The organism is [Clostridium] hylemonae DSM 15053, from assembly GCF_008281175.1.
Taxonomy (GTDB): domain Bacteria; phylum Bacillota; class Clostridia; order Lachnospirales; family Lachnospiraceae; genus Extibacter; species Extibacter hylemonae.
In genome coordinates, this window is sequence record NZ_CP036524.1 from 863,989 (window position 1) to 919,115 (window position 55,127).

The 55,127-nt window shown below is 44.9% G+C and carries 70 protein-coding genes (2 of these 70 only partly in view); 65 read left to right on the forward strand and 5 right to left on the reverse strand.

Translation table 11 applies throughout. The annotated features are described in order from the left end of the window. The 6 genes from prdC to LAJLEIBI_RS04000 form a co-directional block, all read left to right on the forward strand. Positions 1 to 551, forward strand: partial view of a proline reductase-associated electron transfer protein PrdC gene (prdC, locus tag LAJLEIBI_RS03975; protein ID WP_278142460.1) — the end only. It extends 796 nt beyond the left edge of the window; 551 of the gene's 1,347 nt are visible here — the last part of the coding sequence; its start codon lies beyond the left edge, outside the window; the stop codon is at positions 549 to 551. 171 nt (positions 552 to 722) lie between these two features. Further along, positions 723 to 2,579: a D-proline reductase (dithiol) proprotein PrdA gene (gene prdA, locus LAJLEIBI_RS03980; protein WP_006444977.1), complete on the forward strand. Its 1,857-nt coding sequence runs from the start codon at positions 723 to 725 to the stop codon at positions 2,577 to 2,579. 15 nt (positions 2,580 to 2,594) lie between these two features. Continuing rightward, complete coding sequence (locus LAJLEIBI_RS03985) at positions 2,595 to 2,891, forward strand: CBO2463/CBO2479 domain-containing protein (protein WP_006444978.1); 297 nt, start codon at positions 2,595 to 2,597, stop codon at positions 2,889 to 2,891. Positions 2,892 to 2,893: 2 nt separating this feature from the next. Then, complete coding sequence (locus LAJLEIBI_RS19895) at positions 2,894 to 3,346, forward strand: glycine/sarcosine/betaine reductase selenoprotein B family protein (protein WP_006444979.1); 453 nt, start codon at positions 2,894 to 2,896, stop codon at positions 3,344 to 3,346. A 412-nt stretch (positions 3,347 to 3,758) separates the two neighbouring features. Continuing rightward, positions 3,759 to 4,526, forward strand: a complete 768-nt coding sequence (gene prdD / locus LAJLEIBI_RS03995; RefSeq protein ID WP_006444981.1) for a proline reductase cluster protein PrdD — start codon at positions 3,759 to 3,761, stop codon at positions 4,524 to 4,526. A gap of 11 nt (positions 4,527 to 4,537) precedes the next feature. Continuing rightward, a complete protein-coding gene (locus LAJLEIBI_RS04000) occupies positions 4,538 to 5,011 on the forward strand; it encodes a glycine/sarcosine/betaine reductase component B subunit (protein WP_006444982.1) in 474 nt (157 codons plus the stop codon). Between the two features lie 143 nt (positions 5,012 to 5,154). On the opposite strand, the gene LAJLEIBI_RS18040 is transcribed toward LAJLEIBI_RS04000, so the two are convergent. Further along, positions 5,155 to 5,310, reverse strand: coding sequence for a hypothetical protein (locus LAJLEIBI_RS18040; protein WP_006444983.1), 156 nt, complete (start codon positions 5,308 to 5,310; stop codon positions 5,155 to 5,157). Between the two features lie 641 nt (positions 5,311 to 5,951). Here LAJLEIBI_RS18040 and LAJLEIBI_RS04005 point away from each other — a divergent pair. After that, the gene (locus tag LAJLEIBI_RS04005; RefSeq protein WP_167534368.1) at positions 5,952 to 6,563 is read left to right on the forward strand and encodes a YcxB family protein; all 612 of its coding nucleotides are present in this window, start codon (positions 5,952 to 5,954) and stop codon (positions 6,561 to 6,563) included. A gap of 62 nt (positions 6,564 to 6,625) precedes the next feature. On the opposite strand, the gene LAJLEIBI_RS04010 is transcribed toward LAJLEIBI_RS04005, so the two are convergent. Further along, the gene (locus tag LAJLEIBI_RS04010) at positions 6,626 to 7,492 is read right to left on the reverse strand and encodes a sulfite exporter TauE/SafE family protein (protein WP_006444985.1); all 867 of its coding nucleotides are present in this window, start codon (positions 7,490 to 7,492) and stop codon (positions 6,626 to 6,628) included. Positions 7,493 to 7,955: 463 nt separating this feature from the next. On the opposite strand from LAJLEIBI_RS04010, the gene LAJLEIBI_RS04015 reads away from it, so the two are divergent. The 42 genes from LAJLEIBI_RS04015 (at position 7,956) to LAJLEIBI_RS04220 (ending at position 36,279) form a co-directional block, all read left to right on the forward strand. Next, positions 7,956 to 10,106 carry a YhgE/Pip domain-containing protein gene (locus tag LAJLEIBI_RS04015; RefSeq protein WP_006444986.1) on the forward strand — a complete coding sequence of 717 codons (2,151 nt, stop codon included), beginning with the start codon at positions 7,956 to 7,958 and terminating at the stop codon, positions 10,104 to 10,106. Between the two features lie 47 nt (positions 10,107 to 10,153). Continuing rightward, positions 10,154 to 10,450, forward strand: a complete 297-nt coding sequence (locus tag LAJLEIBI_RS04020) for a WXG100 family type VII secretion target (RefSeq protein WP_006444987.1) — start codon at positions 10,154 to 10,156, stop codon at positions 10,448 to 10,450. 61 nt (positions 10,451 to 10,511) lie between these two features. Continuing rightward, positions 10,512 to 10,955 (forward strand): hypothetical protein, encoded by a 444-nt coding sequence (locus tag LAJLEIBI_RS04025; protein ID WP_040435974.1) that lies wholly within the window; start codon positions 10,512 to 10,514, stop codon positions 10,953 to 10,955. 19 nt (positions 10,956 to 10,974) lie between these two features. After that, the gene (locus LAJLEIBI_RS04030) at positions 10,975 to 11,157 is read left to right on the forward strand and encodes a hypothetical protein (protein ID WP_154649234.1); all 183 of its coding nucleotides are present in this window, start codon (positions 10,975 to 10,977) and stop codon (positions 11,155 to 11,157) included. 46 nt (positions 11,158 to 11,203) lie between these two features. After that, complete coding sequence (locus tag LAJLEIBI_RS04035) at positions 11,204 to 12,520, forward strand: hypothetical protein (protein WP_006444990.1); 1,317 nt, start codon at positions 11,204 to 11,206, stop codon at positions 12,518 to 12,520. A gap of 12 nt (positions 12,521 to 12,532) precedes the next feature. Beyond that, complete coding sequence (locus tag LAJLEIBI_RS04040) at positions 12,533 to 13,219, forward strand: hypothetical protein (protein ID WP_006444991.1); 687 nt, start codon at positions 12,533 to 12,535, stop codon at positions 13,217 to 13,219. A gap of 99 nt (positions 13,220 to 13,318) precedes the next feature. Continuing rightward, positions 13,319 to 14,470, forward strand: coding sequence for a type VII secretion protein EssB/YukC (locus tag LAJLEIBI_RS04045; protein WP_006444992.1), 1,152 nt, complete (start codon positions 13,319 to 13,321; stop codon positions 14,468 to 14,470). Positions 14,471 to 14,474: 4 nt separating this feature from the next. Continuing rightward, on the forward strand, positions 14,475 to 18,758 hold the full coding sequence (essC, locus tag LAJLEIBI_RS04050) for a type VII secretion protein EssC (RefSeq protein WP_006444993.1): 4,284 nt from the start codon (positions 14,475 to 14,477) through the stop codon (positions 18,756 to 18,758). Between the two features lie 20 nt (positions 18,759 to 18,778). Next, a complete protein-coding gene (locus LAJLEIBI_RS04055) occupies positions 18,779 to 19,042 on the forward strand; it encodes a hypothetical protein (RefSeq protein ID WP_040435977.1) in 264 nt (87 codons plus the stop codon). Positions 19,043 to 19,075: 33 nt separating this feature from the next. Next, on the forward strand, positions 19,076 to 19,444 hold the full coding sequence (locus LAJLEIBI_RS04060; protein WP_006444995.1) for a hypothetical protein: 369 nt from the start codon (positions 19,076 to 19,078) through the stop codon (positions 19,442 to 19,444). 313 nt (positions 19,445 to 19,757) lie between these two features. After that, entirely contained in the window at positions 19,758 to 20,075 is a 318-nt protein-coding gene (rpsJ, locus tag LAJLEIBI_RS04065) for a 30S ribosomal protein S10 (protein ID WP_004607300.1), read from the forward strand. Positions 20,076 to 20,149: 74 nt separating this feature from the next. Continuing rightward, positions 20,150 to 20,830: a 50S ribosomal protein L3 gene (rplC, locus tag LAJLEIBI_RS04070; protein WP_006444996.1), complete on the forward strand. Its 681-nt coding sequence runs from the start codon at positions 20,150 to 20,152 to the stop codon at positions 20,828 to 20,830. 29 nt (positions 20,831 to 20,859) lie between these two features. Then, positions 20,860 to 21,480, forward strand: a complete 621-nt coding sequence (gene rplD, locus LAJLEIBI_RS04075; RefSeq protein ID WP_006444997.1) for a 50S ribosomal protein L4 — start codon at positions 20,860 to 20,862, stop codon at positions 21,478 to 21,480. Beyond that, positions 21,480 to 21,785: a 50S ribosomal protein L23 gene (rplW, locus tag LAJLEIBI_RS04080; RefSeq protein ID WP_006444998.1), complete on the forward strand. Its 306-nt coding sequence runs from the start codon at positions 21,480 to 21,482 to the stop codon at positions 21,783 to 21,785. Before rplD ends, rplW begins: the two co-directional genes overlap by 1 nt. A gap of 82 nt (positions 21,786 to 21,867) precedes the next feature. Further along, positions 21,868 to 22,710, forward strand: a complete 843-nt coding sequence (gene rplB, locus LAJLEIBI_RS04085) for a 50S ribosomal protein L2 (protein ID WP_040435979.1) — start codon at positions 21,868 to 21,870, stop codon at positions 22,708 to 22,710. 21 nt (positions 22,711 to 22,731) lie between these two features. Beyond that, positions 22,732 to 23,013, forward strand: a complete 282-nt coding sequence (rpsS, locus tag LAJLEIBI_RS04090) for a 30S ribosomal protein S19 (protein WP_004607295.1) — start codon at positions 22,732 to 22,734, stop codon at positions 23,011 to 23,013. Positions 23,014 to 23,043: 30 nt separating this feature from the next. Next, complete coding sequence (gene rplV, locus LAJLEIBI_RS04095) at positions 23,044 to 23,430, forward strand: 50S ribosomal protein L22 (protein WP_004607294.1); 387 nt, start codon at positions 23,044 to 23,046, stop codon at positions 23,428 to 23,430. A gap of 11 nt (positions 23,431 to 23,441) precedes the next feature. Then, the gene (gene rpsC, locus LAJLEIBI_RS04100) at positions 23,442 to 24,098 is read left to right on the forward strand and encodes a 30S ribosomal protein S3 (RefSeq protein WP_006445001.1); all 657 of its coding nucleotides are present in this window, start codon (positions 23,442 to 23,444) and stop codon (positions 24,096 to 24,098) included. Next, complete coding sequence (gene rplP, locus LAJLEIBI_RS04105; protein ID WP_006445002.1) at positions 24,098 to 24,535, forward strand: 50S ribosomal protein L16; 438 nt, start codon at positions 24,098 to 24,100, stop codon at positions 24,533 to 24,535. Before rpsC ends, rplP begins: the two co-directional genes overlap by 1 nt. Next, on the forward strand, positions 24,525 to 24,734 hold the full coding sequence (gene rpmC, locus LAJLEIBI_RS04110; RefSeq protein WP_006445003.1) for a 50S ribosomal protein L29: 210 nt from the start codon (positions 24,525 to 24,527) through the stop codon (positions 24,732 to 24,734). The genes rplP and rpmC overlap by 11 nt, the downstream gene beginning before the upstream one ends. A gap of 20 nt (positions 24,735 to 24,754) precedes the next feature. Then, positions 24,755 to 25,009 (forward strand): 30S ribosomal protein S17, encoded by a 255-nt coding sequence (gene rpsQ / locus LAJLEIBI_RS04115; RefSeq protein ID WP_006445004.1) that lies wholly within the window; start codon positions 24,755 to 24,757, stop codon positions 25,007 to 25,009. 19 nt (positions 25,010 to 25,028) lie between these two features. Then, a complete protein-coding gene (rplN, locus tag LAJLEIBI_RS04120) occupies positions 25,029 to 25,397 on the forward strand; it encodes a 50S ribosomal protein L14 (RefSeq protein WP_006445005.1) in 369 nt (122 codons plus the stop codon). A 15-nt stretch (positions 25,398 to 25,412) separates the two neighbouring features. Beyond that, positions 25,413 to 25,724, forward strand: coding sequence for a 50S ribosomal protein L24 (rplX, locus tag LAJLEIBI_RS04125; RefSeq protein WP_040435981.1), 312 nt, complete (start codon positions 25,413 to 25,415; stop codon positions 25,722 to 25,724). Positions 25,725 to 25,747: 23 nt separating this feature from the next. Beyond that, positions 25,748 to 26,287 (forward strand): 50S ribosomal protein L5, encoded by a 540-nt coding sequence (rplE, locus tag LAJLEIBI_RS04130; protein ID WP_040435982.1) that lies wholly within the window; start codon positions 25,748 to 25,750, stop codon positions 26,285 to 26,287. Between the two features lie 11 nt (positions 26,288 to 26,298). Then, complete coding sequence (locus LAJLEIBI_RS04135) at positions 26,299 to 26,484, forward strand: type Z 30S ribosomal protein S14 (RefSeq protein WP_006427396.1); 186 nt, start codon at positions 26,299 to 26,301, stop codon at positions 26,482 to 26,484. A 20-nt stretch (positions 26,485 to 26,504) separates the two neighbouring features. Further along, on the forward strand, positions 26,505 to 26,906 hold the full coding sequence (gene rpsH / locus LAJLEIBI_RS04140) for a 30S ribosomal protein S8 (RefSeq protein WP_006445008.1): 402 nt from the start codon (positions 26,505 to 26,507) through the stop codon (positions 26,904 to 26,906). 82 nt (positions 26,907 to 26,988) lie between these two features. Beyond that, positions 26,989 to 27,531 (forward strand): 50S ribosomal protein L6, encoded by a 543-nt coding sequence (rplF, locus tag LAJLEIBI_RS04145; RefSeq protein WP_006445009.1) that lies wholly within the window; start codon positions 26,989 to 26,991, stop codon positions 27,529 to 27,531. Between the two features lie 17 nt (positions 27,532 to 27,548). Further along, complete coding sequence (gene rplR, locus LAJLEIBI_RS04150) at positions 27,549 to 27,917, forward strand: 50S ribosomal protein L18 (RefSeq protein WP_040435983.1); 369 nt, start codon at positions 27,549 to 27,551, stop codon at positions 27,915 to 27,917. Between the two features lie 14 nt (positions 27,918 to 27,931). Continuing rightward, complete coding sequence (rpsE, locus tag LAJLEIBI_RS04155; RefSeq protein WP_006445011.1) at positions 27,932 to 28,441, forward strand: 30S ribosomal protein S5; 510 nt, start codon at positions 27,932 to 27,934, stop codon at positions 28,439 to 28,441. A 14-nt stretch (positions 28,442 to 28,455) separates the two neighbouring features. Then, positions 28,456 to 28,635 (forward strand): 50S ribosomal protein L30, encoded by a 180-nt coding sequence (rpmD, locus tag LAJLEIBI_RS04160; protein WP_006445012.1) that lies wholly within the window; start codon positions 28,456 to 28,458, stop codon positions 28,633 to 28,635. A gap of 27 nt (positions 28,636 to 28,662) precedes the next feature. Next, a complete protein-coding gene (gene rplO, locus LAJLEIBI_RS04165; RefSeq protein ID WP_006445013.1) occupies positions 28,663 to 29,103 on the forward strand; it encodes a 50S ribosomal protein L15 in 441 nt (146 codons plus the stop codon). Further along, positions 29,103 to 30,419 (forward strand): preprotein translocase subunit SecY, encoded by a 1,317-nt coding sequence (secY, locus tag LAJLEIBI_RS04170; protein ID WP_006445014.1) that lies wholly within the window; start codon positions 29,103 to 29,105, stop codon positions 30,417 to 30,419. The genes rplO and secY overlap by 1 nt, the downstream gene beginning before the upstream one ends. A 65-nt stretch (positions 30,420 to 30,484) precedes the next feature. Next, entirely contained in the window at positions 30,485 to 31,129 is a 645-nt protein-coding gene (locus tag LAJLEIBI_RS04175) for an adenylate kinase (protein WP_006445015.1), read from the forward strand. A gap of 5 nt (positions 31,130 to 31,134) precedes the next feature. Further along, on the forward strand, positions 31,135 to 31,890 hold the full coding sequence (gene map, locus LAJLEIBI_RS04180; protein WP_006445016.1) for a type I methionyl aminopeptidase: 756 nt from the start codon (positions 31,135 to 31,137) through the stop codon (positions 31,888 to 31,890). Between the two features lie 23 nt (positions 31,891 to 31,913). Next, positions 31,914 to 32,177 carry a KOW domain-containing RNA-binding protein gene (locus LAJLEIBI_RS04185; protein ID WP_006445017.1) on the forward strand — a complete coding sequence of 88 codons (264 nt, stop codon included), beginning with the start codon at positions 31,914 to 31,916 and terminating at the stop codon, positions 32,175 to 32,177. Between the two features lies 1 nt (position 32,178). Further along, a complete protein-coding gene (gene infA / locus LAJLEIBI_RS04190; protein WP_006445018.1) occupies positions 32,179 to 32,397 on the forward strand; it encodes a translation initiation factor IF-1 in 219 nt (72 codons plus the stop codon). 124 nt (positions 32,398 to 32,521) lie between these two features. Further along, entirely contained in the window at positions 32,522 to 32,635 is a 114-nt protein-coding gene (gene rpmJ / locus LAJLEIBI_RS04195; protein ID WP_005339020.1) for a 50S ribosomal protein L36, read from the forward strand. 513 nt (positions 32,636 to 33,148) lie between these two features. Then, the gene (gene rpsM / locus LAJLEIBI_RS04200; RefSeq protein WP_040436058.1) at positions 33,149 to 33,517 is read left to right on the forward strand and encodes a 30S ribosomal protein S13; all 369 of its coding nucleotides are present in this window, start codon (positions 33,149 to 33,151) and stop codon (positions 33,515 to 33,517) included. Positions 33,518 to 33,562: 45 nt separating this feature from the next. Further along, complete coding sequence (gene rpsK, locus LAJLEIBI_RS04205) at positions 33,563 to 33,958, forward strand: 30S ribosomal protein S11 (RefSeq protein WP_004607272.1); 396 nt, start codon at positions 33,563 to 33,565, stop codon at positions 33,956 to 33,958. 90 nt (positions 33,959 to 34,048) lie between these two features. Next, a complete protein-coding gene (rpsD, locus tag LAJLEIBI_RS04210; RefSeq protein WP_040435985.1) occupies positions 34,049 to 34,642 on the forward strand; it encodes a 30S ribosomal protein S4 in 594 nt (197 codons plus the stop codon). Between the two features lie 30 nt (positions 34,643 to 34,672). Next, complete coding sequence (locus LAJLEIBI_RS04215) at positions 34,673 to 35,632, forward strand: DNA-directed RNA polymerase subunit alpha (protein WP_149301897.1); 960 nt, start codon at positions 34,673 to 34,675, stop codon at positions 35,630 to 35,632. A gap of 110 nt (positions 35,633 to 35,742) precedes the next feature. Next, a complete protein-coding gene (locus LAJLEIBI_RS04220) occupies positions 35,743 to 36,279 on the forward strand; it encodes a bL17 family ribosomal protein (RefSeq protein WP_006445022.1) in 537 nt (178 codons plus the stop codon). A gap of 76 nt (positions 36,280 to 36,355) precedes the next feature. Here the strand turns inward: LAJLEIBI_RS04220 and LAJLEIBI_RS19480 are convergent, their stop codons facing one another. Beyond that, positions 36,356 to 36,568, reverse strand: a complete 213-nt coding sequence (locus tag LAJLEIBI_RS19480) for a helix-turn-helix domain-containing protein (RefSeq protein WP_040435988.1) — start codon at positions 36,566 to 36,568, stop codon at positions 36,356 to 36,358. 144 nt (positions 36,569 to 36,712) lie between these two features. Here LAJLEIBI_RS19480 and LAJLEIBI_RS04230 point away from each other — a divergent pair, with 144 nt between their 5' ends. From LAJLEIBI_RS04230 to LAJLEIBI_RS04265, 8 genes are all read left to right on the forward strand, one after another. Further along, on the forward strand, positions 36,713 to 37,306 hold the full coding sequence (locus tag LAJLEIBI_RS04230) for a zinc ribbon domain-containing protein (protein WP_006445024.1): 594 nt from the start codon (positions 36,713 to 36,715) through the stop codon (positions 37,304 to 37,306). A 35-nt stretch (positions 37,307 to 37,341) separates the two neighbouring features. After that, entirely contained in the window at positions 37,342 to 37,812 is a 471-nt protein-coding gene (locus LAJLEIBI_RS04235) for a zinc ribbon domain-containing protein (protein WP_006445025.1), read from the forward strand. After that, on the forward strand, positions 37,766 to 38,857 hold the full coding sequence (locus tag LAJLEIBI_RS04240) for a tetratricopeptide repeat protein (protein ID WP_147570530.1): 1,092 nt from the start codon (positions 37,766 to 37,768) through the stop codon (positions 38,855 to 38,857). Before LAJLEIBI_RS04235 ends, LAJLEIBI_RS04240 begins: the two co-directional genes overlap by 47 nt. Before the next feature lie 25 nt (positions 38,858 to 38,882). Further along, positions 38,883 to 39,455, forward strand: coding sequence for a zinc ribbon domain-containing protein (locus LAJLEIBI_RS04245; protein ID WP_040435989.1), 573 nt, complete (start codon positions 38,883 to 38,885; stop codon positions 39,453 to 39,455). Positions 39,456 to 39,548: 93 nt separating this feature from the next. Next, a complete protein-coding gene (locus LAJLEIBI_RS04250; RefSeq protein WP_040435991.1) occupies positions 39,549 to 40,196 on the forward strand; it encodes a TetR/AcrR family transcriptional regulator in 648 nt (215 codons plus the stop codon). A gap of 73 nt (positions 40,197 to 40,269) precedes the next feature. Continuing rightward, entirely contained in the window at positions 40,270 to 41,307 is a 1,038-nt protein-coding gene (locus LAJLEIBI_RS04255; RefSeq protein ID WP_006445030.1) for an ornithine cyclodeaminase family protein, read from the forward strand. A 256-nt stretch (positions 41,308 to 41,563) separates the two neighbouring features. Then, positions 41,564 to 44,179 carry a bifunctional acetaldehyde-CoA/alcohol dehydrogenase gene (gene adhE, locus LAJLEIBI_RS04260; protein ID WP_149301898.1) on the forward strand — a complete coding sequence of 872 codons (2,616 nt, stop codon included), beginning with the start codon at positions 41,564 to 41,566 and terminating at the stop codon, positions 44,177 to 44,179. A gap of 271 nt (positions 44,180 to 44,450) precedes the next feature. Then, complete coding sequence (locus tag LAJLEIBI_RS04265; protein ID WP_040435992.1) at positions 44,451 to 45,206, forward strand: aminoglycoside phosphotransferase family protein; 756 nt, start codon at positions 44,451 to 44,453, stop codon at positions 45,204 to 45,206. Positions 45,207 to 45,303: 97 nt separating this feature from the next. Here LAJLEIBI_RS04265 and LAJLEIBI_RS04270 read toward each other — a convergent pair whose 3' ends face one another. Then, positions 45,304 to 46,296 (reverse strand): coiled-coil domain-containing protein, encoded by a 993-nt coding sequence (locus LAJLEIBI_RS04270; RefSeq protein WP_243133343.1) that lies wholly within the window; start codon positions 46,294 to 46,296, stop codon positions 45,304 to 45,306. Positions 46,297 to 46,521: 225 nt separating this feature from the next. Between LAJLEIBI_RS04270 and LAJLEIBI_RS04275 the strand changes: the two genes are divergently transcribed. From LAJLEIBI_RS04275 to LAJLEIBI_RS04300, 6 genes are all read left to right on the forward strand, one after another. Beyond that, the gene (locus tag LAJLEIBI_RS04275) at positions 46,522 to 47,109 is read left to right on the forward strand and encodes a hypothetical protein (RefSeq protein ID WP_006445036.1); all 588 of its coding nucleotides are present in this window, start codon (positions 46,522 to 46,524) and stop codon (positions 47,107 to 47,109) included. After that, complete coding sequence (locus LAJLEIBI_RS04280; protein ID WP_006445037.1) at positions 47,093 to 47,920, forward strand: Cof-type HAD-IIB family hydrolase; 828 nt, start codon at positions 47,093 to 47,095, stop codon at positions 47,918 to 47,920. The genes LAJLEIBI_RS04275 and LAJLEIBI_RS04280 overlap by 17 nt, the downstream gene beginning before the upstream one ends. Positions 47,921 to 48,006: 86 nt before the next feature. Continuing rightward, positions 48,007 to 48,834: an undecaprenyl-diphosphate phosphatase gene (locus tag LAJLEIBI_RS04285; RefSeq protein WP_040435993.1), complete on the forward strand. Its 828-nt coding sequence runs from the start codon at positions 48,007 to 48,009 to the stop codon at positions 48,832 to 48,834. A 534-nt stretch (positions 48,835 to 49,368) separates the two neighbouring features. Further along, on the forward strand, positions 49,369 to 50,154 hold the full coding sequence (locus LAJLEIBI_RS04290; RefSeq protein WP_006445041.1) for a basic amino acid ABC transporter substrate-binding protein: 786 nt from the start codon (positions 49,369 to 49,371) through the stop codon (positions 50,152 to 50,154). Between the two features lie 18 nt (positions 50,155 to 50,172). Beyond that, a complete protein-coding gene (locus LAJLEIBI_RS04295) occupies positions 50,173 to 50,865 on the forward strand; it encodes an amino acid ABC transporter permease (RefSeq protein ID WP_006445042.1) in 693 nt (230 codons plus the stop codon). After that, complete coding sequence (locus tag LAJLEIBI_RS04300; protein WP_006445043.1) at positions 50,855 to 51,598, forward strand: amino acid ABC transporter ATP-binding protein; 744 nt, start codon at positions 50,855 to 50,857, stop codon at positions 51,596 to 51,598. The genes LAJLEIBI_RS04295 and LAJLEIBI_RS04300 overlap by 11 nt, the downstream gene beginning before the upstream one ends. Positions 51,599 to 51,716: 118 nt before the next feature. Here LAJLEIBI_RS04300 and LAJLEIBI_RS04305 read toward each other — a convergent pair whose 3' ends face one another. After that, entirely contained in the window at positions 51,717 to 52,853 is a 1,137-nt protein-coding gene (locus LAJLEIBI_RS04305) for a sugar ABC transporter substrate-binding protein (protein ID WP_006445044.1), read from the reverse strand. Positions 52,854 to 53,191: 338 nt separating this feature from the next. Between LAJLEIBI_RS04305 and LAJLEIBI_RS04310 the strand changes: the two genes are divergently transcribed. Together LAJLEIBI_RS04310 and LAJLEIBI_RS04315 are read left to right on the forward strand one after the other, a co-directional pair. Further along, complete coding sequence (locus LAJLEIBI_RS04310; protein WP_006445046.1) at positions 53,192 to 54,145, forward strand: aldo/keto reductase; 954 nt, start codon at positions 53,192 to 53,194, stop codon at positions 54,143 to 54,145. A gap of 27 nt (positions 54,146 to 54,172) precedes the next feature. Next, positions 54,173 to 55,127: the 5' portion of a sugar ABC transporter ATP-binding protein gene (locus LAJLEIBI_RS04315; RefSeq protein ID WP_006445047.1), read on the forward strand. The gene runs 578 nt beyond the window's last position; 955 of the gene's 1,533 nt are visible here — the first part of the coding sequence; the start codon lies at positions 54,173 to 54,175; its stop codon lies off the right edge, out of view.

The following is a 55,127-nucleotide window of genomic DNA, read 5'->3' on the forward strand; positions in this document are numbered from 1 at the left end:
GAACAAGCGTAGGCGATATGATCGAGAAGGCCGGCGGAATTGACGGTACATATGGCGAGATCATTATGGGCGGACCATTTACAGGAAAGTCCACTACATTAGAGGCTCCTGTTACAAAGACGACAGGCGGCATCATCGTAACAGTTGAATTTCCGGATTTACACGGCGCTAACGTGGGTCTGTTGGTATGTGCCTGCGGCGGCAGCGAAGACCGCATGCGTGAAATCTGTGAAAAGATGAATGGAAAGGTTGTTTCTGTGGCAAGATGTAAGCAGGCGATCGAACCTAAGCCGGGAGCAGCGCTTAAGTGCGAAAATCCTGGTAACTGTCCTGGCCAGGCACAGAAGTGTCTCCAGTTCAAGAAAGACGGAGCGGAATTCATCATCATCGGCAACTGCTCAGACTGCTCTAACACAGTTATGGGATCTGCGCCGAAGCTGAAACTGAAAACATTCCATCAGACAGACCACGTCATGAGAACGATCGGTCATCCGTTATACAGGAGACTCACAGTTTCTAAAGAAGTAGACCAGCTCCCCAACGGGAAATAAGTCTGCAGACAACGGTATTACTGTCGCAGATGATGAACTGTAAAAGACCCCCGATTCTTTTGCGGGCGGAAGTCGAGAGGTATTCCGTGTATCATATGCGGCTGTATATATAATTTAAATAAGTGCCCAGAATGGATACTTAAGCAAAACCAAACAAGGAGGGAAACAAATATGTCAATCACAGCTGAAACAGCTAAAGAACATGCTCATGATCCTGCCGTATTATGTTGTAGAGCCGAAGCAGGCGTTACAATCGAAGCTGCTAATCTTGAAGATCCGGCGATCTTTGATGATTTGGTAGACTCAGGATTACTGAACCTGGATGGTGCATTGACCATCGAACAAGTTTTAGGAGCAAAACTTACAAAAACTTGTGATTCACTTTGCCCGCTTACAGCAGATGTAGTAGAAGGTGCAAAGGCTCCAAGTGCTCCGGCAGCAGAGGAAGCACCTGCAGAGGAAGCTCCGGCAGCTCCGGCACCGGTTGCACCACCTGTAGCAGGACCTGCAGCAGGCGGAACATTAAAGATCCACATTGGAGAAGGTAAAGATATCGACCTTGAGATTCCGGTAGGAGCTCTTGGCGGCGGCGCAGCAGTCGCTCCATTGCCGGCAGGCGCAGAAGCAGTTGCAGCAGGTGCAGCAGCACCGGAAGCAGCTGGGGAAGAAAAAGTTGTAAGAAGCTTAACAAGAAAACACTTCACTATCACAGAAGTTAAGAGAGGACCAGAGACAAAGATCGAGGGAACAACTCTTTACATCCGTGAAGGAATTGAAGCAGATGTTATTGCTGATCAGGAACTGGTTAAAGATTTCAAACTTGAAGTCATCACACCTGATTTATATCACACATATTCTGAGACGATCATGGACGTTCAGCCAATCGCTACAAAAGAAGGCGATGATGCAGTCGGCGAAGGCGTTACAAGAGTTCTTGACGGCGTTGTTATGATGCTGACAGGTGTTGACGAAGGCGGAGTTCAGATCGGTGAATTCGGTTCTTCTGAAGGATACCTTGATGAGAACATCATGTGGAACCGTCCAAGCTGCCCGGATAAAGGCGAGATCTTTATCAAAGGTAACATCGTGATTCAGGACAAAACGAACATGGAACGCCGTGGACCTATGGCTGCACATACAGCATTTGACCTTATCACTCAGGAGATCCGTGAAGTTATGAAGAAGCTTGACGAGAGCCTTGTAGCTGATACGGAAGAACTGAAGCAGGTTCGCCGTCCAGGCAAGAAAAAAGTCGTTATCGTTAAAGAGATCATGGGCCAGGGAGCTATGCATGATAACTTTATCCTTCCTGTAGAGCCTGTTGGTGTTCTTGGCGCAAGAGCTAACGTAGACTTAGGAAACGTTCCTGTATGCGTATCTCCGTTGGAGGTTCTTGACGGATGTATCCATGCGCTTACATGTATCGGACCTGCATCTAAAGAGATGTCCAGACATTACTGGAGAGAGCCGCTCGTTCTTGAAGCTCTTCATGATCCGGAAGTTGACCTTTGCGGCGTTGTATTCGTTGGAAGCCCGCAGATCAACGCTGAGAAGTTCTACGTATCCAGACGTGTTGGTATGACAGTAGAAGCTATGGACGCAGACGGAGCTTTCGTTACAACAGAAGGTTTCGGAAACAACCACATCGACTTCGCAAGCCATATCGAGCAGATTGGTATGAGAGGAACACCGGTTGTTGGTATGTCTTACTGTGCAGTACAGGGTGCGCTTGTTGTTGGTAACAAGTACATGAGCTACATGGTTGACAATAACAAATCAGAAGCTGGTATCGAGAATGAGATTCTTGGTAACAATACCCTTTGCCAGGAGGATGCTGTTCGTGCATTAGCTATGCTGAAAGCTGCTATGGCAGGAGAAGATGTTAAAGCTGCTGAGAAGAAATGGAATCCAAACGTTAAATCTACAAACGTTGAATTAATTGAAGCTGCCGCAGGCGCTAAGATCGACCTTGTTGAAAATGAGCAGGCCCTTCCGATGAGCCAGAAGCGTAAAGAAAAATACAGTTAATTCAGGTAAAGTTGAATGAACAATGAACGTTTGAATTATGGTGATAAAGTCATTTACATGGAAGGTGTGATCGTGGATATCGACGATTGCAGCATCAGCGTCGATCTGAAAGGACGCCTCGGGTTCTTTAAAGCGCCGAAAAGAATGTTTATCTGCGACTATGAGCTGAAAGTAGGTCAGGAAGTCGGATGGAACATGAGTTTTCCGGAACAGCTTGGGGAAGAAGTAAATGACAAATATATCAGCAACATTGAAAAAGAACGACGCAAACAAGAAGAAATGCGCCAACGTATGGATAATAAGGAGGCTTAAAAATGAGTTTAACGGTTGTTAAAGGTTTACAATCTGAAATATTCGTTCCTATTACTCCGCCATCAGTATGGACTCCTGTAACAAAAGAGCTGAAAGACATGTCTATCGCTCTTGCAACAGCTGCTGGTGTTCATAAAAAGGATCAGGAAAGATTCAATCTTGCCGGAGACTTTACATGGAGAAAAATAGAGAACACTACACCATCTAGTGAATTGATGGTATCCCACGGCGGATATGACAACAGTGATGTTAACAAAGACATCAACTGCATGTTCCCGATCGACAGAATTCATGAATTAGCTGCTGAAGGATTTATCAGAGCTTGTGCTCCGGTACATGCAGGATTCATGGGCGGCGGCGGAAACCAGGAGAAATTCAAAGGTGAAACTGGTCCGGCTATCGCACAGATGTTCAAAGAAGAGGATGTAGACGCAGTAGTCCTCACCGCTGGCTGAGGTACCTGCCACCGCTCTGCAGTATTGGTGCAGAGAGCGATTGAAGAAGCTGGAATTCCTACAATTATTATTGCAGCTCTTCCACCAGTTGTACGTCAGACTGGTACTCCTCGTGCAGTTGCTCCATTGGTACCTATGGGTGCTAATGCCGGAGGACCGCACAACGTTGAACAGCAGACACAGATCGTTAGGGCAACTCTGGAGCAGTTAGTTGAGATCCAGACACCAGGAAAGATTGTTCCGTTGCCATTCGAATATGTAGCTAAGATTTAGTGAACGCAGGTTCGGATCGAAGGGCAGATGTTTTGCATCTGCCCTTTTTTGAAAAGTGATATGACAATATATCGGAAAAGAATCCGGCATATTGTAAACAAAATGTGATAACAGACGTAAATATCGGAGGTGACTTAAGTTGGCTGAAGAAGTAAAAGACCTGAGACGTCTTGTGATCAAGGCATTTCATATGAATGACGTGGAGTGGGGAGAGCACAATGATATTTCGGTTGACGGTCATATGACAGTCAGTAAAGAAATGATTGATAAACTGACCGCGGAAGAAGAGCATCTTGAGAAAATTGATATTCAGATCATCAAGCCGGGCGATCATGACCGCTGGACAAATACGATCATGGATATCATACCTATTTCCACAAAAGTGCTCGGAAAGCTGGGAGAAGGGATCACCCACACTGTAACCGGTGTATATGTCGTGCTTACAGGTGTGGATGTCAATGGAAAACAGTGCCATGAGTTTGGCTCCTCAGAAGGAAAGCTGAAAGAGCAGCTCTATCTGAACCGTGCAGGGACTCCAGGCGACAATGATTACATAATTTCCTTTGATGTTACACTTGCCGCAGGCATGGGACAGGAGAGGCCGGGACCGACCGCCGCCCATCGCGCGTGCGATAAGTTTATACAGACATACCGCGATAAACTGAAAAAGTTCAAGGGCGAGAAGTGTACGGAACGCCACGAGTATCACGACGTGGTAAGGCCGGGCAAAAAACGTGTCCTGATCGTAAAGCAGGTTGCCGGACAGGGTGCTATGTACGATACACACTTGTTTGCGAAAGAACCTTCAGGAGTTGAAGGCGGACGTTCAATCATAGACATGGGTAATATGCCGGTACTTGTTACACCTAACGAGTACAGAGACGGAATTATCCGGTCCATGCAGTAGGAGGTGTGATCATGGGAATAGGACCATCAACAAAAGAAACATCATTACATCACTTCAGAGACCCGTTGCTGGATGTCGTATCCAATGATACCGATCTGGATCTGATGGGGATCATCATCGTGGGAACACCGGATGATAATGAGGATAAGATGCTTGTGGGCACAAGAACTGCCGTGTGGGCAGAAGCGATGCGCGCAGACGGAGTTATCATATCATCGGACGGATGGGGCAACAGCGATGTCGACTATACAAACACATGCGAGCAGCTTGGAACACGCGGTATCGCAGTGACAGGACTTAACTTCAGCGGAACGGTAGCCCAGTTTGTCGTAGTGAATGATTATCTGGATGGGATCGTAGATATCAACAAGAGCGCAGACGGGACAGAGACAAATGTTGTCGGGGAAAACAACATGGTAGAGCTGGACTGTAAAAAAGCGACGGCGCTGCTCAAGCTGAAAATGCGCAAAAATGAATCTAGGTAGACGCTTCGTGAAAATAGTCAGTCAGGAAGCTGTAACAATAGAAAGAGCGGGAATCAGATCTCATTGTCTGATTCCCGCTCTTTCTGCAATAACACCTTTTAAGTCTGCCTATATCAAGATTCTAACGATCTCGACGTCAGATACTAATAACGCAGCTGGATCCCCTGCTCTTCGATCCAGTCCTCAAGATCATCCTGCGCGTCGGCAGCCCAGGTGCCGGACAGTTTTTCGTCATTGTCTGCAGCAGTGGCGTCAGTTTCTCCGGCCGCCGCCGCCTTTTTCTTTTTTTCATCTTCCATAGTGTCTCCTCCTTTTTATAGTCAAGTTGTGTTAATAATAATTCCGCAATTTGTATAGTTATGCAATCGCTTCTTAACTGTAATTCTCAGTAAAGAAAAGGCACGACATACGGTATGTCGTGCCCTTTCTTTTTGGTATGTCATTGAGAGGTTTTTCCTCGTTGCATTGCAGTTTTGTTTATATACAAAGCTGGGGAATGCTCCTACTAAAGAGGATGTATATATCAATTGGAGTCCGCTGCTGCAGGACCATTCTTGGGGGAAATGGTCGGCAGCAGTTTAACTGCAATTACAACCATATTGGTTTTAACTTACCTGTACTTTTTAAAAAATAGGCAGTCCCCTTGCCGAGGTAACCGCCATTGGTCGTCGTACATTTAAGTTGCTATAAATATATCATTTATAAATTTAAGTGTCAATACAAGTAAATCAAAAAATTTATTTTTATGCAATTTAACAATTATAAACCGTTTTTGAAACAAAATTTAATGCACTTTACCGTGCTAAAAGAGTAAAGAAAAGACTTATGGAAGATTCTCTTACTTTGTCAAGTGACTCTTGTGGTTGCGTGTGAAATATAATATAATGAAAAAGGACAATAACAAACCGGAGGGAGAAAGAATATGACACCTATATATAAAGTGGCAACGAAACATACAGAGGAGGTGCTGAAAGATTTCATAAAGTTTTCTTATAAAGTGAAAAATCCAAGAACAGGTCTTAAACTTTGTCTGTTTGCCGGCTGCTTTATCATATTGACTGTGGCATTTAGAGATATACCGTCAGCATCCTGGTCTTGTGGCATAATCAGTGCGCTGATCCTTCTCTTTGTGATAACGAGGCGGTATATCGCGTTTACAAAACTTGCGTCGGTGGATGATAATTATAAAAATCAATCGGATATTTATTTTGTATTTGGCCAAAGCGGATTTGATGTAGAGAATACGGAATATCAGGAAGTGAATAATGCCAAATATGGTGAGATATCAGGCAGCTACAAGGATGACAGAAATTATTTTATAGCAATGAACAATGAAGAATTATATGTTCTGCCATTTAAAGATTTCAATATGGGAGACGCCGAAGCATTTGAGAAGTTTTTGGAGAGTAAGACGAAAACAGGAGTGATACCATTAAAGATGCCTCTGAAAGAACGTATACAGCTCATGAACAAGATGAGAAAAGCAGCTGAGGCGGAACAGGACCGCAAGATCGAGGAACGGAGAAAGAATAAGTCAGAAAAAAAGAAATAGAGAAAAAGAGAAAATGAAAAAGCCATCCAAGCGGATGGCTTTTTCTGTATCGTCATATTCAATTAGCTTTTGGAAGCATCTCTGAAGAATGTGATCGCTGTGTAGATCATTACAACGATTACAACCCATGTAAGAACTGTCATAGGCATAGATTTTACCAGGAAGTAAGCGATAAGTACACCGATCACACCACCTACAGTAAGAAGTACGGAAGCTTTTCTGTCATACTTTCCTTCTCTGATAAATTTGATACCACATGCAGGCATCAGGAATGCACAAGAACCCATCATAACTGGGAAAGCAGCCTGGATGTTCATGCCTAAAGCACCGATCATAGCCATACAAGGAGCGTAGAGACCAACACCGATCGTCATGAAAGCACCAAGGAAGAAGTTAACTACGATACCGATAACTAACTTAATGCCTGTGAGGCCTGTAGCTGTACCAACAGCGCCGAATGGTCCTACGGACAGTAATCTGCATCCCATAATGATAGCGAGAGCAATAAGCGCGGCACCCAAAGCGATACGGATCTGCTTAACAGGCATCTTGGAAACGATACCGGCTCCTATGTAAGAACCTACAACTGCTGCGATGATCAGCAGTACAAGAGTTAATGTATCCATCTCAATTAATGTCAGGAAAAGAACAAATTCTGTTACGACCGGTATAGCGTCACCGATATTCAGTGTACCAGGCATTGTCTCGTCAGGACTTGATTTCGTAAATTTAAAACCAGCCTGTGTAGTTGCGAAACTTCCGATACCAAGTGTATCAAGGAAGTTTGTGATAGCGCCAATGATGAACAACGGAATTACTTTTTTACCCGTAAATTCTTCTTTGTGGGCTACACAGTCCTTAATCCAGTATACGGCGAATATAGCTGTATACACAATGATGATAATACGTAAAATGGTTGTTGCGTTCATAGTTCATCCCTCCAGATTGTTTAAAAAGTAACTAAAACTTAAAATAAACAAACAATATGTCCTTGAAACTGGAATACAAGTACCCCGATTTACTATATTCCTTGTTAAAATATTGTCTGTTCTTGTTTCAATTGTATCAATTTCTATAGAAAAAGTCAATTGAATTTATAGATTATAGCCAAATTAAGACAAGCCTTTAACGATTCGACAACAGTTAATATATTAATTTGCAGATCAATGCCGCAAACAGTCGAAAAACAGGCCGGAGATCACGCAGTTTACATAGTAATTTAGATGATAGCGACCGACCAGTTAAGGACAGACACCGACCGATTAAGGATAAACGCTATGACTTTACAGATTAATCTCATAAAATAATAATATAATGCGGTAAATCTATTTCAGCCGGAATATTATCGCCGGTTAAGAAAATGACAAAGAGCAGGAACAGGAGGAAAGCTGGTTGGGAACTAAGACAGGTATCCGGACGATAGTAATAACTGCGGCTGCATTTTTGCTGCTGGCGGCCGGTTTTCTGGCAGGAAGAATGAGTATGGGACAAAGAGCAGACACCGGGAAGAAAGATGAGAGCAGTGTGATCGCCGTTGTGAATCTGGATGAGGGTGTGAGACTGGGAGACAGAACGGTCAATTATGCGTCAAATCTGATCCATCTTTCCGGCGGCAGCTATGTATATGCCGGTCTGGAAGATGCGAGAAACGGAGTATACACAGGAGAATATGGGGCTTATATCGTTATACCGGCAGGATTCTCAGCGGATGTCGAGAGTCTGAATACGGTCATGTCCAAGTCGAATATAACATTTGAGATCAATGAACAGCTCGTTCAGGAGAAAAAAATAACAATACTAAAGCAGGTGAATACGTTTATACAGTCTATGGCAGACAATGTAAGTCTGCTGTATGTGGAAGGAATTCTGGAGGAGTTCCACACCGCGCAGGACAGCGCTGTCCGGGTGATGGAAAACGACAGGAAAGACACGGCGGTGCTGCTGAAGATCAAAGCCTATGACCTGCAGGCGTATATTGAATTTCCACAGTTGTCGCAGCCGGATATGAGTATAACTGCCCTGGACATACAAGAATATATCCTCAGAAATGGGAGAGCGATAGACGAGATACAAAATGAGTATGAAACAGGCGCGGCCAGAGGCGAAGAAGGAAGACAGAAGCTCACAGAAGCGGGAACAGAAGCAAAGGAATCCCTCGACGATACAAACCGTCAGATAAAGGGGCTGGACGTGACAAAGGATACAGAGGGCAACGATATTTATGACCCGGGACTGCCAAGCGTAAAGAGGCTGCTTGCAGATTACAATACTGTACTGGAGAGCCACAGAGATAATATACAAAGCATAATGAATCTCATCGAGGGAAATCTGGGAGAGCTGGGGAGTTACCTTTCAGGAGTGCGGCATGGTATTGAGGAACATAACGATGGTCTTCAGACAGCGGCGGATCATATTGCCGGTGTTCTGAGCAACGGTACATATGGAGCGGGATCACCGCCTGCATGGACGGTCCTCGACGGATCCGTGACGATGGACGGAAGAACTTATACATTAATCGGTGCGGGCGGGACTTTAGATACCGCAGAGTTGGACAAACTGCTCACGGCTTACCGTCAAAACAGCGGCGGCGCCTATAAGGTGGGAGATGCAGCGACGGATATTCAGGACAAAACGGGAATACAGGCTGTCATTTTGAGTATGCTGCCAAACTGCAGTGCAGAGCGGTTCGTGGAAGAGGAGGATGGAGCCTTTACCGAAGGGGACGCGCAGGAGAACAGAAAAGAGACAGACAGGCTGCTCGCGGACAGCCTTGCCGCAGCGGAGACTGATCTGACGGCAGATGAGGATTATAAGATCGAGCCGGTCAGCGATGAAAAGCTGGGCGATATTATGAACAGTATCGGCAGCGATGTCATATCACCTCTGCTGAACAGAGCTGATGAAGTGAAAAATGCGTTCCATAGCAGTTACACGGAATCGGAAGAAAAGCTGTCTGCATTCCAAAGTTCATTGACAGCATACGATCCGCTTGGATATATTGACCGGAACGCAGTACAGGAATCTTACTCAGACATGCATAACAGCACAAGTTCCATGCAGAAGGAAGTACAGGAAAGAGATACGGAACGTCTGGATAATCTGGTAAAAGTATATGAGACATACACTGCCAATGAGGTCGCATTGCGGCAGCATATACAGGAAGCGACCAAAGCTTCCGAAGACGCGGTTGAACAAGGCCTTGCGGGAGCGCAGAAAGTAAAAGAGGAGAACAGCCAGAGCAATCAGGAACTTATGAATAGCTTCGCGGGTAAACTGCCCTATACAAGGATAGGAAAAGCAGACAATCTGGAGGCGAGCCGGTTTATTGTGGATCCCTTCTGGGTGACAGAGCGCAGTGCCACAGAAAATGCCGGAGTAAACAGTAAGGAAGAGGACGACGAAGCCTCGGCCGGCGGTGATGAAAAAGATGCCTCGGCGGCCGGTAAAGCTGTACTGGAGGCGCTTGGCGCAGCTATCGTCCTTGGCGTCATTTTATATATTACCATCACCGCGGTGATGCGGAAGAAGAAAAAGGATAATTAACATCCGCAGATGCTAATTATAAATCAGACAAAGAGAGGAGGAGCCCTATGAACATAGGAATTAAGAGCGATGATGTGAAGACACAGGCACAGCAGATAACAGGTCAGGCAATGCAGGAGTATACGGAGCTGCGCTCATTTCTGGATACGATCGTGAACAGCAAGCTGCCGGAGCTGTGGCAGGGGGCAGGAGCGGAAGCATACATTACCCGCTATCAGGAATTAGCGCCGAGCTTTCAGGCGATCCAGGATCTGATCCAGGATATCGGGACAGGCCTGCAGCAGAATGCAACTTACTATGAAGAGGCGGATCAGGCGGCAAGCGCGGCCAATTCCGGCCGATAAGAAGAGGGGGAGCCAAGGGCCGGGCGCTCCGGCTCCCATTCCAATATCAATGGGAGGCTATATGCAGACAGAGAAAGCTCAGCGGGAAGATACAACGATAGAATGGAACCCGTCGGTGATCACAGAACAGAAGAGTACGACGGGAATCTCTCTCTGTGATCTGTACGGTGTGCCAGTATTTGATGATAGATCACAGGAAAAGATACAGTCCTTAGAAAATGAGAAAATACATAACATAAAATATATCGGACAGCAGGTGTTTGTGACTACGTCTGACGATGAAGAGAGACTGGATGTTATCCGCAGCCTGGTATTTTCGGAAACGGCGGAAAACACCGGCAGTAAAACTGAGAAAGAGGTATCCGGCGCCGGGCCGGACGGATTATTCTGGATAGAAATATTCGTGGCGGCCGCGCTGGCAGCTGGGTATTTATATGCGGGAAAGTTGAAAAGAGAGAGGAAACGCAGGGTTGATAATATTAACGATATGTACGGCGGACAATAAAGTGAAAATAGATGTCAGTGTGAAACCAGAACAGAGAATCCGGGATGTGCTGGATATTTTGAGCGATAACGGCGTGCTTGCGATTACAGAGCCGGCGGAAGGGATGTCCGTCAGGTCGTGGCGGCAGAAGACATACGTGAATCCGTACCTGACATTTAAGCAGGCGGAAATACGTCACGGAGATATATTGACCGTCCTGTGAATGACCGATAATAAGTTATACAGCGTTATCGGGAAAGGAGAGCAAAATGGGTGTAAAGATTAATATAGATTCTGTTCTGACAGAACTCAATACCATGAACGGATATCTGGCGGATGTCCGGATGAAAAGCGATACACTTGGAAGAGCCTTCCAGTCTTTTCAAGACGATGTAGGACTGGAAAGCACGGCTTATAATAACCATAAAAGCTATGTCGGCCTGATGCACCAGCCGGTGGCCGGCGGAATTTTTAATTTCTGTTCCGAGATGACAGAGGCAAACCAGAATTACAGCAACTGTCTCTGCCAGTATTTTTCGACGGGAACAGTAGTTGACGAAGATAAGTGGAGAAGTGAATATGAGGCGCTGAAAGTACAGTATGACCAACTGAATTCCTGTCTGAGCTTTATCATGGAAACGATAAGGAGCATACTCGGAAATGGCCGTCCCCTTTCCGTTCATAAGGATATCAGCGGCTACCAGCATATTGCCAATTCGTATCGGGAGGAATTGGATACCCTTTATGAGATTATAGAAGAGTACAGGAGAAATATAGAAAAGATAGGGGAAATGCTGGCTGCTACGTCGGGAATATACGCAGGGGCGCAAACTATGCAGAAAGCTCTTGCATCAGCCGTGTCGGCTATGCAAGGGGTAAGATATAATGCGGCTACAAACCAATATGCCATAGCTCCGGTAAACCTGCAGTTGTTTGCGGATATTGAGGGAACCTGGCAGACCGTACTCATATCAAAAGAGTTGAAAAAGCAGCTCGGAGATGAACTGCTTGAGGAAGAGGAGTTCATGGCGCTGGATGCGGAAGAACAATTGGAATACGCCGACAAGGTAGCGAGAATTATCGGAAAATATATTCCGAATCTGTCGGTACAGTTGCTGGACGGTGAGATGGAAATCCCACTGGCTGACGGATTAGTGCTGTACGGAGGGGTGGAGAAAAGTATAGAGACAAACCTGGATAATCCCCAATCTGTGGAAGTGGCCATATCTAAGAACAGGGAAATACTGGCGGAGTGGGGAGTGAAGAGTGGGAATCTGGAGTGGAAGGGTAATAACATAGAAGTTGGTATAAAGCGTTCTTTCGAGTTGGACAGCAAGTCAACTGCATATACACAAGTTACTTTCTCAAAAGAAAATGTATCAACAAAAATCGAGTGGGGTGCCACGACAATTTGTGAGGAGATAAATCATGTAACAAGTAAAGTCGGTCTGGAATACCGCCCGACAAACTCAGACTTTAAAATGGAGGCCTATGAACTTGAACCTGCAGATGCGCCAAGAAAAACCTTTGAAGCTACGGGGATTTTGTTTCCGCTACCAAGTGGTGTGCCGGTACCAATAGGATAAGGGGGAAGGGAATTGGAAAAGTTAAAAAGAGCCGTTAGCTTTATCAGTTTAGCTGCCTTGGTACTGCTGTTGTTATATGTAAAATATGCATATGAAAGAGGAGCGGAACTATGGCCGGCCAAAACAAAACTGTCTAAAGATGAAGTGAGAATAGAACGCAAGATAAAAATTCCGGAAGGAGAGACGAAAGAATTCATACAACCGGCGTTTTTAGTCAGGCTATCTTATTCGTCGACCGAGACTCCCGAGGATGTGATAGAGGATTTAGAAAAAGGAAATTATGGACATGATTGGTACGAGAAGGCAAGACTAAATGAGGATGGAACCCTCTCTATGACCGTGACGGGTAAGCAGCTGGAACATTGGATAAGTACAAGGGAAGATGGTATAAACAAGCGAATAGTAAACAATAAAAATAAGGACATGGAGATAAAAATTAATGAAGACTTTACAGAAGTAACTTATATATTAAAAAAAGGATATGAAATTTCTTTTTTGGAGTGGGCCATAGATGGTGTGGTTATCCTGGGGTGTTTATTGGAAGCCCAGGTGTTCACGGGAGTACCGCCGGAAGACTGCCATGTACGTGAAGTAGTAAAAAGGGAGGAAGATGGTGTAGTAATTATTGATGCAGTTACTCCGGGAACGAATTATGAAGTTACCGAACGTGAATGGTACGGCGAAGAGCAAAAAAAATAAGAATATATCAGCGGTGACCTAAGGCCGGATTACTCTGAGCAGAATATAAACGGCACGGAAGCAGGGTATCGGCCAGTGCTGTATACAGAAGGAGAGATTATGGGAAAGAACGAAGAGACAACAAAGGGCAGCACAATCGTCTTGGAAGAGACTGTACATAAGACACAGATGAAAGCATCTGCAGCCTATGATTATCACAGGCTGCAGGCTGAGACATATTATTTTGTGCCGTGCAAAGTAGAAGAAAAGGAAGAAAGCCTTTGTTTTACCTATGAGCTGGATGGTATGACTCCGCTGAAGGAAGTAAAGAAAAGTGACCGGGAGCTGATATACAGTATTTTGATTCAGGCGGGAGAGCTGGGGGAAAAGGCCAGGGCTTTTAACTTTTCCCTTGAACCGGAAAATTTATATTATGATGCACAGTATCGTTTACATGTGTTAAGACGTGACATCTTGGAAGACGGAGCGGTTAAGGATTATTTTAAAGAGTTTCAGGCGCTTGCGGGGGCATTGCTGCAGAAGAAATATAATTACAGTGATTATCTTAACGGTGGGATGGATCTTCTTGACAGGCAGGAAGAGACGAGAAGAATACTGCAGTGGAACAGTATGGATGATGCGCTCAAAGACTTAAGCCAGAGACAACGCGGTTTAAGAAGTTATGAGAGAACACATTTGTGCACGATTAAGAAAAGCAGGTACAGGGGAATGAAAGCGGGTATGATATTATTTCTTGTACTTGCAGCAGCGGCACTGGCGTATTTGTTATACCAGCACTATAAGTTGATCGCCCCGCAGCGGGCCGCGCTTACAGCTCAGCGGGCTTATGTTGAGTCGGACTATGTAGCTGTTATCGACAGTCTCAAAGAGGTTCAGCCGGATGCGCTGGATGTCCATGAAAAGTATATACTGGCAGTATCATATATAAAGGGGCAGGCGGTGGACAATTTCAGCAGCGAAGCCAAAGATAATATTTTGTCCAGGCTTAACGTGAAGGGCGACGCTTCAGTGATGGATTATTGGATATACCTGGGACGTCTTGAGACGAAAGAAGCCGAAGATATCGCTCTTAAGATGTCTGACAACCAGCTGCTGCTCTATGCTTATCTTCAGGAACGTGACCAGGTATCCCGGGATTCATCATTAAAGGGAGACGAAAAGGCAGCAAGAATGGAGACGCTGGATGGCGAGATAGATAAACTTGCGGAAAAGCTTGGGATTCAGTACGACATGAGTACAGAAGAGGAGTAGCAGTATGAACTATAATCTGGTGGAGAAGGATGACTGGTATGAAGAGTATCCGCAAGGCGGACAGTATGAAAAAGTAAAGCAGGAGGGGCAGGTTATCTCTCTGAAAAATGAAAAGCAAGTATTTGCCAGAGAGACCTGCCTGTACATAGGGCGCTGCGGGAACATTGTCATAGATAAGTGCAGACTGGAGTTGTGTATTGAGGGAAGAGAAGTACATGTAATAGGTGATCTGGAGAAGGAGAAGATCTATCACAACAGGAAGCGTGTACGGGACAATTCCTTTTTATTAGAAGAAGGAGACGTACTGCTGATCCGCCATACAAAGGTTATTCTTTTTGAACGTAAGATTGCAGTGATCGGTGACAACAAGGCGTATACTTCTTCTCTGCCCGAGCTGCAGGAACCAGAAGTGCCGTTTGATGGATTTCCTTATTATAAACGTTCCCCGCGCATTATCAGACGCATTGCGTCTGAGGAGGCCGAGATACAGGCGCCTCCCCAGAAGGCCGGAGTGAGTAGATCTAATCTGCTTCAGACACTTCTTCCCCCGCTTGGGATGATGGCAGTGACGGTCGGCATAGGTCTTCTGATGGGGCGTGGTATGTTTCTGCTTATGTCTGTGGGAGGCACCGGCATGACAGTAATTGTCGCGGTCATAAGGTTTATCAGCGACAGAAAAGAGAGAAAAGAGACGGATAAGAAGCGCAGGAAACTGTATGAACAGTATCTTCTTCGGAAAAGAAAGGAAATATATGAGCTGTACAGGCAGGAAGAGGAGGCGTACCGTTATAATTTCCCTCCGGTAATTGAGATCCAGAAGATGGTGCGCCAATACAGCAGCAGGATATATGAGCGGAGCAGCTCAGATGAGGATTTTCTTACGATCACAGTGGGAAGACAGATAAAGAAGCCGGCATTTAAGCTGAGGACGAAAGATAATGAGCTTGCTATGAATAAGGATGAACTGGACAAGGAAGCGTCACGGATCGCGGCACTCTATGATTGGATCGAAAAGGAATGTGTTGTAGACTTGAAAAAAGCACATCTTGGATTGGTAGGGACGAAGGCTGCTATTCATGAACAGTTGAAAATATATATCAGCCAGCTTGCTGCGTTTCAAAGTTATCATGACCTGCAGATCGTTGTTGTATATGACGGGAGATATGAGGAGGAATTCAGCTGGATGCACTGGCTGCCTCACAATAAGATCCAGTCATTAAATGTTCAGGGACTTATTCATTCAGAGCGTGTCAGAGACCAGATTCTGAACAGTATGAATCAGATCTTAAAGGAGAGACAGGTGAAACTGGATGAAAGCAAAAAAGAATCCAGATTTATCCCACATTTTCTCTTTATCATTGATGAGCCTAAACTGATCATAGATCACTCCATTATGGAATATCTGCAGGGAGAAGGAAAAAACCTGGGATTTTCTATTATATATACAAGCTATCTTCAGGCTAATCTCCCTGAAAATATCGGGACAGTGCTGCTTCTGGAACAATCCGGGACAGGCAGGCTTCTCCTTGAGGAAAAAGAATTAAAAGATGACAAGCTCACGCTTCAAAGGCTGGAAGGGTGTGATCTGGAGGCAATGGCCAGAGATCTTGGCGTTCTGAAGCATATCCAGGGAGTAACGAGCCACCTTCCGGACAGCATAACGTTCTTTCAGATGTATCATGTCCGTAGACCAGAAGAATTGGATATCCGCTCAAGGTGGCAGGAGGGGGGAGCACACAAGTCGCTTGCTGTACCGCTTGGAGTCCGGGCGGAGGATGACATCGTATATCTGAATCTCCACGAGAAAGCCCATGGTCCCCACGGTTTGATCGCGGGGACAACAGGTTCCGGCAAGTCAGAGGTCATACAGTCTTATATATTGTCGCTTGCAGTTAATTTTCATCCTTATGAAGTAGGGTTCCTGATTATTGACTACAAGGGCGGAGGTATGGCGAACCTGTTTCGTGACCTTCCGCATCTTCTTGGCACGATAACGAATCTGGACGGAACGGAAAGCCTGAGAGCCATGTCTTCCATCCGGGCAGAACTAAAACGAAGACAGAGGATTTTTAAAGACAATGGAGTAAACAGCATCAATGCATACAGCAGCCTGTTCAAAGAGGGAAAAGTTAAGGAGCCGCTTCCGCATCTCTTTTTGATCAGCGATGAATTTGCAGAGCTTAAGAAAGCACAGCCTGAATTTATGAAGGAACTCGTTTCAGTAGCGGCTATCGGAAGAAGTCTTGGCGTCCACCTTATTCTGGCGACTCAGAAGCCAAGCGGCGTGGTGGACGATCAGATATGGGCAAACTCCAGATTTAAGCTTGCGCTTAAGGTACAGAATGAAGCGGACAGCAAAGAGATCATAAAGACACCTGATGCCGCAGGTATTACACAGGCGGGAAGAGCTTATCTGCAGGTCGGCAGCAATGAGATATATGAACTGTTTCAGTCTGCCTGGAGCGGAGCAGATTATATCGAAGAGCAGGAAGAAGAAATTACTATGGATGACCGTGTCTATTTGATGAATGAATTGGGGCAAGGCGTATTGGTGAACCGTGATCTGAGCGGTACCCGTGCTGAAAAGAAAGCAAAGGAGACACAGCTTGACGTGACCGTACGCCATATCAGGGAGGTGTACGAAGGGGAAATACATACGGAAGTCAAAAAGCCGTGGCTTCCATCCCTTGGGAAAAAACTGCTCAGTCCGCTCGCGGCAGCAGAAGGCCGCCATGAGAGGGAAGAGGGGAGCATTGTGATACCCATTGGTCTGATGGATGTGCCAAAAGAGCAGAGGCAGACGGTTTATGAGCTGAATCTGCCGGAAGACGGCAACATTATGTATATTGCTTCCAGCGGATACGGCAAGTCGGTATTTCTGACGACTGCGGGGTTAAGCCTTGCCATGTCATACCGGGTACGGGAGCTTAACTTGTATATCCTCGACTTTGGCAATAACGCTCTGATCTCGCTGAGGAATCTTCCGCATACATCTGAATACATAAGTATAGAAGACACTGAGCGGTATGACAAATTCAAGGAACTCATGAGCGAAGAGGTGCGGTACAGGAAAAGGCGTCTGTCATCTGTCATGGCTCCCAACTTTCAGGTATACAATGAGATGTCAGAAGAAAAGATGAGAGCGGTCGTAGTGCTGGCAGATAACTTTGATGCCGTGAAAGAGCTGGGATTTGATGAGGAAGAATATTTTACCCGATTGACAAGAGACGGCGCGGGAGTCGGAATCTATTTTATTATAACTGCTTCCAGAATAAATGCGGTAAGAGCCGCGACGTGTAATAATTTTAAAAATAAACTTGCCGGTTATAATTTTGAAAGCGGTGAAGTGACGAATGTTGTAGGGCGGTGCAAATATAAACTACCGGAAATAAGAGGGAGGGCATTCGTAAAACGAGAAGATGATGTTAATATGATTCAGATATACACTATGGCTGTATTTGAAAAGGCAGCGGAGTATACAAGCAACATCAGGAAGCTTGTTAAGAGCATCAGAGAGATGTACCCGGGGGAAGAGGCCGAGCATATACCTGTACTTCCGGAAGAGTTCAGCGCGGATATGATGTGTGCTTATGAAAAAGAGGAGGCAGATCTGTATCTTGGACTCGAGAAGAAAAAGGTTATCCTCAGCGGATTTTCGCGGCTATGCAGTCCCTTTTTCATACTGGGCGAGGGCGGCAAGGGCAAGACGAACGCGTTAAAGATACTGATCGAACAGGCTGCAGGAACAGGGGAGGTCGTACTGTTTGACGCGGCCGATATGGGTTTGTTTGGCTATGCTGCGAGAAAAGATGTGAGGTATGTCAAAGGTCTGGAAGCGTTCATCGCATATATGGACGAGCTGGAGCAGGAGGTGAAAAGCAGGGAGAAGCAGCAGAGAGAAAGTCTGGAGAGTACCCCTGGCATTGCACCGTGGGAGACGCTGCGGGAGATGCCGCCGTATTACATTTTTATCGATGACCTGGATAACTTTCCGGCGTATGAGACGGATTCTATACCTGAAATAGCGGCCATGTTCAGGAGAGCATGTAACGCCGGTATCACGATGATCATCACCGGCCATACGGGAAAATTAAAAGGGACGGATGAGTTGACCCGGTTTGTGAAATCGGTAGCAGACGGGCTTATGGTGAGTTCTCAGGGCTTTCTGGGTATCATGCCGGTCCCCGCGGGAGCGGATCATGTGGCATTTACGGAAGGGCTGCTGTTCCATAACGGTACCTATAAAGAGCTTCTGCTGCCAAGGGCGGTGGAAAGAACAGACTGTTGACAGGAAAGGAGGAGAAATGTATGGATATTAAATCATCACTCGGCAGCGCTCTTGCTCTGCGGAGTAATATCGTCTCGGCAGGCAATAATATTATTTTGCCGGGTGCGGGCAGCGCCGCCGCCTCAGGAGTACCTGCACAGATAGAATGTGAGCAGACCTATCAGGCGATGCAGGGATGTCTGAACTCATACAATGAAATAGTCCAAAGAGACGGAGAGCACGTAGCCCAGATCGCGCATGCGCTGGATACCGTTGACCAGAAGATACGAGGGCAATATAAATAGGGGGAAATATCGCCGATACGATGGAGGTGAAGAATGGGCGAAATGGATAAGTATTGCGAAGAATACGAAGAGAGACGGAGAGAACTGGAGCTTAAGCTGGCGGAGACGGAAGAGGAGCTTAAGAAAATGGAATACTGCCGGGAAGAGGCACGGCATAGGCACAGGGACATCTTCGCGCTGCTTGGGCGGATCGTAAGCGAGGGGAACGGGGATGAATTCTCGAGAAGGATAGAAAGCCGTGCGGAGAAGGTGCGCCGCTGTGCCGACGCCGCGGGAGCGCAGATGGACGAGCAGGTTTATACGCTTAGAAAGGAATGCCGGCGGCTGAAGGAGTCGATCGAAATATACGAGCTGGAATATGTAAAGGCTGCAGGAGATGGAGAAAATAATGAAGACTCTTAGTATTTGCAGTATGGATTGTATCAAAAAAAATACAATATCTACATAAAAAGGCTTGCAAAAAGCGATTGTTTCATATATACTAAAAAAGCTGTGACATTGATAGCGTAGAAGCGTGAGGTTGCTGCCCGTAAACGGCAGGTTTTCCGTGGAGCGAATGTCAAGTTAGGAAACTGGCGACAAGTCACTGTACGAACTATAACGGCCACTGGGATGTGGTAACAACGTGTGAGTTTCTCACGACACACACGGGAGAGTGTACAGTCACCGCTTGTCGTACTGAAGTTATAAGTACGAAAAGGAGGCGACTTTTTTTATGGCAAGTCAAGTAATGAGAATCACATTAAAAGCGTATGATCACCAGCTGGTTGATGCATCCGCAAAGAAAATCATCGAAACTGTAAAGAAAAACGGATCACAGGTGAGCGGACCGGTTCCACTTCCTACAAAGAAGGAAGTTGTAACAATATTAAGAGCGGTTCACAAATACAAAGATTCCAGAGAACAGTTCGAGCAGAGGACTCATAAGAGACTCATCGATATCATCACACCTACTCAGAAGACAGTAGACGCATTATCCAGACTGGAGATGCCGGCAGGTGTTTACATTGATATCAAAATGAAAAACAAATAAGACGCAGTAATTCCTAAAATTTAGGATGAACGTCCGAAGCGGCGTTCCGCTGTAAATCACAGGAGGTAATTATAATGAAGAAAGCTATTTTAGCTACAAAAGTCGGAATGACTCAGATCTTCAACGAAGACGGTACATTGACACCGGTAACTGTACTTCAGGCTGGCCCTTGTGTCGTGACACAGGTCAAGACAGCAGAGAATGACGGTTATGATGCAGTGCAGGTTGGATTCGTTGACAAGAAAGAAAAGACGGTCAACAAAGACAAAAGCGGTAAGAAGGAAATTGTTCACCGCCACGGTGTGACCAAAGCAGAGCAGGGACATTTTGCAAAAGCGGGTGTATCCGGCAAGAGATTCGTAAGAGAATTCAAGTTTGAAAATGCATCTGAATATGAACTGGCACAGGAGATCAAAGCTGACATCTTTGAAGCAGGCGACAAGATCGACGCCACAGCGGTTTCCAAGGGTAAAGGTTTCCAGGGTGCGATCAAGAGACATAACCAGCACAGAGGACCTATGACACATGGTTCCAAGTTCCATCGTCACGCAGGTTCCAACGGTGCTGCTTCTGACCCGAGCAAAGTATTCAAAGGCAAGAAAATGCCCGGACATATGGGAAGCAAGAAGATAACGATTCAGAACCTTGAAGTTGTCCGCGTTGATGCAGAGAACAACTTACTTTTGGTAAAGGGTTCTGTGCCGGGACCAAAGAAATCTTTAGTAACAATTAAAGAAGCAGTCAAGGCAGTTTAAGCCGTGACTCAGGAAGGAGGAAACTAGAGATGGCAAACGTATCTGTTTACAATATAGAAGGTAAAGAAGTTGGCACAATCGACTTAAACGATGCGGTATTTGGTGTTGAAGTTAACGAACACCTCGTACACATGGCAGTTGTAAGCCAGCTTGCAAATAAACGTCAGGGAACACAGAAAGCTAAGACACGTTCTGAAGTTTCCGGAGGCGGAAGAAAACCATGGAGACAGAAAGGTACCGGTCATGCAAGACAGGGATCTACAAGAGCTCCGCAATGGACAGGCGGTGGAGTAGTATTTGCTCCGACACCGAGAGATTATTCATTCAAAATGAATAAGAAAGAGAAGAGAGCTGCTCTTAAATCTGCTCTTACAACAAAGGTAGAAGAGAAGAAATTCATCGTTGTTGATGAGATCGCATTTGACGAGATCAAGACAAAGAACTTTGCAAACGTATTAAAGAACCTGGATGTATCCAAAGCATTAGTAGTATTAGAAGACGGCAACACAAACGCTGAACTTTCAGCAAGAAACATTGCGGATGTTAAAACAGCAAAGACTAATACGATCAATGTGTACGACATCTTAAAATACAACACAGTGATCGCAACGAAAGCTGCTGTTGCTAACATCGAGGAGGTGTACGCATAATGGCTGATATTAAATATTATGATGTAATCCTTAAACCGGTAGTTACAGAGAAGAGTATGGAGCTTATGGGCGACAAGAAATACACGTTCCTTGTACACCCGCAGGCAACAAAATCTCAGGTAAAAGAAGCTGTTGAGAAGATGTTTGACGGAGCAAAAGTAAAGAACGTCAACACAATGAACTGTGACGGCAAGAAGAAGAGAGTGCGCGGGACAATGCAGTTCGGCAAGACGGCGAAGACTAAAAAAGCGGTTGTTCAGCTTACAGAAGACAGCAAAGATATCGAGATCTTTGAGGGATTATAAGAGGTAACAAGGACCTCGTTAAGTGCTCAAAGTATACGGACAGAAACCGTGATAATAAACAGTATTGAAAGGAGAAGCAATCATGGGAATCAAAACATATAACCCATATACGCCTTCCAGAAGACAGATGACTGGATCAGATTTCGCGGAAATCACGAAGACAACTCCAGAAAAATCTCTGTTAGCTCCAAAGAGCAGACAGGCAGGACGTAATAATCAAGGCAAAATTACAGTTAGACACCGCGGAGGCGGAGCTAAGAAAAAATATAGAATCATTGACTTCAAGAGAAGAAAAGACGGAATTCCGGCAACTGTTGTAGGTATCGAGTATGATCCGAACAGAACAGCCAACATCGCGCTGATCTGCTACGCAGACGGTGAGAAGGCTTACATCCTTGCACCAGAAGGGTTAAAAGCAGGCATGAAGGTCATGAACGGACCTGAAGCAGAAGTAAAGGCCGGCAACTGCCTTCCTCTTTCTGAGATCCCGGTAGGTACACAGATCCACAACATTGAGATGTACCCGGGAAAAGGCGGACAGCTTGTTCGTTCCGCAGGCAACAGCGCACAGCTGATGGCGAAAGAAGGAAAATATGCGACACTGAGACTTCCGTCAGGAGAGATGAGAATGGTACCGATCATCTGCAGAGCTTCTGTAGGCGTTGTAGGAAATGGAGACCACAACCTCATCAACATCGGTAAAGCAGGACGTAAACGCCATATGGGCTTCAGACCTACTGTACGCGGTTCTGTTATGAACCCGAATGACCATCCACACGGTGGTGGTGAAGGTAAGACTGGAATCGGACGTCCGGGTCCATGTACACCTTGGGGCAAACCAGCACTTGGTCTTAAGACGAGAAAGAAAAACAAAGCTTCTAACAAGATGATTGTAAGAAGAAGAGATGGTAAAGCGATTAAATAGTTTACAAGGAGGTTAGAACTTATGGCACGTTCAATTAAAAAAGGACCATTCGCAGACGCAAGCCTGCTCAAGAAGGTTGATGCAATGAACGCATCCGGAGATAAGTCTGTTATCAAGACTTGGTCCCGCCGTTCTACAATCTTCCCAAGCATGGTTGGACATACAATTGCCGTTCATGACGGAAGAAAACATGTACCTGTATATGTAACAGAGGATATGGTTGGACACAAGCTCGGAGAGTTTGTGGCAACGAGAACATACAGAGGACATGGAAAAGACGAAAAGAAATCTAAAGTAAGATAGTAATAACGTATTTGAAAGGAGGGTTCATCCATGGCTAAAGGACATAGATCCCAAATCAAGAGAGAAAGAAATGCTAACAAAGACACAAGACCTTCTGCAAAGTTATCTTATGCAAGAGTTTCTGTCCAGAAAGCATGTTTCGTATTAGATGCCATCAGAGGTAAGGATGTAACAACAGCACTTGGTATTTTAACTTACAATCCAAGATATGCTTCTAGTTTAATAAAGAAATTATTAGAATCTGCAATCGCAAATGCTGAGAACAACAACGGCATGAACGCTGAGAACCTTTACATTGCAGAAGCTTATGCAAACAAAGGACCAACAATGAAGAGAATCAGACCTAGAGCGCAGGGAAGGGCTTACAGAATCGAGAAACGTATGAGCCACATCACACTTGTGCTTGATGAAAGATAAGGAGGGCAGACATGGGACAGAAAGTTAATCCTCATGGTTTAAGAGTCGGCGTTATTAAAGATTGGGATTCTAAGTGGTACGCAGAAAAAGAGTTCGCCGATTACCTTGTGGAAGACCATGATATCAGAACGTATCTTAAAAAGAGATTATACAGCGCAGGAATCTCCGATATTGAAATCGAGAGAGCATCCGACCGCGTTAAAATTATCATTTATACAGCTAAGCCAGGTGTCGTGATCGGTAAAGGCGGAGTTGAGATAGAAAAAGTAAAAGGTGAGCTTAAGAGGTTCACAGACAAGAAATTAGTCGTAGACATCAAAGAGATCAAAAGACCGGACAAAGACGCTCAGTTAGTAGCTGAGAACATTGCGCAGCAGCTGGAGAACCGTATTTCTTTCAGACGTGCAATGAAATCCTGTATGTCCAGAACTATGAAAGCAGGAGCGCTCGGTGTTAAGACTTCTGTATCAGGAAGACTCGGCGGAGCTGATATGGCCCGTACAGAGTTCTACAGTGAAGGTACGATTCCTCTTCAGACACTGAGAGCAGACATTGATTACGGATTCGCTGAGGCAAACACGACTTACGGTAAAGTCGGTGTTAAAGTATGGATTTACAAAGGCGAAGTTCTTCCGGAAAAAGCAGCAAAGGAAGGGAGCGATAAATAATGTTAATGCCAAAAAGAGTTAAACGTCGTAAACAATTCCGTGGTTCCATGAAGGGTAAAGCGCTTCGTGGAAACAAGATCACAAACGGTGAATATGGTATCGTTGCCATGGAGCCCTGCTGGATCCGTTCCAACCAGATAGAGGCTGCCCGTATCGCCATGACACGTTACATCAAGCGTGGCGGTAAAGTATGGATCAAAATATTCCCTGATAAACCTGTAACTACGAAACCAGCTGAAACACGTATGGGTTCTGGTAAAGGAACCTTAGAATACTGGGTAGCGGTTGTTAAGCCGGGACGCGTTATGTTTGAGATCGCAGGCGTGTCTGAAGAAGTGGCCAGAGAAGCTCTTCGTCTGGCGACTCACAAGCTGCCATGTAAATGTAAAGTAGTTTCTCGCGCAGACTTAGAAGGCGGTGATAACAGTGAAAATTAATGCATTTGTAGAAGATTTAAAAACAAAATCAGCTGCAGAGCTGAACGAAGAATTAGTAGCTGCTAAGAAGGAACTTTTTAACTTAAGATTCCAGAACGCAACAAATCAGTTAGACAACACAAGCAGAATTAAAGAAGTAAGAAGAAACATTGCCAGAATTCAGACAGTAATCACTGAAAAGGCAAATGCTGCGGAATAATCCGGAAAGGAGCATAAACTGTGGAAAGAAATCTTAGAAAAACCCGCGTGGGCAAGGTTGTTAGCAATAAAATGGATAAGACCATAGTAGTTGCGGTTGAAGATCATGTAAAACATCCGCTTTACAAGAAGATCGTAAAGAGAACATATAAATTGAAAGCACATGATGAAGCAAACGAATGCAACATTGGCGACAAAGTAAAAGTTATGGAAACAAGACCGCTGTCTAAAGACAAGAGATGGAGACTTGTTGAAGTTATGGAAAAAGTGAAATAGTATAAGGAGGGAAACCTGCATGATACAGCAAGAAAGCAGACTTAAAGTAGCAGACAATACAGGTGCTAAAGAGTTACTGTGCATCCGTGTGCTTGGCGGCTCAACGAGAAGATATGCAAGCATCGGCGACATAATCGTTGCGACTGTTAAAGATGCAACACCAGGCGGCGTTGTTAAAAAGGGCGATGTAGTAAAAGCTGTAGTTGTTCGTACTGTAAACAGTACTCGCCGTAAAGACGGTTCTTATATCCGTTTCGACGAAAATGCTGCTGTTATTATAAAAGATGACAAGACACCAAGAGGAACCCGTATCTTCGGGCCAGTAGCAAGAGAGCTCCGTGAGAAGCAGTTCATGAGAATTGTCTCCCTGGCTCCGGAAGTACTATAAGGAGGTGCGCGCAAGATGTCAATGAAAAAAATTAAAAAGGGCGACACTGTAAAGGTTATCGCCGGTAAAGATAAAGACAAAGAAGGTAAAGTTGTCGCCGTTAACCAGAAAGATGGTAAGGTTACCGTAGAGGGAGTCAACATGCTGACAAAGCACACGAAACCAAGTGCTTCCAATCAGAATGGTGGCATCATTCATCAGGAAGGACCTATCGATGTTTCTAACGTAATGTACGTGCACAAAGGCCAGGCCACACGTGTAGGCTTTAAGACAGAGGGCGAGAAAAAAGTACGTTACGCCAAATCAACAGGCGAAGTGATTGATTAATTTGAGGAAGGAGGTCCATGACTTTGAGTAGACTGAAAGAACAGTACCAGAACGAGATCGTCGAAGCGATGAATAAAAAGTTCGGTTATAAAAATATTATGGAAGTGCCAAAACTCGATAAAGTTGTTATCAACATGGGTGTTGGCGAAGCAAAAGACAATGCAAAGATTTTAGAGTCAGCTGTCGCTGACCTGGAGAAGATCACAGGACAGAAAGCAGTTATCTGTAAAGCGAAAAAATCTGTAGCGAACTTCAAGTTAAGAGAAGGAATGCCAATCGGATGTAAAGTTACTTTAAGAGGAGAAAAGATGTATGAGTTTGTTGACCGTCTGGTTAACCTCGCATTACCTCGTGTACGTGACTTCAGAGGTGTTAATCCGAATGCATTTGACGGCAGAGGAAACTATGCACTTGGTATCAAGGAGCAGCTTATCTTCCCGGAGATCGAATACGATAAGGTAGATAAGGTAAGAGGTATGGATATCATCTTTGTTACAACTGCCAAGACAGACGAAGAGGCGCGTGAATTGTTAACACAGTTCAACATGCCATTTACAAAATAAGGAGGTAAATTATGGCTAAGACAGCAATGAAAGTTAAACAGCAGCGTAAGCAGAAGTTCTCTACCAGAGAATACAATCGTTGCAGAATCTGCGGACGTCCGCATGCATATTTAAGAAAATATGGAATCTGCCGTGTTTGCTTCCGCGAGTTGGCATATAAAGGACAGATCCCAGGCGTAAAGAAAGCAAGCTGGTAAGAGGAAGGAGGACATTTCACATGACTATGAGTGATCCAATCGCAGATATGCTTACGAGAATCCGTAACGCGAATACTGCTAAACATGATACAGTAGATGTACCTGCATCAAAGATGAAGACTGCAATCGCAAACATCTTATTAGATGAGGGATATATTGAGAAATATGATATCGTAGAAGACGGTGTGTTCAAGACGATCCACATTACGTTAAAATACGGTGCAGACAAGAATGAAAAAGTTATCACAGGACTTAAGAGAATCTCTAAACCAGGTCTTCGTGTATACGCTAGCCAGGCTGAGCTTCCTAAAGTGTTAGGCGGACTCGGAACAGCTATCATTTCAACAAATCAGGGTGTCATCACAGACAAAGAAGCAAGAAAGCTCGGCGTAGGCGGAGAGGTACTGGCTTTTATCTGGTAGACTGAAAATAACATTAGAAACAACTGAAAACAGAGGGAGCGCAGACGCTCTTTCCGAGAATTTAAGTTAAGGAGGATTAGGTATGTCACGTATAGGAAGACTGCCAGTTGCAGTTCCGGCAGGCGTAACTGTTGAGATTGCAGAGAATAATAAAGTGACTGTAAAAGGTCCAAAGGGAACACTTGAAAAAGAACTTCCTGCAGAGATGGAGATCAAGCAGGAAGGCGACCAGATCATCGTTACAAGACCGAACGACTTAAAGAAGATGAAATCTTTACACGGTCTTACAAGAACACTTGTCAACAACATGGTTGTTGGTGTGACGGACGGATACCAGAAGGTTCTGGAAGTTAACGGTGTTGGATACAGAGCGGCAAAATCAGGAAACAAATTGACATTGAGTCTTGGGTATTCTCATCCGGTAGAGATGACAGATCCGGAAGGCGTTGAAACAGTGATGGAAGGCCAGAACAAGATCATCGTCAAGGGTATCGATAAAGAAAAAGTAGGCCAATACGCAGCTGAGATCAGAGACAAGAGAAGACCGGAGCCATACAAGGGCAAAGGTATCAAGTATGCTGATGAAGTTATCAGACGTAAAGTTGGTAAGACTGGTAAGAAATAAATAAGGAGAGTGTGAAAATGGTTAGCAAAAAGTCAAGAAGCAAAGTTCGTGTTAATAAACACAGAAAATTACGTAACCGTTTCAGCGGTACGTCTGAATGCCCGCGTTTAGCCGTGTTCAGAAGCAATAATCATATGTATGCTCAGATTATTGACGATACAGTTGGCAGCACTCTGGTTGCAGCTTCCACTCTTCAGAAAGATGTGAAAGCAAACTTGGAAAAGACCAACGACGTAAAAGCAGCAGCATATTTAGGAAAAGTAATTGCAGAAAAAGCAATCGAAAAAGGTATTAAAGATGTTGTCTTTGACCGAGGCGGCTTTATATACCAGGGAAAAGTTCAGGCATTAGCAGACGCAGCTAGAGAAGCTGGGTTGAATTTCTAGAAGGAGGAGCACACATGAAACAAGTACGAATTGATGCTGGTCAATTAGAATTAAATGAAAAAGTGGTATCAATTAAACGTGTTACCAAGGTTGTTAAGGGTGGTCGTAACTTCAGATTCACAGCTTTAGTAGTTGTAGGCGACGGAAACGGCCATGTTGGTGCAGGTTTAGGAAAAGCGACTGAAATTCCTGAAGCGATCCGCAAAGGAAAAGAAGACGCAGCAAAAAATCTTATTACTGTAGCATTAGATGAGAACGATAGTATTACACATGATTTTATCGGTAAATTCGGAGGAGCTTCCGTGTTACTTAAGAAGGCTCCGGATGGTACTGGAGTTATCGCCGGAGGCCCGGCGCGTGCTGTGATCGAGATGGCGGGAATCAAAAATATCCGTACAAAATCTCTCGGTTCTAACAACAAGCAGAACGTAGTTCTTGCTACGATCGACGGATTACGCCAGTTAAAGACTCCGGAAGAAGTAGCTAAGCTTCGCGGTAAATCTGTAGAAGAGATCTTAGGCTAAGGAGGTAGATCATAATGGCAAATTTAAAAGTCACATTAGTAAAATCTACAATTGGTGCTGTACCAAAGCATAAGAAAACTGTTGAAGCTTTAGGACTTAAGAAGTTAAACAAGACAGTTGAACTGCCGGATAATGCAGCAACAAGAGGTATGATCAAACAGGTTTGTCACCTGGTAAAAGTTGAAGAAGTATAATATAACAATCAGATAGGAGGTGTCACAATGGACTTATCAAACTTAAGACCTGCTGACGGAGCAAAACAGAGTGATAATTTCAGAAGAGGACGTGGACACGGCTCTGGAAACGGTAAGACAGCCGGCAAGGGACATAAAGGCCAGAAAGCTCGTTCAGGAGCTACAAGACCTGGTTTTGAAGGCGGCCAGATGCCGTTATATAGAAGAATACCAAAGAGAGGTTTCACGAACAGAAACTCTAAAGATATCGTTGGTATCAATGTAAGCGCTCTTGAGGTGTTTGATAATGATGCGGTTGTTACAGTTGAAACATTACTGGAACAGGGAATCGTTAAGAACCCGAAAGACGGCGTCAAGATTCTCGGCAACGGGGAGCTGACGAAGAAGCTTACAGTACAGGCAAATGCGTTCAGTGCAGGCGCTGCAGCTAAGATTGAGGCTTTAGGTGGAAAAGCAGAGGTGATCTAATGTTAGAAACTTTCCGAAAGGCATTTCAAATAAAGGATATTCGCAAAAAAATCGGATATACATTTTTGATGTTGATCGTGATAAGAATTGGATCTGAACTGCCAACACCTGGTGTGGATCCAAGTTATATCAAAGATTTCTTTGCACAGAATACGGGGGAAGCGTTTAACTTGTTTAACGCTTTCACCGGTGGATCCTTTGAGCAGATGTCTGTATTCGCTCTTAGTATTACACCATACATTACATCTTCCATCATCATGCAGCTTCTTACGATTGCAATTCCGAAACTTGAGGAAATGCAGAAAGAAGGAGAGGACGGAAGAAAGAAGATTGTAGCGATCACACGTTACCTCACGGTAGCCCTTGCCCTTATAGAGTCCACCGCGATGGCGGTCGGTTTCGGACGGAGAGGTCTTCTTGTAGAGTATAACTTTGTAAATGCCGCAATCGTAGTTCTGACGCTGACTGCCGGCAGTGCACTTCTGATGTGGATTGGTGAAAGAATTACGGAAAAAGGAGTCGGAAATGGTATTTCTATCGTACTCGTTATAAATATTATTTCGCGTATTCCGAACGATATGTCGACACTGTTTGAACAGTTCGTCAAAGGAAAAAGCCTTGCTTCGGGAGGACTGGCAGTAGTTATCATCTTTGCGATCATCCTTGCGCTGGTTGTATTTGTAATTGTCCTTCAGGACGGCGAGAGAAGGATCGCAGTCCAGTACTCACAGAAAGTAGTCGGAAGAAAAACATTCGGCGGTCAGTCCACACACATACCGCTGAAGATAAATACCGCGGGTGTTATACCGATCATCTTCGCATCCTCACTGATGCAGTTCCCGATCGTGATCGCGTCTTTCCTCGGGAAAGACGGCGGAACGGGGATAGGCAGTGAGATCCTGCGCGGCATGAATCAGGGGAACTGGTGCAATCCGGAACACTTGAAATATTCGTGGGGATTACTCGTGTATATCATCCTGACCGTGTTCTTTGCTTATTTCTACACATCGATTACATTTAATCCGTTGGAGATAGCAAACAACATGAAGAAAAGCGGAGGATTTATCCCTGGTATCAGACCTGGGAAACCGACAGTTGAATATTTGACGAGAATATTGAATTACATTATTTTTGTCGGAGCATGCGGCCTTGTACTTATACAGATTGTTCCAATATTCTTTAACGGCTGGCTTGGAGCGAAAGTATCTTTCGGCGGTACATCGCTTATCATTATCGTCAGCGTTGTGTTGGAGACTCTGAAGCAGATAGAATCACAGATGCTTGTACGTAACTACAAGGGATTTTTAAATAATTAACACCATTTTGAACTCGCAGAATTTTTTTTCTGCGGGTTAAAATGCTATAAGGAGGAACACATATTATGAAGATTATTATGTTAGGCGCGCCGGGGGCGGGCAAAGGAACTCAGGCAAAAAAAATTGCCGCAAAATTCAGTATTCCTCACATTTCAACTGGTGATATCTTCAGAGCGAATATTAAAAATGGAACGGAACTGGGCAAAAAGGCCAAGACGTACATGGACCAGGGTCTTCTCGTGCCGGATGAACTCGTCGTAGACCTGGTGGTAGACCGCGTGAACCAGGAAGACTGCCGGGACGGTTACGTGCTGGACGGATTTCCGAGAACAATACCCCAGGCGGAGGCGCTGGACAAAGCGCTTGCAGAGCTCGGACAGAAGGTTGACTATGCCATAGACGTTGATGTTCCGGATGAGAATATCATACGCCGTATGGGCGGCCGCCGTGCCTGTGTCACATGCGGCGCCACCTATCATCTCGAGTATGCGCCGACAGAGAAAGACGGCATCTGTGACACGTGCGGGGGCGGATTGATCCTGCGGGATGACGACAAGCCGGAGACGGTAAAGAAGCGGCTTTCCGTGTACCATGAACAGACACAGCCTCTGATAGATTACTATACTAATGCCGGTATATTAAAGACAGTTGACGGAACAGCTGACATTGAAGATGTATTCCGTGCGATCGTAGAAATCTTAGGAGCGTAGGACGTATGCCAATCAGTATAAAATCAGGCAGAGAAATTGAATTAATGACAGAAGCCGGACGGATTCTTGAGATCGTTCACAACGAGCTTGCCAAAGAATTACATCCGGGCATGAGCACCAAGGACATAGATGTACTGGGGGAGGAAGTGATCCGCAGTTACGGCTGTATCCCTTCCTTCCTGAATTACAACGGCTATCCGGCGTCTGTCTGTGTATCCGTCAATGAGGAGGTCGTTCACGGCATACCGGACAGTCACCGTATATTGAAGGACGGTGATATTGTAAGTCTCGATGCGGGGGTCATATATAAAGGATATCATTCCGATGCCGCGAGGACACACGGCATCGGGGAACTGAGCAAAGAGGCCGAAAAACTGGTAGAAGTTACCAGAGAAAGCTTCTTTGAAGGTATAAAGTACGCAAAAGAAGGCAATTATCTATTTGAAATTTCGGCGGCGATCGGAAGATATGCGGAGAGCTTCGGTTATGGGGTGGTGCGTGACTTGTGCGGCCACGGGATCGGAACGAATCTGCATGAAGCTCCGGAGATACCGAATTATGAGATGAACAGAAAAGGCGTAAAGCTCAAAGCGGGTATGACACTTGCGATAGAGCCGATGATCAATGCGGGCACATGGGAAGTCGACTGGCTTGATGATGACTGGACTGTGGTGTCGCGGGACGGCTCTTTATCTGCTCATTATGAGAATACGGTATTGATAACAGACGATGAACCGAAACTTTTGACCTTATCGAAGTGATTTAAGTAAAGAGGACAGTAGATATGGAAGAAGTAAAGACAGGAATGCTTGCAAAATCTAAGGCGGGTCATGATAAAGGGCAGGTTTATGTTATAGTGGACACCGATGATGCATATGTATATTTAGCAGACGGTAAAATTAGAACTCTTGGCAGGCTGAAAAAGAAGAAAAAAAAGCATGTACAGCCGATCCTGAGAGAATTCGATATGACAGCAGCAGATGATGCAGCGATAAAACAGATACTTAAAAATTTTAATAAGGAAAAAAAGAATCAGGAGGATTTATAATATGTCAAAAGCTGACGTAATTGAGATTGAAGGAAAAGTAGTAGAGAAATTGCCTAACGCAATGTTTCAGGTGGAGCTGGAAAACGGTCACCAGGTGCTTGCGCATATCAGCGGAAAGCTGCGCATGAACTTTATCAAGATACTGCCGGGAGACAAGGTAACACTGGAGTTATCCCCGTACGATCTTTCAAAAGGAAGGATCATCTGGAGAGATAAATAATATTCAAATATCTATTGACTTTGTTTGACAGACGGTGCTATAATATATAAGCGTGTTTCTGGGCAAATACTGGAAACGCGCGCGGAAAACGTAGGCAGAGCAATGGATGAAAGGAGGATTTGACGTGAAGGTTAGATCATCAGTAAAACCAATTTGCGAAAAATGCAAAGTTATCAAGAGAAAAGGAAGTGTTCGCATTATCTGCGAGAATCCAAAGCATAAACAGCGTCAGGGATAATCCCGTTGAAGTCAATATGTAGTTTATGCAGACTAAAATAGGCGGCTGATAGTAGACACACCAGGCAGTGTGTAGACTATTTAAAATATACTGGGAAACACCATAGCCGGTGAATATCCTCGTATATTGCTTATAATACCGGCCCGTCATCACGGTAAATCCGGTGGCCGGAAAGGGCGCGCATACCGACACGCCTGGGAGACCAACCTCTCCCCAGTTAGAGACAATATGAAACCAATTGAGACGTGCAAAGGATTCAGAACTGGCTTTTTCAAGCTTGCTTGATAAAAGACAGGTTGTGAAGACTTTATAGGGCGATAGCCCGCAGCGAGATGGAGCAAAGCGGAATCGAGCTGGCACGGCGTACCCATGTCGAAAGGACACGGCAAAAGCCGGGCAAAGATAAGCGAAGCGAAATCAAGCCGGCACAGCGTTCCGCGCCGAAAAGACGCGGCAAAAGCCGGGCAGGACAGCACGTCAGAACAACAAAAAAAGAAAATGGAGGAAATTCACATGGCTCGTATAGCAGGTGTAGACTTACCAAGAGACAAACGTGTAGAGATCGGACTTACTTATATTTATGGGATCGGAAGGACGAGTGCGACACGTATTCTCAGCGAGGCAGGCGTTAGCCCTGACATTCGCTGCAGAGACCTTACAGACGAAGACGTAAAGAAGATCAGTGCTGTAATCGATGAAACTCAGACAGTAGAAGGTGATCTCAGAAGAGAGATCGCTCTGAACATAAAGAGATTACAGGAGATCGGATGCTACAGAGGTATCCGTCACAGAAAAGGACTTCCGGTGCGCGGTCAGAAGACAAAGACAAACGCGAGAACGAGAAAAGGTCCTAAGAGAACAGTAGCAAACAAGAAGAAATAAGCAACACATTAATGAATAAAAAGGAAAGTGTAGGTTAGTTTTATTATGGCAAAGAAAGTTACAAAGAAAGTGACAAAGAAACGTGTCAAGAAAAACGTTGAACGCGGACAAGCACACATCCAGTCATCTTTTAACAATACAATTGTTACATTGACAGATGCACAGGGTAATGCTCTTTCATGGGCAAGTGCAGGCGGTCTGGGATTTAGAGGTTCAAGGAAATCTACTCCTTATGCAGCTCAGATGGCAGCTGAGACAGCGGCTAAAGCAGCATTGGTACATGGTTTAAAATCAGTAGACGTTATGGTTAAGGGACCAGGTTCAGGGAGAGAAGCAGCGATCCGTGCGCTTCAGGCATGCGGCATCGACGTAACAAGCATCAAGGACGTGACTCCGGTACCACACAATGGCTGCCGCCCGCCGAAGCGCAGAAGAGTCTAGTAAGCGGCCGCGAAGTGGAAGTTTACATTTAAGCAAGCAGTGACGCGGATCGTGCATATCCGCTGGAATAATTAGGAGGAAATCGTAGATATGGCAGTTAACAGAGTTCCGGTTCTTAAAAGATGTCGTTCACTTGGTATGGACCCGATCTATTTAGGAATTGATAAAAAATCCAACAGACAGTTAAAAAGATCTAACAGAAAGATGAGCGAGTATGGTCTCCAGTTACGTGAGAAGCAGAAAGCGAAATTTATCTATGGCGTATTAGAAAAACCTTTCAGAAACTATTACACAAAGGCAAAACAGATGAGCGGAATGACAGGTGAGAATCTTATGATTCTTCTTGAGTCAAGACTTGACAATGTCGTATTCCGTATGGGACTCGCAAGAACAAGACGCGAGGCAAGACAGATCGTTGACCACAAACATGTGATGGTAAACGGAAAACAGATCAACATTCCTTCTTACATTGTAAAAGCAGGCGATGTTGTTGAGATCAAAGAAAAACACAAAAGCTCTCCGAGATACAAAGGGATCCTGGAAGTTACAGGAGGACGTTTGGTTCCGGACTGGTTAGAGGTAGATACTGAAAACCTGAAAGGAACTGTTAAGGAACTTCCTGCACGTGATGCAATCGATGTTCCTGTTGACGAAATGTTGATCGTCGAATTATATTCTAAATAATAACCCGTAACACCACAGGAGGTGGACTTAGTGTTTGATTTTAATAAACCGAATATTGAAATAACTGAGATTTCAGAAGATAAAAAGTATGGAAGATTTGTTGTGGAACCTCTGGAAAGAGGATATGGTACAACTTTGGGTAACTCTCTTCGGAGAATCATGCTTTCATCTCTGCCGGGGTCAGCGATCAGTCAGGTGAAAATCGACGGTGTGCTGCACGAATTCAGTTCAATTCCGGGCGTGAAAGAAGATGTTACCGAAATCGTCATGAATTTGAAATCACTGGCTATCAAAAATACGTCTGAGACAGATGAGCCGAAGACAGCCTACATTGAATTTGAAGGTGAAGGCGTTGTCACAGCAGCGGATATCCAGGTAGACCAGGATATTGAGATCATGAATCCTGAAACAGTTATTGCGACACTGAATGGCGGGGCAGACAGCAAATTATACATGGAGCTTACCATCACAAAGGGCAGGGGATATGTAAGTGCTGACAAGAATAAAAACGACGAGTTACCAATCGCAGTAATTCCGATTGATTCTATTTACACCCCGGTGGAGCGTGTAAACCTTACTGTTGAGAACACACGTGTTGGTCAGATCACAGACTTTGACAAATTGACATTAGATGTATATACCAACGGAACTTTGCTTCCGGACGAAGCAGTCAGCTTAGCGGCAAAGGTACTCAGCGAACAACTTAAACTCTTCATCGACCTGTCAGAAGTTGCCCAGGCAGCGGAAGTTATGATCGAAAAAGAAGACGATGAGAAGGAAAAAGTGCTGGAAATGAGTATCGACGAACTGGAGTTATCCGTTCGTTCATACAATTGCCTGAAGAGAGCCGGGATCAATACAGTTGAAGAACTGACAAACAGGACACCGGAAGATATGATGAAAGTTCGTAACCTTGGACGTAAGTCTTTGGAAGAAGTGTTGGCAAAGTTAGATGAATTAGGCTTATGTCTCAGCAGAGGCGAGGAGTAGCCCACATAATAAAATCACACTGTCAGTAAGACCAAAAGAGCATGACAGGGCATCCGGCTAGTAAGACCGAAGAAGCATAACCAGATGTTGGATAATGGAGGATTAGAAAGATGGCAAAATATAGAAAGCTTGGAAGAACATCAAGCCAGAGAAAAGCATTGATCAGAAATCAGGTAACAGCATTGCTCAACAACGGCAAGATCGTTACGACAGAAGCTAAAGCAAAAGAGATCCGCAAGGTAGCAGAAGGTCTCATTGCAATGGCGGTAAGAGAAAAAGACAACTTTGAAGAAGTAACTGTAAAGGCCAAAGTTGCCCGCAAGGACAAAGACGGCAAGAGAGTGAAAGAAGTAGTAGACGGAAAGAAAGTTACTGTTTACGATGAAGTTGAGAAGAAAGTTAAAAAGGATATGCCGGGCAGACTTCACGCAAGACGTGAGATGATGAAGGTTCTTTATCCTGTAAAAGAAGTTCCGGCTGCACAGGCAGGAAGAAAGAAAAATACAAAGGAAGTTGACCTTGTCGCAAAAATGTTCGATGAGATTGCTCCTAAGTATACAGGACGCAACGGCGGTTATACAAGAATCGTTAAGATCGGACAGCGTAAAGGTGACGCTGCGATGGAAGTTCTTCTTGAACTTGTATAAAATAAGCTGATCAATATGTGAAACAGGGTTCCGGCCCTTATGGATAATTCCATAAGGGCCGGAACCCTGTTTTTAATTAATATTTAATTTCTACGATATCCGAAATTGAACATTCTAAAATCTGGCATAATATAGCCAAAGTAGATATGGTTACATTGTCACCACGCTTTAGATGATATATAGTTCCTTTATTAAAATTATAAGTAGTTATCAGCTTATATGTTGATACATTTTTCTTTTTCATGGTCTCCCAAAGGGGAGCATATGAAAAGGTCGCAGGATTAGTCATTTTGTTAGCCCCCTTATATCTATAATAAAAATTATATTTTACTAATTAAGCATTGAATATACCTAATAAAATAGGTATAATTATCGTGAAATATAAAATTAGAATTTTTAAAAGTGGAATAGGTATAGCAAAGGGGGGATATCGATGAGTTTTTGCAGTAAATGTGGAAAAGAAACTGGGCAAGGAAGCAAATTCTGTGGAAATTGCGGCGCGCCTCTAAAACCAGTCAATATTGGTTTGCATACGAAGAGAAGTACAAAAATCAAAATGATAGTACCTACGATTGCGATTATTTCTGTATGTATTATTTACATGGTCAGTGGAATTTTCAGCACTGAGCCGGTTGATAGCAAGCATCTTAAGAGCGGGGTCAGTAAGGCAGAAGGAGACAGCGTTGGACAGAATAATGAGGAACCGGAGGCAGCGGTATCAAGTTCGGACAAGGTGATAAATGAACAGACTGCGGCTAAGGCAGTCGGAGCATTTTTGCAATCAGATAATTTAAAAACTTTGTCTACTACCGAGTACTATGAAGTAAGAGGTGACGAAGCCTACCGTTATAACGAAATGATTTATGTGCCTATTTATGCCCCTACTGGAGACAGGGGACTGCAATTTATTTATGTTGCTGTTGCGAACCCCGCCAGTGCGTTTGGTGATACAACAATATTTTATGAAGGCGAGGAATTACAGTCAGGTGAGAGACTAGAAGAATTTCAGGCGTATGATTATTTATAAAGCTCAGTACAAAGGAGAAAGCGAGGTAGATTTCTATGGCATTTTTAGAGGACATTGACAGAACTCTGACTGCATTGGGACAGGGAGCTCTTCAAAAGACTAAGGAGATATCTAATCATGCAAAAGTATCCATTACAATAAAAAGTCTGGAAGAGCAGAAAAAAGAAAGTTTTGTTGAACTGGGAAGTATTTATTACAGCTTACATAAAAAAGACAGAGACAGCCTGACGGAGGAGTTTTCTCAAATAGTCAATCGTATTTATGAATTAGACAGGCAGATAGAAGAGCTTAAGGAGCAGATCATAAGTGAAAGTTATTGCCCTAACTGTAATACTGCAATACCGCTAAATTCAGTTTTCTGCAATGTCTGTGGAACCAGAGTCAAAGAAGCAGCTTTAGATAATGACGGGATGCTGTCTGCTGAACAGAAAAAGTGTAGTCAATGTGGCAATGAAATAGATGAGCATCAGTTGTTCTGCACTTATTGCGGGAGACCAGTCAAGTGAAATACAATTCGTATTTAAGGAGAAAAAAATGATTTGTAAAGAATGTAATACAGAAAACCCCCAGGGCGCTAAATTTTGCCTGAAATGTGGAAAGGAATTAGAACAGGAGCAGATTCAGAATGTTTATAAAAAAAAGACGAGGAAAACTTTGTATATATCTATAATCACTCTGGTTATCTGTATAACGGCATTAATGGGATTTAAAGTATATAGTGATACTAAAAATTATAATGCAGCGATAAAAAGAGCGGAACGTTTTTACGCGAGCGGAAAATACGATGATGCAGTCAGGGAATATGAAAAAGCAATGGACATTTTACCGGAAAACGGCAAAGCATATACAGGGCTGGCATATCTCTATCGCGATCTGGGAGAGTTCAGCAATAGTTACAACATTCTGGAAACTGCCAATGAAGAAGGCATAAAAACGGAACAAGAGGTAGAAGAATTAAAAGAATATGAAGAGAAGTATAACTTCCTTATGAACATGTCCGACAACATTTATTCAGGACGTTATCAGGAAGTGTATGATACATTGGAGTCAGTGACAGCAGATGAATATGGACAGCTTTATATGCAGAACGGAAAGATAGTAGAAAAAATAGAAGATGGTCCTGGAATTATATTTAATGTTGCAGATGGGATTTATGTCGGCGATATCATGGATGGTTTTAGAAATGGGAACGGTATTCAGATAGGTTATTATAATGAGAGCTATTATTATGCAGACGGTCTGTGGGAAGAGGATATGGTAAATGGAGAATGCACTTTGTACTATGATAATTATGGAGGAGAACAAGCAAATGAAATGTATGTCGTAGGGAATTATACGAATAATCTGATGGACGGAGAAATGGAAATGAGATGGAGAAAAAAAGGGGAAGAAGACTATAGCAGCGGGACAGCCCGCGCCGTAGCAGGGGAATTTAAATCTTTAGGAAAGACAGATGATGATAAACTGATCTATGTCAGAGGTGACTCTACATACTGGTCCACAAGCGCATCTGGGTTGAAGGATAATGGCGTTCCATTTTTACCAGAATAAATGGGGTACTGAAGGAGGAGTTTAGATGTTCTGTTTTAAATGTGGAAGACCCATTGAAGTTGCTGATAAGTATTGCCCATATTGCGGAGTTCCTCAATTTTCTGACACAGCAGCATTACCAGATACAGTACAGGTATCAGAGGTCAGTGAGAGTACAAAAAAAGATACTTGGAATGGCATGAGTGCAGTAGATATTCTCATTTGTATCATGTATGCGCTTATGATTCTTCGCTGGACCCGGGTATTCTTAACAAATATAAAGAGTACATGGAATTATTTTAAATTTATAGATAAAGATACAGGTTTAATAGGCTTGTTAGTGTATACAGCAGTATTTGCTATATTAATTTTCACATGTGTTATGGGAATAAACAGCGTAAAACATCATGTATATCACATTAGCATGGGTTTTATAATTATTGGATTTGCAGTATTGATAAAGACAGGGATGCTTATTTTCGATGGAACCTTATTTGATTCCACTCAGATGATAGCGTACCAGATCGTATATGTATATGGAAAAATTACCGTCGGAACAATTGTATTAGGTATTCTAATATCTTTTCTATTGTACACAAAAATAGATAAAAAAGTATAAATTAATAAAACAGATGGTACCTTATTGATCTCTCTTGACTTCGTGTCAGCGCGGGACTATAATGAAGCCAACTTAATTGATCGCGGAGCGGATATGAAAGAGAATATTTCCAAAGAACAATTTATAAAGGCAACATATGAAATTCTCTCGAAGGAGGGGATCCAGGCGTTGAGTATCCGCCGGCTCGGAAAGGTGATGGACTGTAACCCTGCAAATATATACCGTTATTTCACGGGAATGGATGAACTTGTCCTGTATGCGTCGCTGCAGTTTCTGAGGGGGTACCTCAAAGATGTGGCCAGTTGTTTTGAGCGGATACAGGACGGCCTGAAGCTTCATTTTGCGGTTTGGAGGTGCTTTGCGGAATCCTCATTTGAGAGACCCGAGATATTTGACAATCTGTTCTTTGGAAAATACAGCGCCAGGCTGGATCAGATAATGAAGGAATATTATCAGATGTATCCGGAGGAGCTGGATATGATCGGAAAAGGGAAGGAGGTTATATTTATAGACGGTGATTTCAGTCACAGAGATTACCTGATGATCGAGCATTGTGTAAAGGACAGGAATCTGAGCAGAAGTGATGCGAAGCTTTTAAACAGTGCAAGCATTCATCTGTACAAAGGGTATTTGAAAGATATCCTTGACGAAAGAGCGCAGGGAGTGTCTGCAGACGCTACAGGCAAGACTGACGAGTTTATGAAATGTCTGGAGGAAATAGTCTTCAGATTTGTGGCATAATCTTTTATATCCAAAATTAATCGCGATTAATCTTTTAACGATCAGTTGATACCTTAGATAAGGAGGGACAATTATGAACATGGACGAAATGCTGAGAAAAGAAAAGGACAGGGTCGAAAGAAAGATCAAGATAGGAAGCGAGATACTATATCTGACAAAAGACCAGTGCATTGAGGCCGGGCCGGATACGGACGAGACATTGGAAATCATCGAAAAGACTCTGACGGCCCACGGGAATAAAGAGTATGAGATGCCTGCCAAGATCGGCATACATCCGTATGACGATGTATTTTACCACGCTATGCCGGCATATGTGCCCGGGCAGATGGCCTGCGGCGAGAAATGGATCGAATGTTATCCGAGGAATCCAAAAGAATACGGACTGCCCCAGACATCGGGGCTCATGATCTTAAATGAGATACTTACCGGCTTTCCGCTTGTCATTATGGACGGGGCATGGCTCACGGCGATGCGGACACCTGCAGTTACTTCTATAGCCGCGGCAGCGCTGCATCCGGATGCGGAGACATTTGGCATGTTTGGCTGCGGTGTACAGGGGATAGGTCATGTAAGGTTTATCGTTAAGAAGCTGAAAAACCTGAAAAAAATATACGTATATGATGTACGGCAGGAATCCATGGACCGTCTTGTTGAAGAGGTAAAGGATGAGATATCCGGCATAGAGATCATAAAAGCAGCTTCCCCTGAGGAAGTGGCGGCCAATTGTGATGTCATGTCCTCCGCAACGATCATAACAAGAGAAAATATGGCTGTTGTGAAGGAAGAGTGGCTTCACGCAGGACAGACGATCCTTCCCTGTGACTTGAACACGTTCTGGGAGGCCAGTATCCAGAAGAATGCGGATAAGTATATCGTGGACAGCAAAGATGAGCATGTTCTGTTTGACAGCATGGGATATTTTCCGGACGGACTGCCTGATATATATGCAGAGACAGGCGAGATCATAGCGGGACTCAAGCCGGGAAGAGAGCGGAAAGAAGAACGGATCGTGTGCTCCAATATCGGAATGTCTGTATGTGACGTCGCCATGGCGAAATTTATTTTCGATTCTGCGCTTGAGCGAAATCTCGGGACAGTCATGAAGCTTTAGTTATTAATTTGACAATATGAAGCACACGACAGGCGCTCTTTATTGTCGCTGTGCATAAAAAGGCGGTTCTTTTTCTGGTTTGACAGTTTAAGAACCGCCTTTTTAGTGTGTTTGGGAAGATTATAAAAAATAATAATGAATATAATGATATAAAATATCGTTAAAAAAATATCAAAAAAGTATTGACAAATATTTAACGAGGTACTATACTAGGCCCAGAAAGAAAGATAAACACTTTAACGGGAGGAACAATAAAATGGCGAAGAAGAAGGAAGCAGTACCAGCAGTTGTTGACAGTGTAGAGACTCTCGGGGCCAAAATGAAGGCTATGAGAGAGGCTCAGAAAGTATTTGCCACATACACACAGGAGCAGGTCGATAAAATATTCTACGAGGCTGCGCTGGCGGCAAACAAGATGCGTATTCCGCTGGCAAAGCAGGCGGTAGAGGAGACAGGACGAGGTATCGTGGAAGACAAAGTCATCAAGAATCATTATGCTGCCGAATACATTTACAATGCATATAAGGATACAAAAACATGCGGTGTTATCGAGGAGGATAAGGCGCTCGGAATTAAGAAGATCGCAGAGCCGATCGGTCTCGTGGCAGCGGTTATACCGACGACGAATCCAACTTCTACGGCAATATTTAAGACACTTATCTGTCTGAAGACGAGAAACGCGATCATAATCAGCCCCCATCCGTCAGCGAAGGCATCTACAATAGCGGCCGCAAAGATCGTACTGGATGCGGCAGTCAAGGCCGGAGCTCCGGAAGGCATCATAGGCTGGATCGATGTTCCGTCTCTTGAGCTTACAAACATGGTTATGAAAGACGCAGATATTATACTTGCGACCGGAGGACCGGGCATGGTAAAGGCCGCGTATTCTTCCGGAAAACCGGCGCTCGGCGTCGGCGCGGGAAATACTCCTGTAATTATAGATGATACAGCAGACATCAGAATGGCAGTGAACTCTATTATTCACTCCAAGACATTTGACAACGGAATGATATGTGCGTCCGAGCAGTCTGTTACTGTACTGGACAGTGTATATGATGAAGTAAAGAAAGAATTTGCATACAGAGGCTGTTATTTCTTAAAGAAAGGCGAGGAGCTTGACAAAGTCCGCAAGACAATTATTATCAACGGTGCTTTGAACAACAAGATTCCAGGAAAGTCTGCATATGAGATCGCCAGGCTTGCAGGAGTGGAAGTACCTGAGGACACGAAAATACTCATCGGTGAAGTTGAATCTGTCGACATTTCAGAAGAATTTGCCCATGAAAAATTGTCACCGGTACTCGGAATGTACAGGGCAAAAACATTTGATGATGCACTTGCCAAGGCAGAGCAGCTCGTGGCCGACGGAGGTTACGGACATACGGCGTCTCTGTATGTACACCCGGCAGAGCAGGAGAAGATCGCAAAGCATGCGGCGGCAATGAAGACTTGCCGGATTCTTATCAACACACCGTCCTCACACGGCGGCATCGGCGACTTGTATAACTTCAAGCTTGCTCCGTCTCTGACGCTTGGATGTGGTTCCTGGGGCGGGAACTCCGTATCAGAGAATGTAGGGGTTAAGCACTTGATCAACATCAAGACAGTTGCCGAGAGGAGAGAAAACATGCTTTGGTTCAGAACACCTGAGAAGGTATACTTTAAGAAAGGCTGTATGCCGGTAGCACTTGACGAACTTGGAACAGTTATGAAAAAGAAAAAAGCATTTATCGTAACTGACTCCTTCTTATATAAAAACGGTTATGTAGCGCCAATAGAGGAAAAGCTGGACGAGATGGGTATACAGCATACATGCTTCTATGAAGTGGCGCCGGACCCGACACTGCAGTGCGCGCAGAAGGGCACCGACCAGATGAAGCAGTTTGAGCCTGATACGATCATCGCCCTGGGCGGAGGATCCGCCATGGACGCGGCTAAGATCATGTGGGTGATGTATGAGCATCCAGATGTAAACTTTGAAGATATGGCGATGGATTTCATGGATATCCGAAAGAGAGTATATACGTTCCCGAAAATGGGGGAAAAAGCTTACTTTGTAGCGATTCCTACATCTTCAGGCACCGGCTCCGAGGTGACTCCGTTTGCGATCATTACAGATGCGGACACTGGAGTGAAATGGCCTATCGCTGACTATGAGCTTCTTCCGAATATGGCCATCGTCGATGTTGACAATATGATGACACAGCCAAAGGGACTTACGAGCGCGTCAGGTATTGACGTTATGACACACGCGATCGAAGCTTATGTATCAATTATGGCAACAGACTACACAGACGGGCTTGCGATGAAGGCGGTCAAAAATGTATTTGACTATCTGCCGTCCGCATACGAAAACGGCGCAAACGACCCGAAGGCACGTGAGATGATGGCTAACGCGTCCTGTATGGCAGGTATGGCATTTGCCAATGCGTTCCTTGGCCTCAACCATTCCATGGCGCATAAATTAGGAGCTTTCCACCATCTGCCGCACGGAGTCGCCAATGCAGTCCTCCTCACGGAAGTTATGAAATACAATGCCGCTGAAGTGCCGACGAAGATGGGAACATTCTCACAGTATGAATATCCCCATGCACTTGCAAGATACGCAGAGTTAGGGCGGTTTGCAGGATGCCAGGGCAAGGATGACCAGGAAGTGCTGAACAGCTTTGTGGCAAAACTTGAAGATTTAAAAGAAAAGATCGGCATCAAGAAGACGATCAAAGATTATGGCATAGATGAGAAATATTTCCTGGATACATTGGACGACATGGTAGAGCAGGCGTTCAATGACCAGTGTACAGGAGCCAACCCACGATATCCGCTGATGAAGGAGATCAAAGAACTTTACCTGAAGTGCTACTATGGTAAATAAAACAATAGCTTTCTCTCAAAATTTTTCATAATAAGTTTTTCCCATGGATTTGGGACGCGGCAATGTAAAATGCCGCGTCCCAAATCGTATTTTACGGTATAACTGCATAAAATAATGTTCTTTGCTATATGTTAAATAATTAACAATAATTATGATGACCAAAAATAAGTTAAAAAAATATCAAAAAAGTCTTTTCAAACAAAGAAGGCAGGTGTATAATGACAATATCAAATAAATGAACGGCTGTAAATACATACAAGGAGGTAAGACTATGAACATGGAGAAAGCTGCTTTGATCGTTGAGAGACCACATAAGAAAGTGTATAAATGTGAGAAGGACATTGTTAAGGTATTCAATCCAAACCATCCGAAGGCTGATGTGTTTAACGAAGCATTGAATACGGCGCGGGTAGAGGCTGCAGGCCTTGACATACCGAAAGTGAAAGAAGTGACGGAGATCGACGGAAGATGGTCAATTGTGATCGAGTATAAGGATGGGAAAACGCTGGAAGAGATGATGCTCGTAGACGCCGGCAATCTGGAGAAATATATGGAGGATTTTGTGGATCTTCAGCTGGAAATGCACAGCAGGAAGGCGCCTCTCCTCAATAAACTTCATGATAAACTGGCACGGCAGATCAACAGCCTGAAAGAGCTGGATGCGACGACCAGGTATGAACTGCTCACAAGGCTCGACAGTATGCCGAAGCATGACAAAGTATGTCACGGTGATTTTAACCCGAGCAATGTGATCGTGGGAAAGAACGGGAAGATGACGATCGTTGACTGGGCGCATGCGACACAGGGCAATGCCAGTGCGGACGCAGCCATGACGTATCTGCTCTTTGCTTTAAAGAATCAGGAGACGGCAGATCTGTATCTGAAAATGTTCTGCAGGAAATCGGATACGGCAAGGCAGTATGTGCAGCAGTGGCTCCCGATAGTGGCTGCGGCACAGCTTACAAAAGACAACGAGCTGGAAAAGGACTTCCTCATGAAGTGGATAGACGTTATGGACTATCAGTAGAAGACGTGAAGTATTAATATGTAATAAAAAAGTCCGGAAGAGAATATCGGTTTCTCCTTCGGACTTTTTGTGACAATTAAAAGAAAGATCTTATGGCCTACCAGAACACGTTTCCGCCTACGTTAACACCGGAAGCGCCTGTCCATGCGGCATTAAACGAATAACAATTAAGAACGGCAGCGTGTCTTGCTCCGCCAAGTGCGGCCTGTGCCGCTGAATAGGCTGACTGCGACGGTCCCCTTGCCAGAACCCGGTTCAGGCTGCCATCCCAGGTGGGCGCAAACTGGCCGGACTGATAGATGACTCCGCGGATAGAGTTCGGATAACTCGGACTGGACACTCTGTTCATAATAACTGTGGCAACGGCCAGCATACCATCGTAACTGCCGCCTGCCTCGCACTCAAGTATTGCAGCGAATAATGCAGTATCACTTACATTGGCATCAATGGAGCCTCCATTGTTGACAGTTCCTCCGTTGCTGCCGTCAGTATTGTTGTTTTTATTACCATTGTCAGTATTTTTGCCCGGCGCTGATGTGGAGCCGGCAACGGAATTATCCTGAGCAGTTTTAAGTGCGGCAGCCGCGGCTTTTGCCCGTTCCAGCTGAGCGCTGTATTTGGATAATTCACCTGAAGTAGAAGATATCTTTGCATTTAATGCTTCCTGTTTGGATTCCAGGTCGCTTTGCAGTCCCGCTAATTCCTCTTGTTGTGTTTCTAAAGTTTCCTGTTTCTTCTCGATGTCGACACGGACCGCTTGAAGTTCGTCCAACATCTGTCTGTCATATGTACTGATATTAGATACAAATTCTGCCTTGTTTAAAAAATCTGCCATGTTCTCGGAGGAAAAAAGTATTTCCAGTAAGGAGGCGCTTCCGCCTTCATACATAAACTTGATCCTGTCCTTCATGGCGTCATACTGGGCATCTTCATTCAGCTTTGCAGCGGCAACGTCCAGTTTGGACTTTTCAACCGAAGCAGAGAGCTCTTCTATCTTGGAAGATGTTGCGTCCAGCTCATCAGACAAGGTCGACAGCTGACTGTTAAGGTCTTTAAGCTCCCCCTGCAGATCAGATGTCTTTCCTTCCAACTCGTTTGTTGAAGGTTCTGCATATACCGATGTATTAACAGAAGCAATTGTTACGGCGCAAGTAAGACATATAGCAGCACGCAATATACGTTTCTTTTTCGTACTCTTCATATACATTTCCTTTCCCTTTTTAGCGAGTGCTTTTCTATTATACAACAAATTGCTTTATAAAGCAAATTTTGTTAAAATGGAACATAGAATGTAAGAACGTGGAGGAAAAACGTTATGAGAAAATATGAAGAAGAGCACTATAGATATGATAACATCAAAGATGCCATATATCCGTGGATAAAAGAAGAACTTACGGACAGCCATGCGCTTAACGGGAAACATATATCGGAAAAAGACACACCGGTCATATCTTTTACCGGAGGCCTGAAAATAATATTTGTGATCAGGCGGGGTGAGGACACGTTTGAAGTGCTCAAAGACAATATGCTGCCCCCGGACTGTAATATAGAAGAACTATACCATAAGTCATGTGAAAATCTTATCCGGGATGTGGAATTTGTAATAGGAAACACATGGTACGGCGCGTTCGCCATTATAGCGGACGGACATCACGAATGCAGCTCACTCTGCTTTAAGCATATCTGGCAGGTATGTGTAGATAAGCTTAAGGATGATATTGTCGTGATGGCGCCGACGAAAGATATGGTACTCTTTGCGGCAGCCGCCCAGGAGGAAGTCGTAAGAAAGATGGCAGACCACGGAAGACAGGCGTATGAGAGCTCTTCAGACAAAATCAGCCAGTCACTGCTGCTGTTTTCCAAAGACAGAAAGGAACTGACGGTATATGATAAAGAATATTAAGATGGTGGCATTTGACCTGGACGGCACATTGCTGACTACAGAAAAGGTATTTACAGAGCGTGCCGGGAAGGCCATTACAAAAGCCTCCGAAAGAGGGATCGTGCTTCTCCCCGCAACAGGGAGGCCGCTCGGCGCAATACCGGAGGAAATACTGCATTATCCCGGCATCCGGTATGCCATCACGGCCAACGGCGGGAGGGTCGTGGATACTGTGAGCGGCAACGTTATATATGAAAAGCCTGTTCCGCCGGAGATTGCCCGAAAAGTATTGGATATTTACGAACATTATGATACACTACGAGAAGTATATTATGACGGAGCCGGATTTGCGGAAGAGAAAATGCTCAGGCGGATCAGAGACTTCTTCGGAGTATCGGCTATGGGAGATTATATTCTGTCTACAAGGACACCGGTGGCTGATATCAGAGAAAAGTTTGAATCCGAGGGAAGGGCGGTAGATAAGGTGCAGGCGGTGTTTGCCAGCCTTGCGGATAAGCAAAAGGCGCTCGAGGAACTAAGCGAGATCGAAGGGATCGAGGTGACCGGCGCGCTGGTCAATAATATAGAAGTAAGCGTGCAGGGTGTCAACAAAGGAAATGCGCTTCTTGCGCTTGGCGAAATGCTTCATATTAAAAAGGAAGAGATTCTGGCGCTGGGGGACGGCGCGAATGATATAGAGATGCTGAAAAAGGCAGGGATTGGCATAGCGATGGCCAATAGTTCCGATGAAGTGAAAGCTGCGGCTGACATCGTGACAGTATCCAACGATGAAGAAGGTGTCGCGCGGATCATTGAAGAATATGTATTGTAGTCTTACGGCGGGAAAGCCGCGTAAGGAAAATCGCAGACGCTGCTGCGGACTGCAGATATCCAATGTGTATAAGAAGGGAGAAAAGGATGTTAGACATTATTAAAGTAATTATTCTGGGGATCGTAGAGGGGATCACAGAATGGCTGCCGGTCAGCAGTACCGGTCATTTGATTCTTGTAGGAGATGTGCTGAAGCCAAGCATGTCGGCCGGGTTTATGGAAATGTTCAACGTGGTCATACAGCTTGGGGCGATCATGGCGGTGGTCGTACTGTATTTTCATAAGCTGAACCCGTTTTCGCCGAAAAAGACCGGCAAACAGAAGATGCTTACATGGCAGATGTGGATCAAGGTAGTGATAGCTTCCGTTCCGGCGGGAGTCATCGGTATTCTTTTTAATGATATCCTCGACGAACTGTTCTATAAACCGTTTCCGGTAGCTGTTATGCTTATTTTGTACGGCGCGCTGTTTATCATCATTGAGAACCGCAACGCTCACAGAAAACCAAGTGTCAACAGGATATCGGATCTCACGGTTCCGATGCTGCTCTGGATAGGCTTTTTCCAGATGCTTGCGCTCATACCCGGTACCTCCAGGTCAGGCGCAACGATCGTCGGAGCGCTGATCATCGGTGTTTCAAGGGAGATCGCGGCGGAGTTTACCTTCTTTCTTGCGATACCGGCGATGTTTGGGGCGAGTCTTATAAAGCTTATCAAATTCGGATTTCATTTTACCGGGGCAGAATTTGGCCTGCTCATGCTCGGATGTGTCGTATCCTTCGGACTGTCTATTGTGGCGATCCGCTTCCTGATGGGATATATTAAGAAGCATGATTTCAAGGTGTTCGGCTGGTATAGGATAGCGCTTGGCGGAATCATAGTCATATACACAGGTGTTCAGATTTTGCTGGGGTGATAAAGTTTGTGTTTTGGGGGTGTACGGAGGCCCGAAGGGCCGCACCTGGCCGCTGCAGAAGCGCTGCGGCAGCCGGGGATCCGTAACAGCAGGAAGAGCCGGAATCGGATAACCGAGCCTATTCGGAAGGAAATCCTGAAGGGATTTCCTCCCTCAGAGGCTCTCGGGGATGTTATTTGAGATAACATCCCCGTATCCGATTCCGGCTCTTCCTGCAGCAACGGCTCCCTCGTCTGCCTCCGAACGTTCTGCAGCGGCCAGGTGCGGCCCTTCGGGCCTCCTGTCCTTCGCCAAGGCTCAACAGCTTTATCAGCCGCAGGCTTTAGGGGGTGTTAACATGGATATAGTGTCTGGGGAAGGTGTATAGGGCTTAAATTTCTTTGGTTTAATGTATATTACTGATCTTTATAGACCTCTAGGAATAAATTCTTCCTTTGTAGCAGATTTCTCTTGTTTTTCTTGGGAAACATGATAAAATATGTACTAGACTTGTATTTTTATGCACAAAAATCAATCAGGTGAATTTGGAGGAATATGGTTATGAAATTGAAAAAACTGGTCAGTGTTTTGTTGGTGGGAGCTTGTGTGGTTTCTCTTGCTGCGTGTGGTTCGGACAAGAAGGAGAAGAGTGACGACGGGGATAAGAAGTCTAAGGATACTCTTGTGATGGCGACGAATGCGGAGTTTCCTCCGTATGAATTCCGTGACGGAGATGATGTGGTCGGTATCGACGCGGAGGTGGCGCAGGCGATCGCTGATAAGCTTGGAATGGAGCTGAAGATCGAGGATATGGCTTTTGATTCGATCATTCCGGCAGTTACGAGCGGTAAAGCTGATTTCGGCGCGGCGGGTCTTACTGTTACGGATGAGCGTAAAGAAAATGTAGATTTTACTGATACTTATGCAAAGGCTACACAGGTGATCATGGTGAAGGAAGACAGCAAGGTTGCCGGCCCTGACGACCTGACAGGCAAGAAGATCGGTGTTCAGCTTGGAACAACAGGAGATATATACGCAGGTGACATCGAGGATGCGGAAGTAGAACGTTACAATAAAGGATTTGAGGCTGTTCAGGCGCTGCAGCAGGGCAAGATCGATGCGGTTGTCATTGACGGAGAGCCTGCAAAAGAATTTGTAAAACAGGCGGAAGGGATCAAGATCCTGGATGAGGCATTTACGGAAGAAGAGTATGCGCTTGCGGTAGACAAAGGAAATGAAGATCTGCTGGGCAAGATAAATGACGCGCTGAATGAGCTTAAAGATAACGGCAAGCTGGATGAGATCGTTGATAAATACATCAATGCAGATGATGCAGAATAAAAGATAAGGATGTAGACTATGTTACAGACATTGCAGGATAAATTTGTTGCCAATTTTATAACAAAATCCAGGTGGAAATATATACTGGACGGCCTGGGCGTTACATTAAAGATCACGTTTTTTGCCGTGCTTATCGGTATCGCGCTTGGTTTTCTCGTAGCGATCGTGCGTTCCACATATGACAGAACAGGGAAGCTTAAGATATTAAATCTATTATGCAAGCTGTATCTGACAGTCATCAGAGGAACCCCTGTGGTTGTTCAGCTGCTGATCATCTATTTTGTTATATTCGGCAGCATGGACATCGATAAAGTGATCGTGGCGGTGCTCGCCTTTGGCATTAATTCCGGCGCGTATGTGGCGGAGATATTCCGCTCCGGGATCATGTCCATCGACAACGGGCAGTTTGAGGCGGGACGCAGCCTGGGCTTTAATTATACACAGACGATGATACATATTATTATGCCTCAGGCGTTCAAGAATGTACTGCCGGCTCTCGGAAATGAATTTATCGTGCTTTTGAAAGAGACATCCGTATCCGGTTATATTGCCATGCAGGATCTGACAAAGGGCGGTGACATCATAAGGAGCCAGACGTTTGACGCCTTTATGCCGCTCATCGGCGTTGCCCTTATCTATCTGGCGATGGTATTGATATTTACGAAGCTTGTAAATATGCTGGAAAGGAGGTTAAGGAGCAGTGACCACTAACGGAGAGACTTTGATCAAAGTAGAAGAACTTCACAAGATTTTCGGGGAACTGCATGCCCTTAACGGAGTTTCCGAGGAAATAAAAAAAGGCGAGGTAGTAGTGATCGTGGGGCCGTCAGGCTCCGGGAAATCTACATTTCTGCGCTCGCTGAACCTGCTGGAGGAACCGTCCAGAGGTCATGTGTATTTTGAAGGCACAGATATTACGGGGAAAAATGTAGATATCAACAAGCACCGTCAGAAGATGGGAATGGTGTTTCAGCATTTTAACCTGTTTCCCCATAAGACGATTCTCCAGAATATCACACTGGCGCCGGTAAAGCTTTTGAAAAAGAGCAAAGAAGAGGCGGAGAAAAGCGCCATGGATCTGCTGAGGCTTGTAGGGCTTGAGGAGAAAGCGAATTCATATCCGTCCCAGCTGTCTGGCGGACAGAAGCAGAGAATAGCTATCATTCGTTCCCTGGCAATGAACCCGGAAGTAATGCTCTTTGATGAGCCGACATCTGCCCTTGACCCTGAGATGGTCGGGGAAGTGCTGGAGCTTATGAAGAAGCTTGCCAGAGACGGCATGACGATGGTAGTCGTGACGCATGAGATGGGATTTGCAAAGGAAGTGGCGACGAGAGTGATCTTCATGGACGAAGGGGAGATCAAGGAACAGGGCGGCCCGGATGAATTTTTCGGCAATCCGAAAGAACCGAGACTGCAGGAGTTCCTTTCTAAGATTCTGTAATATGAACGGCAGAAGGGCAGATGCGCAGGACTGCGCAAGTGTGCTTCTGCGTCCGTAACAAAGAGCCGGAAACAGGCAGTTATGTCTGTTTCCGGCTCTTTTTCTGCAGCAGCGGCTGCTATTGGGTGACCTCATATATGCCAGGGCCGTCTGTCCAGTTATACCACGCATCTTCGTTGTCGGGATCCTCCCCGTAGAAATCAAATACCGAATGGATAGAGTCGCCTGCGGCCGGACAATTCTCGGCGGTCGTAACGATGCCGGGCGCTGTCATATATTCGCCGGCTTTGGAGATCGTACATCCGTCATCGCCGGGGTTCAGGCCTTTCACCTGAATGTCATTTATGACTTCAAATGTCATGTGAGTAAAATATTCAAATGGCTGAGAATACGTATATTTGATCGGTGTGTTGCCGCGGATATAGCTCCAGGTAGAAGAGCCGCCGTCAACACCTGATACAAATGTCTTTTCGCCTGTCTTGTCTCCCGCCTGAACGATAGCTTCCGCCGCTGACAGTGCAGGTGTATCGGCGGAACAGAAGATAAACTGAAGTTCATTTCCGTACTGCTGGAGCCATGTCTGGGCGATAGTGTACCCTGCCGTGTTCAGATCTCCTGTGGATGCAAGATCGATAGAATCGAGCAGTTCCAGATTTGTATCCTTTGCGTAGTTCTTGGCCTCGTCTGCCCGGAGAGTCATAACTTCGGACATTGCAAGCTCATAAACGGCGTATTTAAGTTCAGCGCCATGGTCCGCTACGACCTGATCCATTATGGCTTTCGCCGCTTCTGCGTTGTCCATGGTAGAGTTGGAGATAACACCGTCAATGACACTGTTGTCGTTTGAATAGATGCCGATCCCTGCGCCGCGCGCCTGTTCTACAAGATCCTGATAGGAGTCGAAGGACTGGGTGACACCGATGATAATGGCGGTCGGCTGCTGGCTGATGGCGTTCTGGAAGTATTCCCTGAAGTTGTCTTCCTTTTCATAGTTGATGACCTGATAATCCCAGCCGCGGTGTGCCGCTTCGACAGCAGCCTGCTGTTCGCAGCGGATATTGCTCTCGTCAGTCATGTTTGAGATCAAGTAAATAATGCTCACCTCTTCTTCGTCTGCGACAGCAGGTCTCTCATAGTCGTCAAATGCTTTGGAAGCGCTTTTCTGGCCTCCGGAATCATCTGAGCCTTTGCCGCAGGCTGTCAGTGCCAAAACGAAACTTGCCGTCAGTAATACGCTTAGAAACTTTCTTTTCATAATGTTCCTCCTTGTTTTCTTTTGTTATTCTATCGCTTTTACTCTTCTGAACCTTGTCCCAGCATATCCTCCTTTCATGACTGAACATTTGCAAACGTTATCTGCACATTTGAGATAACTAAAATGAACAAATGTTAAAATAAAATGGACAAATGATTCATATATATGTTGTTTTATATTATAAAATGCACAAATTAATTTGTCAATACAATATTATAATGTTAAATAATCTCGATAAAAAAGAACAATTGACAAATAGAATGAACATATGCTAACATTCAATTATTAAAACTAATTGGGCCAATTACAATAAACAGAAAAATTCAAGGAGGAAAATTATGCGCTACAAAAAATTAGGGAAATCTGGTGTTGATGTATCTACTATGACTATTGGAACTTGGGCAATGGGAGGCCTTGGTTACGGCTCTGTTGAAAGAGGAGACTGTATAGAGGCTGTCCGCGCAATGATCGGGCAGGGAGTCAACCATATCGATACTGCCTGGGTATATGGGCTTGGTGAGTCTGATAAAGTGGTGGGAGAAGCAATAAAGGGCATGCGCGATAAGGTGCTCATCACTACCAAGTGCGGGTTCCGGAATCCGGCGGACGGCAGCGGACCGAATTATCCCGACTGTTCGCCCGAGTGGATGTCGTGGTGTTTTGAGGAGTCACTGAGGAATCTGGGGACGGATTATGTTGACTTTTTCCTCATACATGTGCCGGATACCAACGTCCCGTTTGAGGTGACTGCCGAGTGTGTCAATAAATGGCAGCGGGAAGGAAAGGTCCGTTATCTCGGCGTATCCAATTTCGGTATTCCGGAGATGGAGAAAATGGGGCAGTACATAGATATTACGGCGGTACAGTCCGGCTATTCTATGGTCGTCCGCGGGGAAGAGGATAATATGATCTGGGCAAAAGAGCACAATATCGGCGTTATGACTCACAGCTCCCTCGCCAGCGGTCTTCTGGCGGGCGCGATCCGCAAACTGCCGGAACTGCCCGACGATGACATCCGCAAGCTGTACCAGTATCCTCATTTTCAGGAGCCAAGATTCTCCCAGGTCATGGAGCTTTTGAAGACGCTTGACAAAATTGCAGAAGAAAGAAATGTCCCGGTAGCCCAGGTGGCATTGAACTGGAATACCCAGAAAGACTTTGTCACAACATCGCTCTGCGGCGTGCGCAATGTCAAGGAGGCTCTTGAAAACTGCAGAAGCACGGAATGGGAGCTGACCGCTGGGGAAATGGAAATGATCGACAAGGCGATTGACGAAACGGTAGGCAGGTAAAATTCACAGACAGGCAGGTGAAAGAGTGTGGAAAACCAAGCAATTCTGCGATTTCAAGGGGCAACAAAGCGATTTGGCGATTTCGTCGCGGTTGACCATGTTGATTTTGAAGTACATAACAAAGAGATCGTGGCTATCATAGGTGAAAACGGAGCCGGTAAGAGCACCTTCTGTAAAATGCTTACAGGCGTATATCCGATCGATGAAGGAGAGATGTATTTTGAAGGGCGGAACGTAAACTTCCGCAATACGACGGAATCAATGAAAGCCGGGATCAGTATGGTGTATCAGGAGCGCAATCTTGTGGGCATGCTGACAGGAGCACAGAATATATGTCTCGGCAATGAGCCGGGAAAGGGCTTTATAAGTGAGAAAACTGCATATGAAAAAGCGCTGGAGATTCGGGATAAGCTGCATCTGTCCATACCTCTGGACGTCCCGGTAGAAGAGCTGGGGGCAGGCGAACAGCAGCTGATCGAGATCATGAGGGCTTTTTACAACGATCCCAAGGTCCTCATACTGGACGAGCCTACGGCGTCTCTGGGAGAAGGAGAAGTGGAGCCGTTCCTGGCATTTATAAAAGAAGTAAGAGAAAAAATGGATATCGCGGTCATATTTATCTCTCATAAGATCGAAGAACTGTTTGCGGTGGCAGACCGGATAGCGGTACTTACCGACGGTAAAAATACGCTGACAGATTCGGTGGACAACCTGACGCAGATCCAGGTCATAATGGCAATGTTAAGGACCGGAAAGTCTTATGGAAGAGTAAATGTCATGGAAAAAGACTTTACAAAACTGCCTGTGATCCTGGACTCGGTACATGCCGTATACGACGGCAGAGAACATCAGCTTGACTTCCGGGTGCATAAGGGAGAAGTCGTCGGCTTTTACGGACTGGTTGGATCTGGGAGGACGGAATGTGCGGAGATGCTGTTTGGCCTGCGGAAGGCTGAAAAGTCGTATCAGTTCAATGGAGAGA

What these genes read in the sequence shown, in the direction of transcription:
- LAJLEIBI_RS04175 (WP_006445015.1), top strand. Translation starts at nt 30,485, where the DNA reads ATGAAGATTATTATGTTAGGCGCGCCGGGGGCGGGCAAAGGAACTCAG.
- rplP (WP_006445002.1), top strand. Translation starts at nt 24,098, where the DNA reads ATGTTAATGCCAAAAAGAGTTAAACGTCGTAAACAATTCCGTGGTTCC.
- rplO (WP_006445013.1), top strand. Translation starts at nt 28,663, where the DNA reads ATGGACTTATCAAACTTAAGACCTGCTGACGGAGCAAAACAGAGTGAT.
- LAJLEIBI_RS04280 (WP_006445037.1), top strand. Translation starts at nt 47,093, where the DNA reads ATGATAAAGAATATTAAGATGGTGGCATTTGACCTGGACGGCACATTG.
- LAJLEIBI_RS19480 (WP_040435988.1), bottom strand. Translation starts at nt 36,568, where the DNA reads ATGACTAATCCTGCGACCTTTTCATATGCTCCCCTTTGGGAGACCATG.
- LAJLEIBI_RS04025 (WP_040435974.1), top strand. Translation starts at nt 10,512, where the DNA reads ATGCAGACAGAGAAAGCTCAGCGGGAAGATACAACGATAGAATGGAAC.
- rplN (WP_006445005.1), top strand. Translation starts at nt 25,029, where the DNA reads ATGATACAGCAAGAAAGCAGACTTAAAGTAGCAGACAATACAGGTGCT.
- adhE (WP_149301898.1), top strand. Translation starts at nt 41,564, where the DNA reads ATGGCGAAGAAGAAGGAAGCAGTACCAGCAGTTGTTGACAGTGTAGAG.
- LAJLEIBI_RS04290 (WP_006445041.1), top strand. Translation starts at nt 49,369, where the DNA reads ATGGTTATGAAATTGAAAAAACTGGTCAGTGTTTTGTTGGTGGGAGCT.
- rpsD (WP_040435985.1), top strand. Translation starts at nt 34,049, where the DNA reads ATGGCAGTTAACAGAGTTCCGGTTCTTAAAAGATGTCGTTCACTTGGT.
- LAJLEIBI_RS04220 (WP_006445022.1), top strand. Translation starts at nt 35,743, where the DNA reads ATGGCAAAATATAGAAAGCTTGGAAGAACATCAAGCCAGAGAAAAGCA.
- rpsJ (WP_004607300.1), top strand. Translation starts at nt 19,758, where the DNA reads ATGGCAAGTCAAGTAATGAGAATCACATTAAAAGCGTATGATCACCAG.
- rpsC (WP_006445001.1), top strand. Translation starts at nt 23,442, where the DNA reads ATGGGACAGAAAGTTAATCCTCATGGTTTAAGAGTCGGCGTTATTAAA.
- LAJLEIBI_RS04135 (WP_006427396.1), top strand. Translation starts at nt 26,299, where the DNA reads ATGGCTAAGACAGCAATGAAAGTTAAACAGCAGCGTAAGCAGAAGTTC.
- LAJLEIBI_RS04245 (WP_040435989.1), top strand. Translation starts at nt 38,883, where the DNA reads ATGTTCTGTTTTAAATGTGGAAGACCCATTGAAGTTGCTGATAAGTAT.
- LAJLEIBI_RS19895 (WP_006444979.1), top strand. Translation starts at nt 2,894, where the DNA reads ATGAGTTTAACGGTTGTTAAAGGTTTACAATCTGAAATATTCGTTCCT.
- rplD (WP_006444997.1), top strand. Translation starts at nt 20,860, where the DNA reads ATGGCAAACGTATCTGTTTACAATATAGAAGGTAAAGAAGTTGGCACA.
- LAJLEIBI_RS04265 (WP_040435992.1), top strand. Translation starts at nt 44,451, where the DNA reads ATGAACATGGAGAAAGCTGCTTTGATCGTTGAGAGACCACATAAGAAA.
- LAJLEIBI_RS04255 (WP_006445030.1), top strand. Translation starts at nt 40,270, where the DNA reads ATGAACATGGACGAAATGCTGAGAAAAGAAAAGGACAGGGTCGAAAGA.
- LAJLEIBI_RS04235 (WP_006445025.1), top strand. Translation starts at nt 37,342, where the DNA reads ATGGCATTTTTAGAGGACATTGACAGAACTCTGACTGCATTGGGACAG.
- LAJLEIBI_RS04310 (WP_006445046.1), top strand. Translation starts at nt 53,192, where the DNA reads ATGCGCTACAAAAAATTAGGGAAATCTGGTGTTGATGTATCTACTATG.
- rpmD (WP_006445012.1), top strand. Translation starts at nt 28,456, where the DNA reads ATGGCAAATTTAAAAGTCACATTAGTAAAATCTACAATTGGTGCTGTA.
- rplV (WP_004607294.1), top strand. Translation starts at nt 23,044, where the DNA reads ATGGCTAAAGGACATAGATCCCAAATCAAGAGAGAAAGAAATGCTAAC.
- LAJLEIBI_RS04010 (WP_006444985.1), bottom strand. Translation starts at nt 7,492, where the DNA reads ATGAACGCAACAACCATTTTACGTATTATCATCATTGTGTATACAGCT.
- LAJLEIBI_RS04295 (WP_006445042.1), top strand. Translation starts at nt 50,173, where the DNA reads ATGTTACAGACATTGCAGGATAAATTTGTTGCCAATTTTATAACAAAA.
- prdA (WP_006444977.1), top strand. Translation starts at nt 723, where the DNA reads ATGTCAATCACAGCTGAAACAGCTAAAGAACATGCTCATGATCCTGCC.
- rpsS (WP_004607295.1), top strand. Translation starts at nt 22,732, where the DNA reads ATGGCACGTTCAATTAAAAAAGGACCATTCGCAGACGCAAGCCTGCTC.
- rpsK (WP_004607272.1), top strand. Translation starts at nt 33,563, where the DNA reads ATGGCAAAGAAAGTTACAAAGAAAGTGACAAAGAAACGTGTCAAGAAA.
- rplW (WP_006444998.1), top strand. Translation starts at nt 21,480, where the DNA reads ATGGCTGATATTAAATATTATGATGTAATCCTTAAACCGGTAGTTACA.
- LAJLEIBI_RS03985 (WP_006444978.1), top strand. Translation starts at nt 2,595, where the DNA reads ATGAACAATGAACGTTTGAATTATGGTGATAAAGTCATTTACATGGAA.
- infA (WP_006445018.1), top strand. Translation starts at nt 32,179, where the DNA reads ATGTCAAAAGCTGACGTAATTGAGATTGAAGGAAAAGTAGTAGAGAAA.
- LAJLEIBI_RS18040 (WP_006444983.1), bottom strand. Translation starts at nt 5,310, where the DNA reads ATGGAAGATGAAAAAAAGAAAAAGGCGGCGGCGGCCGGAGAAACTGAC.
- LAJLEIBI_RS04035 (WP_006444990.1), top strand. Translation starts at nt 11,204, where the DNA reads ATGGGTGTAAAGATTAATATAGATTCTGTTCTGACAGAACTCAATACC.
- LAJLEIBI_RS04305 (WP_006445044.1), bottom strand. Translation starts at nt 52,853, where the DNA reads ATGAAAAGAAAGTTTCTAAGCGTATTACTGACGGCAAGTTTCGTTTTG.
- rplC (WP_006444996.1), top strand. Translation starts at nt 20,150, where the DNA reads ATGAAGAAAGCTATTTTAGCTACAAAAGTCGGAATGACTCAGATCTTC.
- rpsE (WP_006445011.1), top strand. Translation starts at nt 27,932, where the DNA reads ATGAAACAAGTACGAATTGATGCTGGTCAATTAGAATTAAATGAAAAA.
- rplX (WP_040435981.1), top strand. Translation starts at nt 25,413, where the DNA reads ATGTCAATGAAAAAAATTAAAAAGGGCGACACTGTAAAGGTTATCGCC.
- LAJLEIBI_RS04230 (WP_006445024.1), top strand. Translation starts at nt 36,713, where the DNA reads ATGAGTTTTTGCAGTAAATGTGGAAAAGAAACTGGGCAAGGAAGCAAA.
- rplB (WP_040435979.1), top strand. Translation starts at nt 21,868, where the DNA reads ATGGGAATCAAAACATATAACCCATATACGCCTTCCAGAAGACAGATG.
- LAJLEIBI_RS04045 (WP_006444992.1), top strand. Translation starts at nt 13,319, where the DNA reads ATGGGAAAGAACGAAGAGACAACAAAGGGCAGCACAATCGTCTTGGAA.
- LAJLEIBI_RS04185 (WP_006445017.1), top strand. Translation starts at nt 31,914, where the DNA reads ATGGAAGAAGTAAAGACAGGAATGCTTGCAAAATCTAAGGCGGGTCAT.
- LAJLEIBI_RS04000 (WP_006444982.1), top strand. Translation starts at nt 4,538, where the DNA reads ATGGGAATAGGACCATCAACAAAAGAAACATCATTACATCACTTCAGA.
- LAJLEIBI_RS04055 (WP_040435977.1), top strand. Translation starts at nt 18,779, where the DNA reads ATGGATATTAAATCATCACTCGGCAGCGCTCTTGCTCTGCGGAGTAAT.
- LAJLEIBI_RS04020 (WP_006444987.1), top strand. Translation starts at nt 10,154, where the DNA reads ATGAACATAGGAATTAAGAGCGATGATGTGAAGACACAGGCACAGCAG.
- rplR (WP_040435983.1), top strand. Translation starts at nt 27,549, where the DNA reads ATGGTTAGCAAAAAGTCAAGAAGCAAAGTTCGTGTTAATAAACACAGA.
- map (WP_006445016.1), top strand. Translation starts at nt 31,135, where the DNA reads ATGCCAATCAGTATAAAATCAGGCAGAGAAATTGAATTAATGACAGAA.
- essC (WP_006444993.1), top strand. Translation starts at nt 14,475, where the DNA reads ATGAACTATAATCTGGTGGAGAAGGATGACTGGTATGAAGAGTATCCG.
- rpsH (WP_006445008.1), top strand. Translation starts at nt 26,505, where the DNA reads ATGACTATGAGTGATCCAATCGCAGATATGCTTACGAGAATCCGTAAC.
- rpsM (WP_040436058.1), top strand. Translation starts at nt 33,149, where the DNA reads ATGGCTCGTATAGCAGGTGTAGACTTACCAAGAGACAAACGTGTAGAG.
- LAJLEIBI_RS04240 (WP_147570530.1), top strand. Translation starts at nt 37,766, where the DNA reads ATGAGCATCAGTTGTTCTGCACTTATTGCGGGAGACCAGTCAAGTGAA.
- LAJLEIBI_RS04275 (WP_006445036.1), top strand. Translation starts at nt 46,522, where the DNA reads ATGAGAAAATATGAAGAAGAGCACTATAGATATGATAACATCAAAGAT.
- LAJLEIBI_RS04250 (WP_040435991.1), top strand. Translation starts at nt 39,549, where the DNA reads ATGAAAGAGAATATTTCCAAAGAACAATTTATAAAGGCAACATATGAA.
- LAJLEIBI_RS04060 (WP_006444995.1), top strand. Translation starts at nt 19,076, where the DNA reads ATGGGCGAAATGGATAAGTATTGCGAAGAATACGAAGAGAGACGGAGA.
- rplF (WP_006445009.1), top strand. Translation starts at nt 26,989, where the DNA reads ATGTCACGTATAGGAAGACTGCCAGTTGCAGTTCCGGCAGGCGTAACT.
- LAJLEIBI_RS04285 (WP_040435993.1), top strand. Translation starts at nt 48,007, where the DNA reads ATGTTAGACATTATTAAAGTAATTATTCTGGGGATCGTAGAGGGGATC.
- secY (WP_006445014.1), top strand. Translation starts at nt 29,103, where the DNA reads ATGTTAGAAACTTTCCGAAAGGCATTTCAAATAAAGGATATTCGCAAA.